The 55787-nt window shown below is 61.9% G+C and carries 54 protein-coding genes (1 of these 54 cut by a window edge); 25 read left to right on the top strand and 29 right to left on the bottom strand.

The window, feature by feature from the left end; translation table 11 throughout:
• Positions 1 to 936: the 3' portion of an ABC transporter permease gene (locus tag ACIP8I_RS09405; protein WP_400760477.1), read on the top strand. The gene continues 171 nt to the left of window position 1, outside the view; 936 of the gene's 1107 nt are visible here — the last part of the coding sequence; its start codon lies off the left edge, out of view; the stop codon is at positions 934 to 936.
• Positions 936 to 1862, top strand: coding sequence for an ABC transporter permease (locus tag ACIP8I_RS09400; RefSeq protein WP_003221385.1), 927 nt, complete (start codon positions 936 to 938; stop codon positions 1860 to 1862). Before ACIP8I_RS09405 ends, ACIP8I_RS09400 begins: the two co-directional genes overlap by 1 nt.
• A 91-nt stretch (positions 1863 to 1953) precedes the next feature.
• On the opposite strand, the gene ACIP8I_RS09395 is transcribed toward ACIP8I_RS09400, so the two are convergent.
• Complete coding sequence (locus tag ACIP8I_RS09395; RefSeq protein WP_400760495.1) at positions 1954 to 2373, bottom strand: hypothetical protein; 420 nt, start codon at positions 2371 to 2373, stop codon at positions 1954 to 1956.
• Between the two features lie 83 nt (positions 2374 to 2456).
• Between ACIP8I_RS09395 and ACIP8I_RS09390 the strand changes: the two genes are divergently transcribed.
• The 3 genes from ACIP8I_RS09390 (at position 2457) to ACIP8I_RS09380 (ending at position 5121) form a co-directional block, all read left to right on the top strand.
• Positions 2457 to 2807 (top strand): MerR family transcriptional regulator, encoded by a 351-nt coding sequence (locus ACIP8I_RS09390; protein WP_400760474.1) that lies wholly within the window; start codon positions 2457 to 2459, stop codon positions 2805 to 2807.
• A gap of 25 nt (positions 2808 to 2832) precedes the next feature.
• The gene (locus tag ACIP8I_RS09385) at positions 2833 to 3519 is read left to right on the top strand and encodes an SDR family oxidoreductase (protein ID WP_041067945.1); all 687 of its coding nucleotides are present in this window, start codon (positions 2833 to 2835) and stop codon (positions 3517 to 3519) included.
• 243 nt (positions 3520 to 3762) lie between these two features.
• Entirely contained in the window at positions 3763 to 5121 is a 1359-nt protein-coding gene (locus ACIP8I_RS09380) for an 8-oxoguanine deaminase (protein ID WP_400760471.1), read from the top strand.
• 134 nt (positions 5122 to 5255) lie between these two features.
• Here ACIP8I_RS09380 and ACIP8I_RS09375 read toward each other — a convergent pair whose 3' ends face one another.
• Entirely contained in the window at positions 5256 to 6347 is a 1092-nt protein-coding gene (locus tag ACIP8I_RS09375) for a calcium:proton antiporter (protein WP_400760468.1), read from the bottom strand.
• A 273-nt stretch (positions 6348 to 6620) separates the two neighbouring features.
• On the opposite strand from ACIP8I_RS09375, the gene ACIP8I_RS09370 reads away from it, so the two are divergent.
• The 3 genes from ACIP8I_RS09370 (at position 6621) to ACIP8I_RS09360 (ending at position 9838) form a co-directional block, all read left to right on the top strand.
• Complete coding sequence (locus tag ACIP8I_RS09370; RefSeq protein WP_367082959.1) at positions 6621 to 7694, top strand: BMP family ABC transporter substrate-binding protein; 1074 nt, start codon at positions 6621 to 6623, stop codon at positions 7692 to 7694.
• A 142-nt stretch (positions 7695 to 7836) separates the two neighbouring features.
• Positions 7837 to 8802: an isopenicillin N synthase family dioxygenase gene (locus ACIP8I_RS09365; RefSeq protein WP_400760465.1), complete on the top strand. Its 966-nt coding sequence runs from the start codon at positions 7837 to 7839 to the stop codon at positions 8800 to 8802.
• Positions 8803 to 8884: 82 nt separating this feature from the next.
• The gene (locus ACIP8I_RS09360) at positions 8885 to 9838 is read left to right on the top strand and encodes an adenosine deaminase (RefSeq protein ID WP_400760463.1); all 954 of its coding nucleotides are present in this window, start codon (positions 8885 to 8887) and stop codon (positions 9836 to 9838) included.
• Positions 9839 to 9954: 116 nt separating this feature from the next.
• Here the strand turns inward: ACIP8I_RS09360 and ACIP8I_RS09355 are convergent, their stop codons facing one another.
• The 3 genes from ACIP8I_RS09355 to ACIP8I_RS09345 form a co-directional block, all read right to left on the bottom strand.
• Positions 9955 to 11337 (bottom strand): MFS transporter, encoded by a 1383-nt coding sequence (locus ACIP8I_RS09355; protein ID WP_400760461.1) that lies wholly within the window; start codon positions 11335 to 11337, stop codon positions 9955 to 9957.
• 129 nt (positions 11338 to 11466) lie between these two features.
• Positions 11467 to 12198, bottom strand: a complete 732-nt coding sequence (locus ACIP8I_RS09350; RefSeq protein WP_400760458.1) for an ArsR/SmtB family transcription factor — start codon at positions 12196 to 12198, stop codon at positions 11467 to 11469.
• Between the two features lie 316 nt (positions 12199 to 12514).
• Positions 12515 to 13444: a LysR family transcriptional regulator gene (locus ACIP8I_RS09345; RefSeq protein ID WP_007962958.1), complete on the bottom strand. Its 930-nt coding sequence runs from the start codon at positions 13442 to 13444 to the stop codon at positions 12515 to 12517.
• 118 nt (positions 13445 to 13562) lie between these two features.
• Here ACIP8I_RS09345 and ACIP8I_RS09340 point away from each other — a divergent pair, with 118 nt between their 5' ends.
• The 3 genes from ACIP8I_RS09340 to ACIP8I_RS09330 all read left to right on the top strand — a co-directional run bounded on the left by ACIP8I_RS09340 (position 13563) and on the right by ACIP8I_RS09330 (position 15229).
• Entirely contained in the window at positions 13563 to 13856 is a 294-nt protein-coding gene (locus ACIP8I_RS09340) for a putative quinol monooxygenase (protein ID WP_400760456.1), read from the top strand.
• 32 nt (positions 13857 to 13888) lie between these two features.
• Positions 13889 to 14902 carry a zinc-binding alcohol dehydrogenase family protein gene (locus ACIP8I_RS09335; RefSeq protein WP_400760453.1) on the top strand — a complete coding sequence of 338 codons (1014 nt, stop codon included), beginning with the start codon at positions 13889 to 13891 and terminating at the stop codon, positions 14900 to 14902.
• A 153-nt stretch (positions 14903 to 15055) separates the two neighbouring features.
• Entirely contained in the window at positions 15056 to 15229 is a 174-nt protein-coding gene (locus ACIP8I_RS09330) for a hypothetical protein (protein WP_007962962.1), read from the top strand.
• Between the two features lie 5 nt (positions 15230 to 15234).
• On the opposite strand, the gene ACIP8I_RS09325 is transcribed toward ACIP8I_RS09330, so the two are convergent.
• Positions 15235 to 16437, bottom strand: a complete 1203-nt coding sequence (locus ACIP8I_RS09325; RefSeq protein WP_007962963.1) for a multidrug effflux MFS transporter — start codon at positions 16435 to 16437, stop codon at positions 15235 to 15237.
• Positions 16438 to 16670: 233 nt separating this feature from the next.
• Complete coding sequence (locus ACIP8I_RS09320; protein ID WP_400760450.1) at positions 16671 to 16871, bottom strand: heavy-metal-associated domain-containing protein; 201 nt, start codon at positions 16869 to 16871, stop codon at positions 16671 to 16673.
• A 148-nt stretch (positions 16872 to 17019) separates the two neighbouring features.
• Here ACIP8I_RS09320 and ACIP8I_RS09315 point away from each other — a divergent pair, with 148 nt between their 5' ends.
• The 3 genes from ACIP8I_RS09315 to cueR all read left to right on the top strand — a co-directional run bounded on the left by ACIP8I_RS09315 (position 17020) and on the right by cueR (position 20401).
• Complete coding sequence (locus ACIP8I_RS09315) at positions 17020 to 17403, top strand: hypothetical protein (protein WP_108591241.1); 384 nt, start codon at positions 17020 to 17022, stop codon at positions 17401 to 17403.
• 194 nt (positions 17404 to 17597) lie between these two features.
• A complete protein-coding gene (locus tag ACIP8I_RS09310; RefSeq protein WP_400760448.1) occupies positions 17598 to 19991 on the top strand; it encodes a heavy metal translocating P-type ATPase in 2394 nt (797 codons plus the stop codon).
• Positions 19988 to 20401: a Cu(I)-responsive transcriptional regulator gene (cueR, locus tag ACIP8I_RS09305; protein ID WP_007962968.1), complete on the top strand. Its 414-nt coding sequence runs from the start codon at positions 19988 to 19990 to the stop codon at positions 20399 to 20401. Before ACIP8I_RS09310 ends, cueR begins: the two co-directional genes overlap by 4 nt.
• Here cueR and ACIP8I_RS09300 read toward each other — a convergent pair.
• The 3 genes from ACIP8I_RS09300 to ACIP8I_RS09290 all read right to left on the bottom strand — a co-directional run bounded on the left by ACIP8I_RS09300 (position 20355) and on the right by ACIP8I_RS09290 (position 24247).
• Positions 20355 to 21608, bottom strand: a complete 1254-nt coding sequence (locus ACIP8I_RS09300) for an MFS transporter (protein WP_400760445.1) — start codon at positions 21606 to 21608, stop codon at positions 20355 to 20357. The two genes, cueR and ACIP8I_RS09300, sit on opposite strands and share 47 nt — an antisense overlap.
• A 173-nt stretch (positions 21609 to 21781) precedes the next feature.
• Entirely contained in the window at positions 21782 to 22678 is an 897-nt protein-coding gene (locus ACIP8I_RS09295) for a PA4780 family RIO1-like protein kinase (protein WP_003221347.1), read from the bottom strand.
• Between the two features lie 291 nt (positions 22679 to 22969).
• Positions 22970 to 24247, bottom strand: a complete 1278-nt coding sequence (locus ACIP8I_RS09290; RefSeq protein WP_400760443.1) for an acetyl-CoA C-acetyltransferase — start codon at positions 24245 to 24247, stop codon at positions 22970 to 22972.
• Between the two features lie 328 nt (positions 24248 to 24575).
• Here ACIP8I_RS09290 and ACIP8I_RS09285 point away from each other — a divergent pair, with 328 nt between their 5' ends.
• From ACIP8I_RS09285 to ACIP8I_RS09270, 4 genes are all read left to right on the top strand, one after another.
• Positions 24576 to 25928 carry a 3-oxoacyl-ACP reductase gene (locus ACIP8I_RS09285; RefSeq protein ID WP_400760441.1) on the top strand — a complete coding sequence of 451 codons (1353 nt, stop codon included), beginning with the start codon at positions 24576 to 24578 and terminating at the stop codon, positions 25926 to 25928.
• A 2-nt stretch (positions 25929 to 25930) separates the two neighbouring features.
• Positions 25931 to 26785, top strand: a complete 855-nt coding sequence (locus ACIP8I_RS09280; RefSeq protein WP_400760439.1) for a MaoC family dehydratase — start codon at positions 25931 to 25933, stop codon at positions 26783 to 26785.
• A 303-nt stretch (positions 26786 to 27088) separates the two neighbouring features.
• Positions 27089 to 28729 (top strand): collagen-like triple helix repeat-containing protein, encoded by a 1641-nt coding sequence (locus ACIP8I_RS09275; protein WP_400760437.1) that lies wholly within the window; start codon positions 27089 to 27091, stop codon positions 28727 to 28729.
• Between the two features lie 134 nt (positions 28730 to 28863).
• On the top strand, positions 28864 to 30534 hold the full coding sequence (locus ACIP8I_RS09270) for a ShlB/FhaC/HecB family hemolysin secretion/activation protein (RefSeq protein WP_400760435.1): 1671 nt from the start codon (positions 28864 to 28866) through the stop codon (positions 30532 to 30534).
• Positions 30535 to 30601: 67 nt separating this feature from the next.
• Here ACIP8I_RS09270 and ACIP8I_RS09265 read toward each other — a convergent pair whose 3' ends face one another.
• Genes ACIP8I_RS09265 through cpaB form a run of 8 tightly spaced genes read right to left on the bottom strand, consistent with a single transcriptional unit; the run spans position 30602 to position 38058 of the window.
• Positions 30602 to 30874, bottom strand: coding sequence for a DUF3613 domain-containing protein (locus tag ACIP8I_RS09265; protein WP_367082933.1), 273 nt, complete (start codon positions 30872 to 30874; stop codon positions 30602 to 30604).
• Between the two features lie 17 nt (positions 30875 to 30891).
• Positions 30892 to 31614 (bottom strand): tetratricopeptide repeat protein, encoded by a 723-nt coding sequence (locus ACIP8I_RS09260; RefSeq protein WP_367082932.1) that lies wholly within the window; start codon positions 31612 to 31614, stop codon positions 30892 to 30894.
• Positions 31615 to 31637: 23 nt separating this feature from the next.
• Complete coding sequence (locus tag ACIP8I_RS09255) at positions 31638 to 32522, bottom strand: type II secretion system F family protein (protein WP_007962993.1); 885 nt, start codon at positions 32520 to 32522, stop codon at positions 31638 to 31640.
• A 1-nt stretch (position 32523) separates the two neighbouring features.
• On the bottom strand, positions 32524 to 33408 hold the full coding sequence (locus tag ACIP8I_RS09250) for a type II secretion system F family protein (protein WP_007962998.1): 885 nt from the start codon (positions 33406 to 33408) through the stop codon (positions 32524 to 32526).
• Between the two features lie 18 nt (positions 33409 to 33426).
• Entirely contained in the window at positions 33427 to 34695 is a 1269-nt protein-coding gene (locus ACIP8I_RS09245; RefSeq protein WP_400760431.1) for a CpaF family protein, read from the bottom strand.
• Complete coding sequence (locus tag ACIP8I_RS09240; RefSeq protein ID WP_367082929.1) at positions 34692 to 35882, bottom strand: pilus assembly protein; 1191 nt, start codon at positions 35880 to 35882, stop codon at positions 34692 to 34694. The genes ACIP8I_RS09245 and ACIP8I_RS09240 overlap by 4 nt, the downstream gene beginning before the upstream one ends.
• On the bottom strand, positions 35879 to 37102 hold the full coding sequence (locus ACIP8I_RS09235) for a type II and III secretion system protein family protein (RefSeq protein WP_400760429.1): 1224 nt from the start codon (positions 37100 to 37102) through the stop codon (positions 35879 to 35881). Before ACIP8I_RS09235 ends, ACIP8I_RS09240 begins: the two co-directional genes overlap by 4 nt.
• A gap of 20 nt (positions 37103 to 37122) precedes the next feature.
• The gene (gene cpaB, locus ACIP8I_RS09230) at positions 37123 to 38058 is read right to left on the bottom strand and encodes a Flp pilus assembly protein CpaB (RefSeq protein ID WP_400760426.1); all 936 of its coding nucleotides are present in this window, start codon (positions 38056 to 38058) and stop codon (positions 37123 to 37125) included.
• Positions 38059 to 38393: 335 nt separating this feature from the next.
• On the opposite strand from cpaB, the gene ACIP8I_RS09225 reads away from it, so the two are divergent.
• The 3 genes from ACIP8I_RS09225 (at position 38394) to ACIP8I_RS09215 (ending at position 39414) form a co-directional block, all read left to right on the top strand.
• Complete coding sequence (locus ACIP8I_RS09225; RefSeq protein WP_007963010.1) at positions 38394 to 38609, top strand: Flp family type IVb pilin; 216 nt, start codon at positions 38394 to 38396, stop codon at positions 38607 to 38609.
• 118 nt (positions 38610 to 38727) lie between these two features.
• Positions 38728 to 38940, top strand: coding sequence for a Flp family type IVb pilin (locus ACIP8I_RS09220; RefSeq protein ID WP_007963011.1), 213 nt, complete (start codon positions 38728 to 38730; stop codon positions 38938 to 38940).
• Positions 38941 to 39006: 66 nt separating this feature from the next.
• The gene (locus tag ACIP8I_RS09215) at positions 39007 to 39414 is read left to right on the top strand and encodes a response regulator (RefSeq protein WP_095138201.1); all 408 of its coding nucleotides are present in this window, start codon (positions 39007 to 39009) and stop codon (positions 39412 to 39414) included.
• A gap of 60 nt (positions 39415 to 39474) precedes the next feature.
• Here ACIP8I_RS09215 and ACIP8I_RS09210 read toward each other — a convergent pair whose 3' ends face one another.
• The gene (locus ACIP8I_RS09210) at positions 39475 to 40260 is read right to left on the bottom strand and encodes a response regulator (protein WP_400760423.1); all 786 of its coding nucleotides are present in this window, start codon (positions 40258 to 40260) and stop codon (positions 39475 to 39477) included.
• A 118-nt stretch (positions 40261 to 40378) separates the two neighbouring features.
• Positions 40379 to 40849, bottom strand: a complete 471-nt coding sequence (locus tag ACIP8I_RS09205) for a prepilin peptidase (protein WP_400760421.1) — start codon at positions 40847 to 40849, stop codon at positions 40379 to 40381.
• 75 nt (positions 40850 to 40924) lie between these two features.
• Here ACIP8I_RS09205 and ACIP8I_RS09200 point away from each other — a divergent pair, with 75 nt between their 5' ends.
• Entirely contained in the window at positions 40925 to 41371 is a 447-nt protein-coding gene (locus tag ACIP8I_RS09200; RefSeq protein ID WP_007963015.1) for a TadE/TadG family type IV pilus assembly protein, read from the top strand.
• The gene (locus ACIP8I_RS09195; protein ID WP_400760419.1) at positions 41368 to 44115 is read left to right on the top strand and encodes a PAS domain-containing protein; all 2748 of its coding nucleotides are present in this window, start codon (positions 41368 to 41370) and stop codon (positions 44113 to 44115) included. Before ACIP8I_RS09200 ends, ACIP8I_RS09195 begins: the two co-directional genes overlap by 4 nt.
• On the opposite strand, the gene ACIP8I_RS09190 is transcribed toward ACIP8I_RS09195, so the two are convergent.
• From ACIP8I_RS09190 to ACIP8I_RS09170, 5 genes are all read right to left on the bottom strand, one after another.
• The gene (locus ACIP8I_RS09190; protein WP_400760417.1) at positions 44112 to 46100 is read right to left on the bottom strand and encodes a pilus assembly protein TadG-related protein; all 1989 of its coding nucleotides are present in this window, start codon (positions 46098 to 46100) and stop codon (positions 44112 to 44114) included. The two genes, ACIP8I_RS09195 and ACIP8I_RS09190, sit on opposite strands and share 4 nt — an antisense overlap.
• Positions 46101 to 46351: 251 nt before the next feature.
• Positions 46352 to 46909 carry a DUF4136 domain-containing protein gene (locus ACIP8I_RS09185; RefSeq protein WP_400760415.1) on the bottom strand — a complete coding sequence of 186 codons (558 nt, stop codon included), beginning with the start codon at positions 46907 to 46909 and terminating at the stop codon, positions 46352 to 46354.
• Positions 46910 to 46960: 51 nt separating this feature from the next.
• On the bottom strand, positions 46961 to 47572 hold the full coding sequence (locus ACIP8I_RS09180; protein WP_400760412.1) for a DUF4136 domain-containing protein: 612 nt from the start codon (positions 47570 to 47572) through the stop codon (positions 46961 to 46963).
• 12 nt (positions 47573 to 47584) lie between these two features.
• A complete protein-coding gene (locus tag ACIP8I_RS09175) occupies positions 47585 to 48334 on the bottom strand; it encodes a methyltransferase (protein ID WP_400760409.1) in 750 nt (249 codons plus the stop codon).
• Entirely contained in the window at positions 48334 to 48636 is a 303-nt protein-coding gene (locus ACIP8I_RS09170; RefSeq protein WP_017336358.1) for a MazG-like family protein, read from the bottom strand. Before ACIP8I_RS09170 ends, ACIP8I_RS09175 begins: the two co-directional genes overlap by 1 nt.
• A 239-nt stretch (positions 48637 to 48875) precedes the next feature.
• On the opposite strand from ACIP8I_RS09170, the gene ACIP8I_RS09165 reads away from it, so the two are divergent.
• Positions 48876 to 49169 carry a hypothetical protein gene (locus ACIP8I_RS09165; protein ID WP_007963021.1) on the top strand — a complete coding sequence of 98 codons (294 nt, stop codon included), beginning with the start codon at positions 48876 to 48878 and terminating at the stop codon, positions 49167 to 49169.
• A gap of 151 nt (positions 49170 to 49320) precedes the next feature.
• Positions 49321 to 50670: an MATE family efflux transporter gene (locus ACIP8I_RS09160; protein ID WP_400760406.1), complete on the top strand. Its 1350-nt coding sequence runs from the start codon at positions 49321 to 49323 to the stop codon at positions 50668 to 50670.
• Here the strand turns inward: ACIP8I_RS09160 and ACIP8I_RS09155 are convergent.
• The 4 genes from ACIP8I_RS09155 to speA all read right to left on the bottom strand — a co-directional run.
• Positions 50664 to 51539, bottom strand: a complete 876-nt coding sequence (locus tag ACIP8I_RS09155) for an alpha/beta hydrolase (RefSeq protein WP_400760404.1) — start codon at positions 51537 to 51539, stop codon at positions 50664 to 50666. The genes ACIP8I_RS09160 and ACIP8I_RS09155 overlap by 7 nt on opposite strands.
• 12 nt (positions 51540 to 51551) lie before the next feature.
• Complete coding sequence (locus ACIP8I_RS09150; RefSeq protein WP_400760402.1) at positions 51552 to 52346, bottom strand: DUF4123 domain-containing protein; 795 nt, start codon at positions 52344 to 52346, stop codon at positions 51552 to 51554.
• Positions 52343 to 53680 (bottom strand): contractile injection system protein, VgrG/Pvc8 family, encoded by a 1338-nt coding sequence (locus ACIP8I_RS09145; RefSeq protein ID WP_400760400.1) that lies wholly within the window; start codon positions 53678 to 53680, stop codon positions 52343 to 52345. Before ACIP8I_RS09145 ends, ACIP8I_RS09150 begins: the two co-directional genes overlap by 4 nt.
• Before the next feature lie 230 nt (positions 53681 to 53910).
• The coding region (gene speA, locus ACIP8I_RS09140) for an arginine decarboxylase (protein WP_400760398.1) at positions 53911 to 55787 on the bottom strand (1877 nt) is incomplete at its 5' end.

Raw genomic sequence — 55787 nt, 5'->3', positions numbered from 1 at the left:
TATGGCGTCTCCGAACTGCTGGTCAAGGCGCTGCCTATTCTGCTTTGCGCACTCGGTCTGGCCGTGGCTTATCAAGCGCGAATCTGGAACATCGGCGCCGAAGGCCAGTTGCTCCTCGGTGCACTCGCCGGCAGTGCCTTGGCGGTGAACATCATCGACCTGCAAAGCCGCTGGGCACTGGTGCTGATCCTGCTTACCGGCACCTTCGCCGGGGCCGCTTGGGCCGGGCTGACGGCATGGCTGCGCACGCGCTTCAACGCCAACGAAATCCTCACCAGCATCATGCTCAATTACATCGCGCTGAACCTGTTGCTGTTCTGCGTGCACGGGCCGCTGAAGGATCCGGCCGGCTACAACTTTCCCGAGTCGGCGATGTTCGGCGACGCCAGTCGCCTGCCGCTGCTGATGGAGGATGGCCGGGTGCACGCCGGGGTGTATTTCGCTTTGCTCGCACTGGTTGCGGTGTGGGTGTTGTTGCAGAAAAGCTTTGTCGGTTTCCAGATCAAAGTGCTCGGTCTGGATAAACGTGCCGCAGGTTTTGTCGGCTTTCGCGAGAAGCGTCTGATCTGGCTCGCGCTGTTGATCAGCGGTGGTTTGGCCGGGCTGGCCGGGGTTTGCGAAGTGACCGGGCCGATCGGGCAATTGGTGCCGCAAGTCTCGCCGGGCTATGGCTATGCAGCAATCACCGTGGCGTTTCTCGGGCGGTTGAATCCGATCGGGATTCTGTTCTCGAGCCTGCTGATGGCGCTGCTGTACATCGGCGGTGAAAGCGCGCAAATGACCCTGAATCTGCCGCAAGCCATCACCCAACTGTTTCAGGGAATGATGCTGTTTTTCCTGCTGGCCTGCGACGTGCTGATTCTCTATCGGCCACGCCTGAAACTGCGCTGGACACGGCGCGCGTCGACCACCGCCGTAACCGCCGGAGCGCTGTGATGGATATCGATCTGCTGAGCAATATTTTCTACGCCATGGTGCGCTGCGGCACGCCGCTGTTGTTGGTGGCGCTGGGTGAGTTGATCTGCGAGAAGAGCGGCGTGCTCAACCTCGGCCAGGAAGGAATGATGCTGTTTGGCGCGGTGATCGGTTTTATCGTCGCCCTCAACAGCGGCAACCTGTGGCTCGGCGTGTTGCTGGCGATGCTCGCGGGAATGCTCTTGTCATCGCTGTTTGCCCTGGTGGCGCTGGTGTTCAATGCCAATCAGGTGGCGACCGGGCTGGCGCTGACGATCTTCGGTGTGGGCCTGTCGACCTTTGTCGGCGCCGCGTGGGTCGGCAAGCCGTTGGCCGGATTCGAGCCGTTGGCGATTCCGTACTTGAGTGAGATTCCGCTGATCGGGCGCATGCTGTTTGCTCAGGACTTGCTGGTGTACCTGTCGTTCGCGCTGTTTGCGCTGGTGGCTTGGGTGATCATCAAAAGCCGTGTCGGGCTGATCATTCAGGCCGTTGGTGAGAACCCGGACGCGGCCAGTGCGATGGGCCTGCCGGTGCTGACCGTGCGCACGCTGGCGGTGCTGTTCGGCGGGGCGATGGCCGGTTTGGCCGGGGCGTATCTGTCGCTGGCGTACACGCCGATGTGGGCCGAGAACATGACCGCCGGACGCGGCTGGATTGCCCTGGCGCTGGTGGTGTTTGCCAGTTGGCGGGTGTGGCGCTTGTTGCTCGGGGCTTATCTGTTTGGCCTCGCCAGCATCCTGCATCTGGTGGCGCAGGGCTTGGGGCTGGCGATTCCGTCGAGTCTGCTGGCGATGCTGCCGTATGTGGCGACGATTGTGGTGTTGGTGCTGTTGTCGCGCGATGCCGTTCGGACTCGGTTGTATGCGCCGGTGTCGTTGGGGCAGCCGTGGCAGGCCGGGCATTAGCCACACACCAGACCTGTGGCGAGGGAGCTTGCTCCCGCTGGGGCGCGAAGCGGCCCTCAACATTGAATCTGGAAGACCTTGCACTCAGGAATTACGACTGCTGCGCAGCCGAGCGGGAGCAAGCTCCCTCGCCACAGACCGGCATGACCTGAGCCACGCCCCACGCCAGTTCAAAGACCAGAAACCCGATCAGCAACGAACTGGCGCCATGCATCAGGGCATACGCCTGCCAAGCCGCAAACAGAAACCGCGCCACCGCGTCATAGCGCCCATACACCGGTTGCGGATCACGAATGCGCAGCACCGCCCACACACAAACCACCGAGCCCAGCAGGTTTGCCATCAACATATGCACGGGCTGAAACGCAGGCAGCTCACCGGGCAAATTCAACGCGGTCAAAAAACCGTGCAACACAGCAAAACTCCACGGCGTGGCAAACGCCGCCGTTACGATCAGGTCATACCAGGCGCTGCCGCGCACCACGTTTCGATACTGGGTCGAAGTCCACATCATCCATGCTCCAGAAATTCAGGGAGCACTCACGGTAAAGCCTGGAGTATGCTCCAGGGTCAAGACCTCTTTTGAGACCCAGCATGCGCATCGGTGAATTAGCCCAGGCCAGCGCCGTCAGCCGCGACACCTTGCGTTTCTACGAGCAGCGCGGACTGATCGCGGCACAACGCAGTGCCAACGGTTATCGCGATTACCCGCCGGAAATGCTGCAACTGGTGCTCTACATCAAGACCGCACAGCGCCTGGGTTTTACCCTCGGCGAAATCGGCAACAGCGTCGCCGCATTGTGGAACGCGCCCGACCCGGAAAATGCCGTGGCGCAGTTGCTGCGCGACAAACTGCATTTGATCGAAACCCGCATGAGCGAACTCGATGTGTTGCGACGAGAGTTGCAACAACGGCTCGGTCAGGCGTGTCCATTGAATCCGTGAACCGTAACTTTCAAGGAATCCCGTCATGTCCCAGGCAAAACACGCACTGATCATCGGCGCCTCTCGTGGCTTGGGCCTCGGGCTGGTGAAAACCCTGCTGGCCGATGGCTGGCAAGTGACCGCCACCGTGCGCAATCCGCAAAAGGCCGAGGCGCTGCAAGCGCTGGGCAAGGTGCGGATCGAGAAACTCGACATGGACGACCAGCAAGCGGTGATCGCCCTGAGCCAGCAGCTCAAGGGCGAGACCTTCGACCTGTTGTTCGTCAACGCCGGGGTCAAAGGCCCGGAGGTGCAAACCCCGGGCGGCGCGACACTGGCCGAAGTCGGGCAACTGTTTTTCACCAACGCCGTGGCGCCGATCAACCTCGCACAGCGCTTCGTCGGGCAGATCCGCGACGGCAGCGGCGTGCTGGCGTTCATGAGCTCCGGTCTGGGCAGCGTCACCGTACCCGACGCGCCGGAGCTGGCGCTGTACAAGGCGAGCAAGGCCGCGCTGAACTCGATGACCAATAGTTTTGTCACGCAACTGGGCGAGCAGAAACTCACCGTGCTGTCGTTGCATCCGGGCTGGGTGAAAACGGATATGGGCGGTGAAGGTGCCGACCTGGATGTAGAGACCAGCACTCGCGGGCTGATTGATCAGGTGAATGCGTACACCGGCAAGGGCGGGCATCACTTCATCAACTACAAGGGCGAGACCATTCCCTGGTAAGCACTGCCCCCCCCTGTAGGAGCTGCCGCAGGCTGCGATCTTTTGATCTTGAAAAACAAAATCAAAAGATCGCAGCCTGCAGCAGCTCCTACAGGGGATTGTGTTGGCGGTCGGGTTGGGCTTGCCCGATCCGGCGATTTGTTTGAAACTGCGCGCCTCGTCCTTCGCGGCGACCCTGGATCAGCAGACAGGGCAACACTGAGCTGGCAACCCTGAACCCAACTTTCAGAGGAGCCGGCCACAATGCCTGCGACCCGTACCTGGTTAAAAAATCCCCTCGCCATTTTCACGGCCAACGCGCTTGATGCCCGTGGCGGTCTGGTGCTGCAAGACGGCGTGATCGTCGAAGTGCTGGCAGCCGGTCAGCAACCGTCCGCGCCATGCAATGACGTGTTCGATGCCCGCGAGCATGTGGTCCTGCCGGGCCTGATCAACACCCATCACCACTTCTATCAAACCCTGACTCGCGCCTGGGCGCCGGTGGTCAATCAGCCGCTGTTCCCGTGGCTGAAAACCCTGTATCCGGTGTGGGCACGGCTGACCCCGGAAAAACTCGCCCTCGCGACGAAAGTGGCTTTGGCTGAATTGCTGCTGTCGGGTTGCACCACCGCCGCCGACCATCACTATCTGTTCCCGGACGGTCTGGAAAACGCCATCGACGTGCAAGTCGACACCGTGCGTGAACTGGGCATGCGCGCCATGCTCACCCGCGGTTCGATGAGCCTCGGCGAGAAGGACGGTGGCCTGCCGCCGCAGCAGACCGTGCAGGAAGGTCAGGTGATTCTCGACGACAGCCAGCGCCTGATTCACGAGTACCACGAGCGCGGCGACGGTGCGCAAATCCAGATCGCGCTGGCCCCGTGCTCGCCGTTCTCGGTAACCCCGGAGATCATGTCCGCCAGCGCCGAACTGGCGAATAAACTCGACGTGCGCCTGCACACGCATCTGGCCGAAACCCTCGACGAAGAAGATTTCTGCCTGCAGCGTTTCGGCCTGCGCACCGTGGACTACCTGGACAGCGTCGGCTGGCTCGGCCCGCGCACCTGGCTGGCCCATGGCATCCACTTCAACCCGGACGAAATCGCCCGCCTCGGCCAGGCCGGCACCGGTATCTGCCATTGCCCGAGTTCGAACATGCGCCTGGCCTCCGGCATCTGCCCGAGCATCGATCTGACCGATGCTGGTGCGTTGTTCGGTCTGGGCGTGGACGGTTCGGCCTCCAACGACGCGTCGAACATGATTCTCGAAGCGCGGCAGGCGCTGTACATCCAGCGTCTGCGTTATGGTGCGGAAAAAATCACCCCGGAGCGCGTGCTCGGCTGGGCGACCAAAGGCTCGGCGAGCCTGCTGGGGCGTACCGACATTGGCGAGCTGGCGGTGGGCAAGCAGGCGGATCTGGCGTTGTTCAAGCTCGATGAACTGCGCTTCTCGGGCAGTCATGATCCGATTTCGGCGCTGTTGTTGTGCGGTGCGGATCGTGCGGACCGGGTGATGATTGGCGGCAAGTGGCGGGTGATTGATGGGCAAGTCGAAGGTCTTGACCTCAAAGGCCTGATCGCCGATCACAGCCAGGCGGCTCGCCAGTTGATCGCCGGCACCTGATCCAATAAAGAACCCTGTAGGAGCTGCCGCAGGCTGCGATCTTTTGATCTTGATTTTGATTTTGATTTTGATTTTAAAACAAGATCAAAAGATCGCAGCCTGCGGCAGCTCCTACAGGGGGATTTGTGGTGTTTCTAGAGGCCCAGTAGCGACAGCATGATGAACGTCGCAAACAGCACAAAGTGCGTCATGCCTTCGATGGCATTGGTCTCGCCGTCATTGAGGTTGATCGCACTGACGATCAGCGTGATGAAGATCATCACCGTCTGCACCGGGGTCATTGCCATTTGAAATGGCTGGCCGGTGTACAGCGCCATCGCCTCCATCACCGGCACCGTCAAAATGACCGTCGACAGTGACGCGCCCATCGCAATGTTCACCACCGATTGCATGCGATTGGCCAACGCGGCACGCAACGCCGTCAGAATCTCCGGCGCTGCGGAAATCGCCGCCACCAGAATCGCCGTGATCACCGGCGGTGCGCCCGTACCTTCCAGGCCCAGATCGAGGGTCTTGGACATCACTTCGGCCAGAGCGCCGATCACCACCACGCCGAACACCAGAATGCCGATCGACCAAGTCAGGCTCAGCGGTTTCGGTTCATCTTCCACCGGTTCTTTCTTGCGGCGTTTATCCGGGTAGCTGTAGCTGAAAAAGTAACTGTGCGGCCCGACCTGCATGCGCAGGAACAGCGCGTAAAGCACCACCATCGCACCGATGGTGAACGCCGAATAAACCTTCCAGTTGGCCGCCGGAATAAACTCCGGCACCACCATCGACACGCCCATGGCGGTGAGAATCATCACGCTGTAACTGCGCGCCGAATCGTCGTTGTACGACTGCTCGCCGTGCTTGAGCCCACCCATCAACGCGGCGAGGCCGAGGATGCCGTTGATGTCGAGCATCACCGCCGAGTAGATCGTGTCCCGCACCAGTGTGGCCGAGGCTTCGTTGCTCATCATGATCGCCAGGATCACCACTTCCACCAGCACCGCGGCGAGGGTCAGGATCATCGTGCCGTAAGGGTCGCCGACTTTTTCTGCGAGCAGTTCGGCCTGATGAGCGACGCGCATCGAGGCGGCAACGATAAAGGCGATCAGAACCAGACCCGAAATCAACGCGACGATCTGCCCGCTGTGGAGCATCCAGTGTTCCAGTGGATAGGCGATGCACGCGGCAATCACCGCCAGCAGCAGAAAGCTTTCTTGCTTGAGGATCGTGAGCATGGCGGGCCTTTTTGCCGAGAGATTCGAATGAGCTACTGACTGCGGCGTGGCGCTAACGTTTCGTTACACCTTAGCGCACCAGCCGATAGCGTGAATCCGCTGGCTTGCACTGCGTTGGTTCCGGCGCTGAAAAGATCGCAGCCTGCGGCAGCTCCTACAGGTTGCGCATCCCCTGTAGGAGCTGCCGCAGGCTGCGATCTTTGGCTTTGTTGTCCTGTTGGTCAGCAATTTGCATTGCTCCTGACCACACACAACAAAATGGAGCTCCAATTCATGCACATACGTCCGCTGCACAAACTGCTGTGCGCCGCCATCGGTCTGGGGATAAGCCTGAGCGCCAGCGCTGCCGATCCGCTGAAGGTCGGTTTCGTTTACATCGGCCCGATCGGCGACCACGGCTGGACGTATCAGCATGAACAGGGGCGCAAGGCGCTGGCGGAGAAATTCGGCGCGCAGATCAGCACCAATTACGTCGAGAATGTGGCCGAGGGTGCCGACGCCGAGCGGGTGATTCGCAACATGGCCAAGGACAACTACGACCTGATCTTCACCACCTCTTTCGGCTACATGAACCCGACGCTGAAAGTCGCCAAACAGTTTCCCAAGGTGACCTTCGAACACGCCACCGGCTACAAGCAGGACAAGAACCTCGGCACCTATCTGGCGCGCACTTACGAGGGGCGTTACGTCGGCGGTTTCCTCGCGGCGAAGATGACCAAGACCAAGAAGATCGGTTACGTCGCCTCGTTCCCGATTCCGGAAGTGATCCGCGACATCAACGCCATCCAGCTGGCGCTGAACAAGTACAACCCCGGCACCGAAATCAAAGTGGTGTGGGTCAACTCGTGGTTCGATCCGGGCAAGGAAGCCGATGCCGCCAACGCGCTGATCGATCAGGGTGTGGACGTGGTGTTCCAGCACACCGACAGCCCGGCGCCGATTCAGGCCGCCGAACGGCGTGGCGTGTACGCCGTGGGTTACGCCTCGGACATGGCGCACTTCGGCCCGAAAGCGGTGCTGACTTCGATCGTCAACGACTGGGCGCCGCACTACATTCAGGCCACGCAAAGCGTGATCGACCACAACTGGAAGTCCCAGGACTACTGGGGTGGGCTGAAGGAAGGCACGGTTGAACTGCCGATCAGCGATCTGGTGCCGGCACCGGTGAAAGCCGAGGCCGAGCAGATCATTGCCGACATCAAGAGCGGTGCGCTGCAACCGTTCACCGGGCCGATCAAGGATCAGGCCGGCGTGGAGAAAATCCCGGCGGGCGTGAGTGCGACGAATGCGGAATTGGCGTCGATGAACTATTACGTGGAAGGGATGAAGGCCGAGATGCCGAAGTAATTTTTACTACCGACACGGACCCTGTGGGAGCTGGCTTGCCAGCGATGAGGCCCTCACATTCGACATCATTGTTGCCTGTCAGACCGCTATCGCTGGCAAGCCAGCTCCCACATTTGATCTTCAGTGTTCTCAAGGATTGTGTATGGATCAGCTCCCGATCATCGACATCTCACCGCTCTACAGCGCCGACCAGAGCGCCTGGCCCACCGTCGCCGCACAGATCGACAAAGCCTGCCGCGAATGGGGCTTCTTCTACATCAAGGGTCACCCGATTTCCGCACAGCGCATCGACTCGCTGCTCGACCACGCCCAGCGTTTTTTTGCGCAACCGACCGAGGAAAAACTCAGGATCGACATCACCCAGACCCGCCATCATCGCGGCTACGGCGCCATCGCCACCGAACAGCTCGATCCCGACAAACCCAGCGACCTCAAAGAAACCTTCGACATGGGCCTACACCTGCCGGCGAACCATCCTGAAGTGCTAGCGGAAAAACCCTTGCGCGGGCCCAATCGTCATCCGCCAATCGCCGGTTGGGAAACGCTGCTGGAGCAGCACTACCTCGACATGCAGGCGCTCGCGCAAACTCTGCTGCGGGCAATGACGATTGCGATGGGGATCGAGCGCGACTTCTTCGACACCCGCTTCAATCAGCCGGTCAGTGTGCTGCGGCTGATCCACTACCCGCCGCGCCGCACCGCCAGCAGCGCCGAGCAGCAAGGCGCCGGCGCGCACACCGATTACGGCTGCATCACCCTGCTCTACCAGGACAGCGCCGGCGGCCTGCAAGTGAAGAACGTCAATGGCGAATGGATCGATGCGCCGCCCATCGAAGGCACATTCGTGGTCAACCTCGGTGACATGATGGCGCGCTGGAGCAACGACCGTTATCGCTCGACCCCGCATCGGGTGATCAGTCCGCTGGGGGTGGATCGCTATTCGATGCCGTTCTTCGCCGAACCGCACCCGGACACCCGCATCGAATGCCTGCCCGGTTGCCAGGACGCACAGCACCCGGCGAAATATCCGACCACCACCTGCGCCGAATTCCTGCTGTCACGCTTCGCCGATACCTACGCCTACCGCCGTGAACCGCAAGCGGTGTGATGGATCGCTTGGTCAGGTTTTGCCAATTGTTTCGGCGCGCATCTGTAGAATGGCCGCCATCTGCACCTGATGAGAAAAGAATATGTACGATTGGCTCAACGCCCTGCCCAAGGCCGAACTGCACCTGCATCTGGAAGGCTCGCTGGAGCCTGAGTTGCTGTTCGCCCTGGCCGAACGCAACAAGATCGCCCTGCCGTGGAGCGATGTCGAAACCCTGCGCAAGGCTTACGCCTTCAACAACCTGCAGGAATTCCTCGACCTGTATTACCAGGGCGCCGACGTACTGCGCACCTCGCAGGATTTCTACGACCTGACCTGGGCCTACCTGCTGCGCTGCAAAGCGCAGAACGTGATTCACACCGAACCGTTCTTCGACCCGCAGACCCACACCGACCGGGGCATCCCGTTTGAAGTGGTGCTCAACGGTATCGCCGCGGCACTCAGGGATGGCGAGCAGCAACTGGGCATCACCAGCGGTTTGATCCTGAGCTTCCTGCGCCACCTGAGCGAAGACGAAGCGCAGAAAACCCTCGATCAGGCGCTGCCGTTCCGTGATGCATTTGTCGCCGTCGGCCTGGACAGCTCCGAGATGGGTCACCCGCCAAGCAAGTTCCAGCGTGTGTTCGACCGCGCCCGTCACGAAGGCTTCCTGACCGTCGCCCACGCCGGTGAAGAAGGCCCGCCGGAATACATCTGGGAAGCCATCGACCTGCTGAAAATCCAGCGCATCGACCATGGCGTACGCGCCATCGAAGACGAGCGCCTGATGCAGCGGATCATCGACGAGCAGATTCCGCTGACCGTGTGCCCGCTGTCGAACACCAAGCTCTGCGTGTTCGATCACATGTCGCAGCACAACATCCTCGACATGCTCGAGCGTGGGGTGAAGGTCACGGTGAACTCGGATGACCCGGCGTACTTCGGCGGTTACGTCACCGAGAACTTCCATGCGCTGCATGAACACCTGGGCATGACCCAGGATCAAGCTAAACGCCTGGCGCAGAACAGCCTGGATGCGCGTCTGGTAAAACCTTAAAGAGCAATACAAAAACTGTGGGAGCGGGCTTGCCCGCGATGAGGCCATCAGTTCCAACATCAATGTTGACTGACAGTCCGCCATCGCGGGCAAGCCCGCTCCCACAGGAGTTGTGTTTAGCTGGAAATCTCGAGTTCAGTCAGCTCTTCCAGCGTCTTGCCCCGCGTCTCCATCCCGAACAGCCACACCACCCCCGCCGCAATCGCAAAGCACAGCGCCCCCAGCGCAAACACCCCGCCCTGCCCGGTAATCGGGAATACCAACCCGGTCACCAGCGGTCCGAGCAGCGAGCCGACGCGGCCAATCGCCGAGGCAAAGCCCGAGCCTGTGGCGCGCGCCGAGGTCGGGTACAACTCCGGCGTGTAGGTGTAGAGCACCGCCCACATGCCGAACAGGAAAAACTGCATCAGCAATCCCGAGCTGATCAGCAACGCGACGTTGCCGCCGAACACCGCGCTCTGCCCGTAGAGAAACGCCATCACCCCGCCGCCGAGCAACGTCACGATGCACACCGGTTTGCGCCCCCAGCGCTCCACCAGCCACGCCGCCATCAGAAACCCAGGAATCCCGCCCAGAGAAATCAGCACGGTGTAATACACCGACTGGGTCACGGCAAAACCCGACTGTTGCAACAATGCACTGAGCCACGATGTCAGCCCGTAAAACCCGAGCAAGGCGAAAAACCACAGGCTCCAGATCATCGTCGTGCGCTGGCGGTATTGCGGTGACCAGATCTGCCTGAGGGCCGAGAAGATATTGCCCGGCGGCGTCACTGTCCTTGGCAGGCGCACCGGCTCAGGCAGCGTTTCGACACCGAGCGACGTGCGCACGCGCGCCTCGATCGCGCTCAGTACTTTGTCCGCCGCCTCATGGCGTCCGGCTTGCTCCAGCCAGCGCGGTGATTCGGGGATAAAAAACCGGATCGCCAGCACAAACACCGCCGGCACCGCCAACACCAGAAAGATGTCGCGCCAGCCAATCAGCGGCAGCAGGAAGTACGACAGCACTCCGGCGGCGACAAAACCCAGCGGCCAGAAACCGTCCATCAATGCAATGTTGCGCCCGCGCCGCTGCGCCGGGATCAACTCGGAAAGCATCGACTGTGCAATCGGAAACTCCATGCCCATGCCGATCCCCAGCAGGATGCGGAACAGCGTCAGGCTCTCGACCGTTTGCGCGGTCGAACACAGATAACTGGCCACGCCCCACAGCACGATGCTCCACTGAAACACCGGTTTACGCCCGAAACGATCGGCGAGCATGCCCGACAGCGACGCCCCCAGCACCATGCCGAAAAAACTCGAACTGGCGAGCAGACCGGCTTGTGCACTGCTCAAGCCGAATTCGGTTTTGATCGAGCCGAGCAGGAACGTCATCATGGCCAGGTCCATGGAGTCGAAAAAGAATGCCAGGGCGATGATGATGAAAATGACCCGGTGATAACCGCTGAGTGGCAGCCGTTCCAGGCGTTCTGCCGCGCTGAAGTTTCGCGTATCCATGCCCCATCCCCCATCCACAATGTGTGCAGATCGAGTGTGCGCGATTACGCCCCGGCGCTTTTTCTGGATACGACCTGTTCGCAGTCACAGGCGACGCCAGCGTCGAAGTGTCGGCCGGCGAACGCTCTACTACGCCAATTCCAGCTCGGTTTCCTTGGCGAAACGCTGGATTTCCCGCTGCCCGGCCGGGGTCACCTGCAAGGCTCGGGAGTCCTTGGGCAGCACCAGCCAGCCGGACTGCATGAACAGTTGCAGCACCGCCGCGCCCAGTGAACCGCCCAAGTGCGGGCGACGTTCACTCCAGTCCGGACAGGCACACGCCACCTGAGCCTTGCGATGAGCGAGGGCCTGGATGAATACCCCGCGGTTGGCCAGTTGCGTCGAGCCTTTGAGGGTCACCACGACCCGCTGCTCGATCTGTTCGAGCCAGCCGGCATCGAGCAGACGCTGATACAGATCGGCAGCCAGCGTGCCCCCCAGATGGTCATCGCAAAAGCGCGCACGCAGCAGTGAAGACGGCGCAGTCCGGAGATTGGCGCTCGGCGTCGAGCGTTTGAATACGTGAGGAATTTCTCGCGGTGCGCTGGCGATGGTGGCACTGGCCAGGGCTTCGATGGCCGCCGCAATCTCCGGGGCTGCCAGGCGGAAAAAGCGCTTGCGTCCACGGACCTCGACTTTCAACAGGCCCCCGGCGGACAAACGCCCCAGATGCGCACTGGCCGAGGATGGCGACAACCCTGCCAGCAGCGCCAGCTCTTCGGTCTGGCGTGCCGAGCCATCCATCAACGCCCACATCATCGCACTGCGCTTGGGGTCGGCCAGCAGCGTGGCGATCTGGCTGATGCAAGGTGCATGTTCCATGTGTTCACTCCCTGTTGAATCGTATCGTCTACTGCTCGAAGACATCTTGACCAGTAATGTGTCGTCGGCCAAGACGGGTAAAACGCCGTGAACCGGAGCACGCCAGGCCGGTGCTGCTGCACCCGTCAATGACGTGTCCGCGGCGTTTGTGCAGCGCTCGCCAGGCCCTGGAAAAACCACGCGGATTCTGTCCTGGCCGGTTATCGGTGCAGGTTTGAGGCGGTCGCTAGTATAAGCGGGATGCACGCCGCTTCCTGCGCCGTGGCTGACTCGAATGGTGATAGTTCCTGAGAGAAATTTCGCTAATTGCCTGCGACTAATGATCAACTTTCGGGAAATGCGGAAATTGACTACTCAATTCGGCGCATCGGCTGGCGAGCATTTCTCTTAAAAGGTTCACCGGCTTACTCAATTGTGCGCGATGGGCGCACAACAAATTCAGCGGAGCACGCTCACAGAGCAATTCCGGCAGCAACACCTTGAGGCGTCCGGCAAGGACATCCGCGCCAACGTCGAGCCACGACTTGTAGGCGATTCCAGCCCCCGCCACCGCCCACAACCGCACGACGTCGGCGTCATCGCTGAAGCGATCGCCACTGACCGTCAGGCCGACTTCACGTTTGCCGTCATGAAAACTCCAATGGTCGTGCACGCGGCTGCCGAGCATGTACAGCAGGCAATTGTGCTGCGCCAACTGTTCGAGCTGACGCGGTTCACCGTGGCGCGCCAGATACGCCGGCGAGGCGCAAAGCACGCGGCGATTGTCCGGAGCGATGGGCAGCGCCACCAGGCTCGAATCCTCTGGCTCGCCGTAGCGCAGGGCGATGTCCACCGGCTGGCGGAACAGGTCGGCGATGCGATCACCGAGCAACAGGCGCACGGTCAGTTTCGGATGCTCGCGCTGAAACTCGTCGAGCCACGGCAACAGCAGGTTGCGCCCGAAATCCGAAGGCGCCGACAACTGCAGGATGCCGCTGACCTGATCCTGCGCACTGGAGAGAAAACGCCGGCCTTCGTCCAGCGAACTCAACGCGGCCCGCGCATATTCGAGAAAGCCTTCGCCCTCGGCGGTCAGGCGCAGGCTGCGGGTCGAACGCGCGAGCAGACGCACGCCCAGTTGCTGTTCGATGCGTTTGAGCGCGGCGCTGGCTACAGCGGCAGACATGTCCATCACCCGCGCCGCTGCAGACAGGCTGCCCAGATCCGCCGCGCGCACGAACAACTGTAAATCGTCGAAACGCAGCATTCTCAGCCTCGATTATCAAAAAAATATTGAAAGAGACTGCTCTTTTAGCCGGTTTTATCGCGCCGAGAAATAGCCAATGATGGGTTCAAGCGAATTTATCCCGCGACTGGAGCCAAACATGTCCCAAGCATTCACCGCCATCGCCACCCTGATCGCCAAACCCGGCCAGCAAGAGACCCTCGAAAACGCCCTGCGTGCACTGGTTGAGCCGAGTCGCGCCGAAGAAGGCTGCAGCCAGTACGACCTGCACCGCGACCTCGCCGATCCGCTGACCTTTTATGTGATCGAACACTGGGCCAGCGAGGAAATTCTGCAGGCGCACAACGCCAGCGCGCATTTTCAGAACTTCCAGGCCGCCGCCGGCCACTGCATCGAACACTTCCAATTGAAACGCCTGGGCACCATCGCCTGAGCCCTTCTTCTATTACCGTTACGGAGAAAGTCATGAAAGCCATCGCCTATTACGCCTCCCTGCCGATCAGCGACGAACAATCGCTGCAAGACATCGAACTGCCGGAGCCGGTCGCCGGCCCGCGCGACCTGCTGGTGGAAGTCAAAGCCATCTCGGTCAACCCGGTCGACACCAAGGTGCGGCAGAACGTGGCGCCGGAAAACGGCGCAGCAAAAGTACTGGGCTGGGACGTCGCCGGTGTGGTCAAAGCCGTCGGCAGTGAAGTGACGCTGTTCAAGGCCGGCGACAAAGTGTTTTACGCCGGCTCCATCGCCCGTGCCGGTGGCAACAGCGAGCTGCACGTGGTCGATGAGCGCATTGTTGGCCACATGCCCAAATCCCTCGGTTTTGCCGAAGCCGCCGCGCTGCCGCTGACCGCGATCACCGCGTGGGAACTGCTGTTCGAACGCCTGCAGATCCGTGAGGGCAAGACCGATGAAGGTCAAAGCCTGCTGATCGTCGGCGCCGCTGGCGGCGTCGGTTCGATCCTCACCCAACTGGCCAGCCAGTTGACCGGGCTCAAAGTCATCGGCACCGCGTCCCGTGCACAGACTCGCGACTGGGTGACCGAGCTGGGTGCCGACCTGGTGATCGACCATAGCCAGCCGCTGAGCGAAGAACTCAAGCGCGCCGGCATTGATCACGTCACCCACGTCGCCAGCCTGACCCAGACCGATCTGCACCTGGAGCAACTGGTCGAGGCCCTAGCGCCGCAAGGCAAACTCGCGCTGATCGACGATCCGAAGTCGCTGGACGTGAGCCAGCTCAAGCGCAAGAGCCTGTCGCTGCATTGGGAGTTCATGTACACCCGATCGCTGTTCGAAACCCCGGACATGATCGAGCAGCACAAACTGCTCAACCGCGTGGCCGAGCTGATTGATGCGGGGACTTTGAAAACTACGGTGGGCGAACATTTCGGCACGATCAATGCGGCGAACCTGCGTCGCGCGCACGAGTTGCTGGAAAGTGGCAAAGCCAAGGGGAAAATTGTTTTAGAAAGTTTCTGAGAATCCGAAGGCCGCAATCAGCGCCAGACCCTTTAAGGGCTGGTGCTGTTTTTTGCCGTCAGTCAGATGCTTGAGCGTTGTCACAAATGCGATCGTATTCAGGTCTACAATCGAAGCCTCTGCGATGCATCTTTTACACAAGGGAGGTCAGCAATGAAGATCCTGATAAAAGAAGTGGCAAAGTCTCAATGGCAGGTTCGTCTGGACCAGCACGCCGTGACCTTTCGCAGTGAAGCCGAGGCCCTCGCCTTCACCCGCACCCTTGAAGCGCGCCTGCACGCGCCCCATCAGTTTCCCGACCCCGGACAGCAACGCGCCGCCGGCTGAAGGTTTCAGGCTTCGGCCTGTGCTTGCGCCAGTGCCCGGGCATTCTGCAAACGCCGGGTGTACATCGCAACGCTCACCACCAGTAATCCGCACAGGCTGATGACCATGGCCATCGGCATGGCGCTGCCGTCGTGCAGCACGCCCACCAGCGAAGCCGCGCCGGACGCCACGCTGAACTGCAGGCAACCCATCAGCGCCGAAGCACTGCCAGCACGGGCGCCCTGACCGTTCATCGCACAGGCCGCTGCGTTAGGCAGGATGCAGCCGAGGCTGGCAATGCACACGAACAACGGAAGCAACAGCGGCCACAAGGCATCGGTGTGCATCGAGCTGACCGCGAGCAAAGTCACACCGGCCAACAGATACACCCAGACCGCCCGCGCCAGCAGGAATGCCGGACCGCGCTTGGCCAACAGCCGCGCATTAACCTGGGCCACCAGAATGAAACCCGCGGCATTGGTGCCGAACAGCCAGCCGAAATGCTCGGCCGGTACGCCGTAGAGCTTGATGAAGACGAACGGTGAACCGGCGATATAGGAAAACATCCCGGCGACGGCGATACCGCCGGTCAGGGCGTGGCCGAGAAACACCCGGTCGCCGAACAACCGGCCGTATTGGCGCAACGCACCGGACAGTGGCTGGCGCGGCACATGGGCCGGCAGACTTTCCGGCAGACCCAGCGCCACAGCCAAGCCCGCCAGCGCACTGAAGCCGGTCAGCACGAGGAAGATCGACTGCCAACCCGTGGTGTTGACCAACAGACCGCCGAGCAGCGGCGCGAGGATCGGGGCCAGGCCCATCACCAGCATCAACTGCGAGAAGACTTTCGCCGAACCAACCGCATCGCACTTGTCACTGACCACCGCCCGGGAAATCACCATCCCCGCGCAACCGCCCAGCGCCTGAACGAAACGCGCGCCGATCAGCCATTCCAGATTCGGTGCGTAGGCACAGGCCAGCGAGGCCAGGGTGAACAGGCCGACCCCGCCAAGCAATGGCAGGCGCCGCCCAAAACGGTCGGCCACCGGGCCGTAAAGCAACTGCCCGATCGACAGGCCGGCGAAATAGGCCGCCAAGGTCAGCTGCACATGCTTTTCATCAGTGCCAAAGGCCAGCGCCATCGACGGAAACGCGGGCAAATAGAAGTCGATCGCCAGCGGACCGAAGGCGCTCAAGGCACCGAGAATCAGAATGGTACGGAAGTTCATCAGGCATCCAGGTGGGATAGGAGTCGGCAGCCCGACAGTCTAGCCGCGCTGAGACACCTTGAACATTCCGATAGCTCGCTAACTATTAGAAATCAGATGACCTACACCTGAAACCTGTGGCGAGGGAGCTTGCTCCCGCTGGCCTGCGCAGCAGGCCCAGTGTTTTTCAATTGGAAAAAGGGCCGCTTCGCGACCCGACGGGAGCAAGCTCCCTCGCCACAGGGGATTTATCATTATCCGGCGAGTTTTACCGGGTAGCCTTCTTCACTGATCACCTCGATCACCTGCTCGGCACTCAGCGTACTCTCGACGCCAACTTCCTTGGCCCCCAGATCGACCCGCACGCTGGCCGCCGGATCTTTCGCCTGCACCGCGTTGGTAATGGCTTTGACGCAGTGACCGCAGGACATGCCTTGAACGTTGAACACTTGCATGGATGGACTCCTTTGAGTGAGGTTGCCGGCAGTGTCGAGCTTGCCACCATGGCAAGGTCAAGTTCTGCGAAAAACTGCCGGGCTGGCAATCGGCGTCGCGCTCAGCCAAGCTGCGTGCATCAATGACTCAAATTCAGGAGATTCAGCCATGCGCTGGTCAGCTTTCAGCCTGTTTGGCCTGCTCAGCCTCTTTGCCGCCCTGCCCCAGGCCAACGCGACCGGCGAGGACTACGCCGTACTGATCATCTCGCGCGAGCGCCTGGAAGTGCCGACTCCCTGCGAGATTGGCGTGTATATCAATGATGAGCTCGCGGCGCGCCTGCTTCAGGAGCAGACCACTTCGTTCAACCTGCCCCACGGCACGATTTCCATTCGGCTGAAACAATTGCCCGGCCAGGTGCCGGGTTGCCAGGCAGGCATGCTCGCGCCGCCGGCGCAGGAGATCTCGCTCAAGGCCGGCGATGTGCTCAAGTACCGGATCGCGGCAAATGCCAAAGGCTTGTACCTGCGACCTGCCGCCCTCGAATACTAAGCAAAACTCCAAATGTGGGAGCGGGCTTGCTCGCGAATGCGCTGTGTCATTCAGCGATGATGTTGACTGACACACCGCATTCGCGAGCAAGCCCGCTCCCACACTATTTGTGTAGTGAGTCAAATATTGGCGCTTGACCTTGCCCGCGTGGCAAGGTTGATCCTTGTAGGCATCTTCTACAGGGAGTAAGACCGATGTCCGATTCCATCACTTTCGATCTGCCGATTGCCGGCATGACCTGCGCCAGTTGCGCCGGGCGTGTCGAGCGGGCGTTGCGCAAAGTCAGCGGCGCCAGTGCCGTCAGCGTCAATCTCGCCACCGAACAGGCCCGCGTCCAGGCGCCCGGCGACAGCTTGCCGGCGTTGATGGAGGCGGTGCAGCGCGCCGGTTACAGCGTGCCGCAGCAGACCATGGAATTGAGCATCGACGGCATGACCTGCGCCTCGTGCGTCGGTCGCGTCGAACGCGCCCTGAACAAAGTCCCCGGGGTGAAGAGCGTCAGCGTCAACCTCGCCAACGAACGCGCGCACCTCGAATGGCTCGGTCAGGTCGATATTCAGTCGCTGCTCGATGCTGTGAGCAAGGCCGGCTACTCGGCCAGCGTCTGGCAAGCCGAACATCCGGCCACCGATAACCAGCAACAGCGCCTGCAACATGAGCGCTGGGCGCTGATCTGCGCGATCGCCTTGGCCTTGCCGCTGGTGTTGCCAATGCTGCTGCAACCGTTCGGCATTCACTGGATGCTTCCGGCCTGGGCGCAATTCGCCCTCGCCACCCCGGTGCAATTCATTTTTGGTGCACGGTTTTACGTGGCCGCGTGGAAAGCCGTGCGCGCCGGCGCCGGCAACATGGACTTGCTGGTCGCCCTCGGCACCAGCGCCGGTTATGGCTTGAGCCTGTACGAATGGGCCACCGCCGCCGGGCGCATGCCGCATCTGTATTTCGAAGCCTCAGCCGTGGTGATTGCCTTGGTGCTGCTCGGCAAATACCTGGAAAGCCGCGCCAAACGCCAGACCGCCAGCGCCATCCGCGCCCTCGAAGCCTTGCGCCCGGAGCGGGCGATTCAAGTCATCGACGGTCGCGAACAGGACGTGGCAATCAGTGCCCTGCGCCTCAACGATCTGGTTCTGGTCAAACCTGGCGAACGCTTTCCGGTGGACGGTGAAGTGCTGGAAGGCCAGAGCCACGCTGACGAAGCCTTGATCAGCGGTGAAAGCCTGCCAGTGCCAAAACAGCCGGGCGACACGGTCACCGGCGGCGCGATCAACGGTGAAGGTCGCCTGCTGGTGCGCACCACTGCCCTCGGTGCAGAAAGCGTGCTGGCGCGGATCATCCGTCTGGTGGAGGACGCTCAGGCGGCGAAAGCGCCGATCCAGAAACTGGTGGATAAAGTCAGCCAGGTGTTCGTGCCCACCGTGTTGCTGATCGCTTTGGCGACGCTGATCGGCTGGTGGCTGTACGGCGCGCCCATGGAGACCGCGTTGATCAACGCCGTCGCCGTGCTGGTGATTGCCTGTCCGTGTGCCCTCGGTCTCGCCACGCCGACAGCGATCATGGCCGGCACCGGCGTGGCCGCGCGTCACGGGATTCTGATCAAGGACGCCGAAGCGCTGGAACGTGCCCATGAAGTCGACAACGTGGTCTTCGACAAGACCGGCACGCTGACTTCCGGCACGCCACGCATCGCGCATTTGAGCGCGGTGGATGGCGATGAGAATAGGTTGCTGACAACGGCCGGTGCCCTGCAACGCGGCAGCGAACATCCGCTGGCCAAAGCCGTGCTGGACGCGGCCGCCGAGCGTGGCCTGAACGTGCCGGATGTCAGCGACAGCCAGTCCCTGACCGGGCGTGGCATCGCCGGCAATCTTGGCGGTCGGCGTCTGGCGCTGGGCAATCGGCGTTTGCTGGAAGAAAGCGGCCTGGGCGCCGGCAATCTCGACGAATCCGCCGAGGCCTGGGAAAGCGAAGGCCGGACCTTATCGTGGCTGATCGAGCAAAGTCCTGAACCGCGCGTAATCGGCCTGTTCGCCTTCGGTGACACGCTCAAGCCCGGCGCATTGCAAGCAGTGCAACAACTGGCCGCCCGCGATATCCACAGCCATCTGCTGACGGGCGACAACCGTGGCAGCGCGACAGTGGTCGCCGAGGCTTTGGGCATCGAGAACGTGCTCGCCGAAGTGCTGCCCGCCGACAAAGCCGCCACTGTCGCTGAGCTGAAGAAAACCGGCGTGGTGGCGATGGTCGGCGATGGCATCAACGACGCCCCGGCACTGGCCGCAGCGGACATCGGCATCGCCATGGGCGGCGGCACCGACGTGGCGATGCACGCCGCCGGTATCACCCTGATGCGCGGGGATCCACGGCTGGTGCCGGCGGCACTGGAGATCAGCCGCAAGACCTACGCGAAGATCCGCCAGAACCTGTTCTGGGCCTTCGTCTACAACCTGATCGGCATTCCGCTGGCGGCGCTCGGCTTCCTCAACCCGGTGCTGGCCGGCGCGGCGATGGCGCTGTCGAGCGTCAGCGTGGTGAGCAATGCGCTACTGTTGAAAACCTGGAAACCGAAGGATCTGGAGGAACACCGATGAACATCGGCCAAGCGGCCCGGCACAGTGGCCTGAGCGCAAAGATGATCCGCTATTACGAGTCGATCGGCCTGCTCAAGGCGGCCCATCGCACCGACAGCGGCTACCGGGTCTACAGCGATGATGACCTGCACACCCTGGCGTTCATCAAGCGTTCGCGGGACTTGGGGTTTTCCCTGGAGGAAGTCGGCAAGCTGCTGACCCTGTGGCAGGATCGCCAACGTGCCAGTGCCGATGTGAAAGCGCTAGCGCGTCAGCACATCGACGAACTGAATCAGAAGATCCGCGAACTCGGCGAGTTGCGCGACACCCTGCAGGATCTGGTCGAGCACTGTAATGGCGACCATCGTCCCGACTGTCCGATCCTCAAGGAGCTGGCGTCGGGCTGCTGCGCGCAACCCGCCCGCGCCTGAGCGCCAGCAACTTCACGGTCAACAGCGTACCGAGCGGGATGCCGTGGAACAGCATGACCACGGCACCCGGCGTCCACCATTCGTAGAACGGCGCGGCAATCAGCATGCCGACGCCAAACCCGGTCATTTGCAGCAAGGTCAGGAAACTGAAAATCGGCAGCCGTAAATGCTCAGGCTCACGTTGCAGGCGCGACATCAGGCCGACTTCGGAAACGCCATCACCCAACCCCGCCGGCAGGGAAAACAGCAGCAGGCCGAGCAGGCTGTGCTGCTGGAACATCAGGATAAAGCCGCAGGACATCAACGCCACCCCGAAGAAATACCGTCGCTCCAGATCACGGTTATCCGTGCCTTTGAGGCGACTGGCAATCCGTGCGCCGAGCAGTTTGCCGCTGGCCCACACCGCTAGCATCAGGCCCAGCGTGGTGCTGGCCGAATCGGGTGTCAGCAGTCTGGAGATGATCGGGAACCCGACGTTGTGCGCGGCACTGCCCAAGGTGTCGGCCATGGTCACGGCGAGCATCGCCGCAATCACCGGGGCACTGCGCAGGCCTTGTTTCAGGGCTGACCATTCGCCGCGTTCGCTGGCCGATTGTTCGCTGACTTCTGCAGCGGCGAAGCGCAACGGCGCAATCAACAGCGCCGCCAGCAGATAGGTCAGTGCGTTGAGCGCGAACACCGTTTCGAAGCCGAATGCCGCCACCAGCAACCCCGAGACCAGACTGCCGCCAACCATCGCCGCCGATGACGCCGAGGTGATCCAGGCGTTGGTTTTCAGTAGCTGCGCCGGGGCGATCAGCCTCGGCAACTGGCTGTTGAGGCCGATGGCGAACATCGAGTTGCCAAAGCCCAGGCCGAAAGCGATTACCGGCAACAGCAACGCCTGCTGGCTCACTGGCAGGATCAACAGCAGACCGAGCAACGCCGCGCGCAGCAGATCGAAGGCCATCAGCGGTACCCGGCCATTCCAGCGCCGATAGAACCGTGTGCCGATCAGGCTGGCGAAAATCCCCCCGCCAACCCGACTGGCGAGGAAAATCCCGACGCTCATGGCGCTGTTGCTCAGCAGGTAGACGTACGTCGCCAGCGCGACCATGTTGAGGAAAGCGCCGAAGTCTGAGATCAAACGGGCGGTGATGATCAGGCGGGCGTTCACATTCAATCCTTGAGTGTGCGGGGGCGGACAAGATTCCCATATAACGTCCATAGATACCACCGCCCCCTGTGGGAGCTGGCTTGCCAGCGAAGAGGCCGGTACATCCGATAAAATTTTCAGCTGAACCACCGCTATCGCTGGCAAGCCAGCTCCCACAGTGAGGTGTGGTGACGGAATATACGGGCACAAAAAACCCGGCCGAAGCCGGGTTTCTGTTCAAGCGCTTACTGCATCCACGGTGGCGGCGGTGGTTCGTCGGACTTGCCTTTGGGCTCGTCATCCGCCGCACGGATCGCCTGCTTGCGCTCTTCGTCGAGCCGCGCCGCTTCGATCTCGCGCAATACACCGCCAACATCAGCCAGATCTTCCGGATCGTCGAACTCACCGGTCAGCACGCTGTTGGGATGCAAGGTGCCGGCTTCGTACAACGCCCACATTTCTTTCGCGTAGCGGGTCTGCTTCAGCTCCGGGGCAAAGCGCCCGAAGTACGAAGCCATGTTGCCCACATCGCGCTCGAGCATGCTGAATGCGTGGTTGTTGCCGGCGGCATCCACTGCCTGCGGCAGGTCGATGATCACCGGGCCGGTCGGGGTCAGCAGCACGTTGAACTCCGAGAGGTCACCGTGCACCAGACCGGTACACAACATCAGCACGATCTGCGAGATCAGGAACGCGTGATATTCGCGGGCCTGATCCGGCTCCAGCACCACGTCGTTCAGACGCGGCGCGGCATCGCCATACTCGTCGGCCACCAGCTCCATCAGTAGCACGCCATCGAGAAAGTCGTACGGCTTGGGCACTCGCACACCGGCACCGGCCAGACGGAACAGCGCCGCGACTTCGGCGTTCTGCCAGGCGTCTTCGGTCTCCTTGCGACCAAATTTCGAACCCTTGGCCATCGCCCGGGCCTGCCGGCTGTTACGCACCTTGCGGCCTTCCTGATACTCGGCTGCCTGGCGGAAACTGCGTTTGTTCGCCTCCTTGTAAACCTTCGCGCAACGTAACTGGTTACCGCAGCGCACCACATAAACAGCTGCTTCTTTACCACTCATGAGTGGGCGCAGCACTTCGTCGACCAGACCGTCTTCGATCAGGGGTTCAATGCGTTTTGGAGTCTTCATCAGCTTTTATTGTGGGTCCTTTATTACCAAACACGCGAATGTCACTCGTTATACGGCAATCCTCGCGCTACGGGGAGGGGTTGCCGACCTGTGAACCCTGTGGATGCACACACTGTGCCGAAATAATCGAGCTTTGCCGATCATAGCCGAGCCGACCTTGCTTGTAGTTATCGGCTGTCGAGGGCATTTGCGACAGAATCTGACACGCAGCGGTAATGAAAAGATTCAAGGTCAAAAGATCGCAGCCTGCGGCAGCTCCTGCATGAAATTGGCGTCGAAGGCTGCGATCTTTTAGCGTTCGATGATTGCGGTGACACCCTGCCCCCCAGCCGCGCAGATCGAGATCAGCCCCCTGCCCTTGCCTGCCGCATCCAGCAGTTTCGCCATGTTCGCGACAATCCGCCCACCGGTCGCGGCAAACGGATGCCCCGCCGCCAGCGAGCTGCCTTTCACATTCAACCGGCTGCGATCGATCGAGCCCAGCGGTGCGTCCAGCCCCAAACGCGTCTTGCAATATTCAGGATCTTCCCAGGCCTTGAGCGTGCACAGCACCTGGGCGGCGAACGCTTCGTGAATTTCGTAGTAATCGAAGTCCTGCAGGGTCAGCCCATTACGCGCCAGCAAACGCGGCACGGCATACACCGGCGCCATCAACAGGCCTTCGGCGCCGTTGACGAAATCCACCGCCGCCGCTTCGCCATCGCGCAGATAGGCGAGGATCGGCAAACCACGTTCTTTCGCCCACTCCTCGCTGCCCAGCAGCACCACCGAAGCGCCGTCGGTGAGCGGCGTGGAGTTGCCCGCCGTCAGCGTGCCCTTGGCGCTTTTTTCGAAAGCGGGTTTGAGCGTGGCGAGTTTTTCCAGGGTCAGGTCCAGGCGCAGATTGTTGTCGCGGGTCAGGCCGAGGAACGGCGTCATCAGATCGTTGTGCCAACCTTCGCTGTAGGAGGCAGCGAGTTTGTGATGGCTTTCGAGGGCCAGTTGATCCTGCTCTTCACGGGGAATATTCCAGGTCTGCGCCATCAGTTCGCAGTGCTGGCCCATCGACAGGCCGGTACGCGGTTCGCCGTTACGCGGGAACTCCGGGATCAGGTGCCGCGGGCGCAGTTGCAGAAAGGTTTTCAGCTTGTCGCCAGTGGTCTTGGCGCGGTTGGCCTGCAGAAGGATTTTACGCAGCCCTTCGCTGACGCTGATCGGCGCGTCCGAGGTGGTGTCGACGCCACCGGCAATGCCGCAGTCGATCTGGCCGAGGGCGATTTTGTTGGCCACCAGCAGCGCCGCTTCCAGCCCGGTGCCGCAGGCTTGCTGGATGTCATAGGCCGGGGTGGTGGGCGACAGCCGCGAGCCGAGCACGCACTCGCGGGTCAGATTCATATCCCGTGACAATTTAAGCACCGCCCCCGCCACCACTTCGCCGATGCGCTGGCCGTGCAGGTTGTAGCGTTCGATCAGGCCTTCAAGGGCAGCGGTGAGCATCACCTGATTGCTGGCAGTGGCGTACGGCCCGTTGGAGCGGGCGTAGGGAATACGGTTACCGCCGATGATGGCGACGCGGCGCAGCTGACTCATGAAAAGCTCCTTTTCCAAATGGTCGAATTCACCTGAATCCTCTGTAGAAGTGATCTGTGGTGAGGGGATTCATCCCCGATGGGTCGCGCAGCGGCCCCCTCATTGCAATCGCTATACATTGCGACTGCTTCGCAGCCGATCGGGGATGAATCCCCTCGCCACAGGTCACTCCTACAGGGTTCAACGTTGTTTCTGAATTTGTGTTTGGCCACACAACCATCGGCGGCCAACTACTCTGCTGTTCTAGCGTAGGCCTTATTGCGTGAATCGAACGATTGATTGCCGTTGGTAGTCCACACTTTGAACCCCAACTTTTGGAGAGCGTTCCATGTCTGACCGCTATATCGACTTCGCCAACTCATCCATCGGCCACCGTCTGGTCGGGGCTTTGGGCCTGCCGTCGCCGGTGCGGCTGGAACGCTGGCAGGCCGGACGCCTGCGGCCGGTGGACGGAGCGCTGCTGATCGGCGGCGGGCCGCTGGCCGAGCGGATCAACGCGTTCGCCAACCGCCTGACCGACTCGATCTACAGCTACGGCAGCGAACCGTCGCTGGCCACCGCGTGGATTCCCGGGCACGGGCCGAAACTCAAGGCCGTGGTGTTCGATGCCAGCGATCTGCAGCACACCGACCAGCTCAAACAGCTGCGTGAGTTCTTCCAGCCGTTGATGAAAAATCTCGACAGCAGCGCGCACCTGGTGATCCTCGGCCGCGCCCCGGAAACCTTGCGCGATCCGTTTGCGTCCAGCGCACAGCGGGCACTCGAAGGCTTTTCGCGCTCGCTGGCCAAAGAGCTGCGCAGCGGCGGCACGCTGCAACTGATCTATGTCGGTGAGGGCGCCGAAGATCAGCTTGAGGGGCCGCTGCGGTTTTTCCTCTCGCCGAAAAGCGCCTTTGTCTCCGGGCAGGTGATTCGCCTGACCGCGTGCGCCACACAGGTCACCGACTGGACCCGGCCATTGGCCGGACGCAAGGCGCTGGTTACCGGCGCGGCACGCGGGATCGGCGCCTCGATTGCCGAGACCCTCGCCCGCGACGGAGCGGAAGTGATTTTGCTCGACGTACCACCGGCCAAGACTGATCTGGAAGCCCTCGCCGCGCGCCTCGGCGGACGGGCGATCACCCTCGACATCTGCGCCGAAGACGCCGCTGCGCAATTGGTCGAACAATTGCCGGACGGCCTCGACATTCTGGTGCACAACGCCGGGATCACCCGCGACAAGACCCTGGCCAACATGACCCCGGAATTCTGGGACGCGGTGCTGGCGGTCAACCTCAATGCTCCGCAAGTGCTGACCAAGGCCCTGCTCGACAGCGGCACCCTGCACGACAATGCGCGGGTGATTCTGCTGGCCTCGATCAGCGGCATCGCCGGCAATCGCGGACAGACCAATTACGCCGCAAGCAAGGCCGGGCTGATCGGCCTGGCGCAGGCCTGGGCGCCGACGCTGCACGAACGCGGCATCAGCATTAACGCCGTGGCCCCGGGCTTCATCGAAACCCAGATGACCGCGCACATCCCGTTCGGCCTGCGTGAAGCCGGACGGCGCATGAGTTCGCTGGGCCAGGGCGGTTTGCCGCAAGACGTCGCCGAAGCCGTCGCATGGCTGGCGCAACCGGGCACCGGTGCGTTCACCGGTCAGGCATTGCGGGTCTGTGGACAAAGTGTTCTGGGGGCATAGGCATGAGCATTGAATGGCACACCCTCGACCGTGAACCGAGCCTGGCCGCCCTGTACGCGCGGGCCGCGACACGGCGCAAGATCACCGGTACCCGACTGCCCGACAGCGGTTTGCGCTGCTGGGTCGATGTCGACCCGCAGAAACTGGCGGCCTATCGCAAGGTCTGCGGCTTTGCCGATGACGGCCTGCTGCCGCCGACTTATCCACACATCCTCGCGTTCGCCCTGCAGATGCAATTGCTCACGGCCAAGGAATTTCCGTTCCCGCTGCTGGGGCTGATTCATCTGAGCAACCGCATACGCGTATTGCGACCGATGGGCGGGATCAGTCGAGCGCAAGTCAGTGTTCGCGTGCACAACCTGCAGCCGCATGCCAAAGGTGCGACCTTCGACGTACTGACCACTCTGGACGATCAACTCGGACCACTGTGGGAGGCCGAAAGCCAGATGCTCTGTCGCGGAGTGAAACTCGATGGCGAACCTGTCGAGCAACACTGGGAGCCGTCCCAGGTGTTGACGCAAGTGGCGCAATGGAAAGCCCCGGCCGATATCGGTCGGCAATACGCCAAAGTCTCGGGCGACTACAACCCGATTCACCTGAGCGCCGCCAGTGCCAAACTGTTCGGTTTCCCCACGGCGATTGCTCACGGCTTGTGGAACAAGGCCAGAACCCTCGCGGCACTGGCTGATCATCTACCCAAGGCCAACCTTGAAATCGCCGTGCACTTTCGCAAACCGGTGCGCTTGCCCAGTGAGGTTTCATTGCTGGCGAGTGTGCCGGGATCCAGCGGCGAGTTGCGCCTGATCGGCCACGGCGATCTGGAACACATGGTCGGGCAATGGCAACCGATTGCCTGATCCTCCCCCCCGGGCAAGCCTGTAAATTGTGTATATATCACTTAAGTTTTTCCACGCTTGGCGCCGCACTCTGAAAAAACCCAGGCCTTGATTTTCAAGGCCTTTTTTTATGCGTCTATATCCTGGGTATTAGTCCTTAGGCACGGCGCGGCGCCTTATATATAAAGGCGTTAATACCAACTTGAGAATGGTCGAAACCTGCGGCGCGATTGAGATTGACACCACGGACGAGGCATTACCGGCGACAGATCGGTGAGCCATCGAAAACGACGAATGTTGTTACAGGTGCAAGGAATCTCAATCATGAAAACTCAAGTGTGGTGCAAATCGGCAACAGCTCTGGCATTGATCCTCTCCCTTGGCCTCGCTGGCTGCAGCAGCGGCGGTGGCGGCCATCACAGCAGCTCCGGCAGCTCTTCGCCAGACAGCGCGACGTCGGGCACTGGCGGCACTAGTGGTACTGGCGGTAGCAGTGGCACTGGCGGCACTGGCAGCACCGGCGGCACCGGCGGTACCGATACCGCAGGCACAGGTGGTACCGGAGGCACCGGTGGTACTGGCGGTACTGGCGGTACTGGCGGTACGGGTACAACCAACCCGACCGATCCGACCAACCCAACCAATCCGACCGACCCTACGGGTCCAACCAACCCGACCAACCCGACCACCACTCCGCTGGTGACCACCACCCTGGTGCAGGATGTCGGCAAAACCGTCGCAGGCGTCGGTGATGGCGTCGGCCAGGTCGGCGATTCGCTGAGCACCGTACCGGTCGTCGGTGGCGTCGTGCAAAGCGCGGCCAACACCACTGGCAACGTGGTCAGTACCCTCGGCAATGGCGTGGCCAACGGCATTGGCAAACTGGGCACCGTCGACAACGGTCTGGGCGTCACCGCATCCTCGGTGGGCGGCGTGGTCAGCGATGTCGGCAACGGTGTATCGGACCTGAGCGGCAAACTGGCGACCGCCACCGGCAGCGTTCCGGTTGTCGGCGGCGTGGTCACCAAAGTCGCCCCGGTACTCGACGGCGTCGGTGAAAAAGTCACCATGCTCGGCGACACCCTGAGCCTGGCCACCACCACCGGCCCACTCGGTTCAGTGACCAAAAGTGTCGGCAACGGTCTGGTGCCCGTGATTGCGATGGTTGAAAGCACCACCGACAAAGTCGGCGCTGCGACCGGCCTCGGCGCTCCGCTCAATGGCGTACTCGGCCAGGTCGGTGGCGCCGTCAAAGGCGTGGGCGGTCAGGTAACCGGCGCTGGCGGCGGCAACGCCTTGACCAACACCGTTGGCGGCGCGTTGACCAACGTCGGCACCGCGGTTGGCAAAGCCGGCGGGCTGGTGGATAACGGCACCAGCACCGGTGGTGGATTGGGCGGCGGTCTCGGCGGCGGCCTGGGCGGTACCGGCTTGCTGCAAACGGTTGGCGGCGCCGTGGTCAACGTCGGCTCCGGGCTGAACGCTGGCAGCACCAACGGCGTGGTCAGTGCCGGCGGCGTCACGGCTGGCGGACTGGGCAATACCGTCGCCTCGCTCAACACCGTACTCGGCGGCTCGGGTACTCCGATCACCGCCACTACCTCGCCACTGGCCAGCGTCGGCGCCACCGTCGGTGCCGGGCTTAATCCGGTCACCAGTGCAGTCACCAGCGTCACCCAACAAGTTGGCGCAGCGACAGGCCTGGGCGCACCGGTCGCCGGTCTCACCGGCCAGGTCGGCGGCGCAGTCAGCACCGTTGGCGCCACCATCGCGTCCACCAACAACCCGGTCACTACCGCCGTCGGCGGTGTGGTCAGCAACGTCGGCGCAACCGTTGGTGCAGTCGGCGGCCTGCTCAACGGCGGCACCAGTACCGGCGGCACCGCCACCGGTGGCACCGCAACCGGTGGCCTGGGTGGTGTACTCGGTGGCCTGACCGGCGCTCTTGGAGGCAACAAACGCTAAATTGCACCTGGCCGATTCGACGGCCTCACCTACAGCGCCTACGCTTGGTTGAGGGCGGAAGATTCCCACGAGTCTTCCGCTTTTTTCTTAGGAAAAATTCAACTCAGCGCTGTGATCTGACCATGGAGTGTCCTATGCGCGTAATGGCATCCCTGCTGTTCCTCAGTATCAGTTCCGCCGCCCTCGCCGACACCCTGCCCAGCTTTCTCAACAGCAACGAAACCACCCGCAACCTGCCCGTGCCGAACCTGCCGGCAGATGCCTATCGCCCCGCGGCCACGCCTCTGCAAGTCCCCGACCCCGGCGCGGCCACGGCGCAGCCGCTGTTGATGGACACCAAAGTCAATCTGAAAACCGTGCAGATCGAGGGCGGCACGATCTACCCGCTCAACGAACTGGCCGAAGTCTACAAACCTCTCATCGGCCACCAGACCAGCCTGGCCGAGCTGATCGAAGCCACCCGCGACATCACCCGTCGTTACCAGAAGGACGGCTATCTGCTGTCCTATGCCTTCCTGCCGCAACAGCGTTTCGACGATGGCGTGGCCCGGGTCGTGCTGGTGGAAGGTTACGTGCGCGACGTGCAGGTGCAGGGCGATGTCGGCCGGGTCAAAGGCCTGCTCGACGAGCTGGCGGCAAAAATCCAGGCCGAACGCCCGCTGACCCGCAAAACCTTCGAACGCTACACCACCCTGATGACCCGCATCCCCGGGGTGACCATCCAGGCGCAAGTGCCGCCGCCCGGCACCACCGACGGCGCAACAACACTGGTGGCCCAGGCCAGTCGTAAACCGTTCACCAGCACCATGAGCACCACTGAAGACAACCGCAATGGCACCCAGGCTTTGCTGGGGGTCAGCAGTAATTCGCAGACCGCCATGGGCGAACAGTTGACCCTCAGCGGACTGTTTCCGCCGGGGGACGATCATGAGCATTACTACCGTGTGGACTACAACCAGTTCCTCAACAGCGAAGGCACGCAACTGAGCCTGTTCGCCTCACGCTATCGCGCGGATCCGGGCACCAATGTGCTGACCAGCGATGGCTTTGAACTCAAGCCGCACAAGGAAGATGACCGCTACTCGATCGGCATCAGCCACCCGTTCATTGCCGCCTCCAACGAGCTGCTTAACGCGGGAGCGCGGCTCTATGCAGTGGATGATAAAAACCGCTACAACGTGGTCGGCTACCCGATCAGCATCGAGGAGCGCACCAACGTGCGCGCCCTCGCGTTCGAAGGCGACTGGCGCAAGACCGATGCCCGGCAGCTGCGGATTCTCAGTGGTGGCGTGTATCAGGGCCTCGACAGCATGGGCGCGCATTCCAACAACCCGGCGCTGGACCTGAACTTCCTGCGCCTGCGCCTCTCCGGCGTACAGAGCGACAAGTTTTTCGACAACTGGCAGGGCGTACTGTCGGCCGCGTTGTACTGGAGTGATGACACCCTGCCCGACAGTGAACGTGCGGTGTTCGGCGGGCAGAATTTCGGCCGTGGCTACCCGGACGATCAGGCGTCGGGCGACAAGGGCTGGGGCGCGGCTTATGAGGTCAACTACAGCTTCAATCGCGACGGCAACTGGGTGCGCATCCTGCAACCGTATGTGGTGCTGGACCGTTCGAAAACCTGGTTCAACAAGCTGGCGGTGCAGAGCAATGACCTGTCATCGGCAGCCGTAGGCCTGCGTTTTGGCGATGCCAAGTACTACAACATTGCGTTGGAGGCCGCCAAGCCGATGTCGGATGAAGCGCTGGACACATTCAATCGGCGGGCGCGCTACAGCATCAGTTTCAGCTATCAGTTGTAGGCCTTCAGCCAGTCCGCTATCGCCGGCTTGTCGGCGATAGCGGACTGGTTTGAGCCACGCCATCGGCCTAGTTCTTGGTCTCGATCTTGCCACCCGCATCCGGGTCGTAGAAATCCGGAATCTCGTACTTGTACTTCTTCAACCAGCGCTGCATCGCCTGTTCGCGCTCCGCCGCCGTGGCGGTTTGCGGCTTGGTCGAGGCGGCCTGGTTGCGGCTTTGCAGCACCAGCCAGCCTTCGGTTTCCTGTTGCTGCGCCGAGGCCGGGCCGGCGTCGATCGCCTGGGCCGCAATCGGCAGGCTGAGCAGGGTCAGGCAGCACACACGGTACAAGGTGTTCATGGCAATCTCCCTGGATGTCACTTGAGCGTCGACGGTTGCGGGTCCGCCACCACCGCCACCTGATTGCCGGCGGGTGGCGTAGCCTTGGTCGGTACCTTGAGTTTTTCCGCGCGGGCCTGGGCGTCGGCGAACTGCTCCGGCGTCAGGTGCGCGCGGCTGACGATTTCGGCGGCTTGCTGCCAGTTGTTCTGATACAGCAGCAAACTCACCAGATTCAGCGTGGCCAGTTGATCGTTCTGCTTGAGCTCAATAGCGGTAAGGAATTCGAAGCGTGCGTCCTCAAGACGCAACTGGTTGAGGTAGACCACGCCCAGGTCATTGCGGATTTTTTCATTGGTCGGCGCCAGACGTACCGCGCGCTGCAAGTGCGCCTGGGCCTGGCCGTTGTCGCCACGGGCGGCGTAGATCTGGCCCAGGCCATGTTCGGCGTCCGCCGTCAGGCAGGTGCCGAGCAATCCGCGATACAGCGGCTCGGCTTCACTGCGCCCGAGCAAGCGGTAAACCCTGGCCTTGCGCAGGCGTACCTCGACCAGTTTATCGGGCAGGCTCTGCAGATTGGCCAGGCTGGCGTGCAGCTTGCCGTCGTTGGCCAGATCGTCCGCCAGGTTCAACGCCAGTTCCTGTTCGGAATCGAGCTTGCTGCAACTGGTCGGTGCGAGCATCGCCGACCACGGCGCCTGACCGTCGGTGGCGCAACCACCGAGCAACAACAGGCTTGCCAAGACAATCAGTGCTTTCATCAAACGCTCTCCATGAGCCCACGTCAGTTTGCAAATGCCCGGGTAATCGCGGTGAACCCCGGGCCGGCCAGTACGATCAGCAAGGCAGGAAACAGAAACAGCATCATCACCACCGACATCTTCGCCGACATCTTCGAGATGTATTCCTGCAGTCGGGTCAGGCGGCGATCGTCGAGCAATTGCTTGAGCGCGAGCAGCGATTTCATCGCTCCGCCGCCCTGCTGAATCAATTGCTGCAGGATCACGCAGGTGTCGGTGAACTCATCGACCGCGAGCATCACCGAGGTCTTGTTCAACTCCTGTCCCAGCTCCAGTCCCGAGTCGACCCGGGCCAGAATCAGGCGCAGTTCGCGGGTCAGTTCCGGCAGCAGTTTCTGCCCTTCGGTGCTGAGCACACGCAAGGCTTGTTCGACCGCCATGCCCGACTCGAAGAGGATGCGCAGCAGCGGGATGAACGTGGATATTTCCACGGCGATGGTTTTCTGCCGGCGCCCGGCGGCGTAAGCCAGCAAGCGCTTTGGCAACAGGTAACCGGCACCGGTGGCGAGCATCGGGACGATCCAGCGGTTGGCGGCGTGCGGAAAAAACACTTCCTGCAGAAAGATCGCCAGCCCCAACGCCAGCAGCGGCGTGCCGATCTGGCAGGCGGCGAACAGCGAGCGCTCACTGGCGCGGCGCCAGCCGAGGCGACTGAGCAGGGTCTGGGTTTCGCTGTCGATGCTCACTGAGCGCTGGCCGAACCTGCTGTTGCCCAGAGCACGCAGCCAGTTACCAAAACGGTTCTCGCGCACCAGATGCCCCTGCAACCGCTGGTTGACCTGGCGCACCCGGCGCCGCTCCGTCAGCAGGTGATTGACCACCAGCAACAGCGCGCCGAGCAGCAGCATCAGAGCGGCGAGATAGACCATTTCAAATACTCCGCAACATGCGCCACAGCGCCAGGCAGCCGGTCACTTGCAACACCACGGCGATGATCAACATGGTCCGACCACCGGAGTCGTGCCACATGCCGAGCATGTAGCCGGGGTTGGTCAGCATGAAGTAACTCACCAGAATCACCGGCAGCGAACCCAGCACCCACGCGGTCATGCGTGTTTCGCCAGTCAGTGCGCGCAGTTGCCGGGCGCCCTGGTCACGCTCGCGAATCAGCTTGATCAGGTTCTCCAGCAGTTCGCTGGCGTTGCCACCGTAACGATGGTTGACCTTGAGGCCGAGGGCGAACATGCGCAATTCGTCCTGTTCGTAGAGTTCGGCGAAATCGCTGACCGCATCCGGCAGATTGACCCCCAGCTGCACGTTGCGCTGCACCCGGCCCATGGCTTTTTTCAGCGGATCCTCGCTCGATTCGATGCCGCCCATGACCGCGTCGCTCAAGGTGCGGCCGGACTTGAGACTGCGTACGGTGTAGTCGAGCAGTTGCGGCAACTGCTCGATCATGCGTTTGATCCGCCGGTGGTACAGCCAGGAAATGTACAGCCGCAGGATCAGCGGCGGCGCCAGCAGCATCGCCAGCAAACCGATCCAGTCTGCCAATAGATAACCGAGGGCAATCGCCACGCCCCACAGGGTCATCCACAGCCCGAAACGTTCGGTGGGACGGCCAAGCCCGGCGCGCAAAAACATCCGTTCAAGCCCGACCCAGGCCGGTTTCTGTGCGACCAGTTGCGGCTGCCCCGCCGCGAGGCGATTGAGCACCCGTTCGTTGTTGGTCTTGTGGATGCCGTGCACGAACAGCCAGATCGACAGCCCGAGCAGGATCAGGCACAGGAGGATGAGAATGGCCGGTCCGATCATGATGCAAGTCCCATGCGGTCAGCCCAGGTGGGTCTCGTGGCGCAACTTGTCGCCCGCCGGATTGACCGCTTCGCGCAGGAAGCCGAAACCGGTACGCCGATCAAGGCGAAACAAGGTGTTGGTGACGTAGACGTCTTCGCGGATGCCGACCACTTCCACCACCTCGCTGACACAGCGGCGGCCGTCGGGCATGCGGGTCAGCTGAATGATCACGTCGAGCGCCGCGCAGATCATCTGGCGCAAGGTGCGCTCGGCGATCGAGCGACCGGTCAGCCCCACCAGCGTCTCCAGCCGCAACAACGCATCCTGGGCATTGTTGGCGTGCACGGTGCTCATCGAGCCGTCGTGACCGGTGTTCATCGCGGTCAGCACATCGACCACTTCAACGCCTCGGATCTCGCCGAGAATGATCCGGTCGGGGCGCATGCGCAGGGCGTTGCGGATCAGGTCGCTGGCCTTGACTTCACCGTGGCCCTCGGCGTTCGGCGGGCGGGTTTCCAGGCGCACGACGTGCGGGTGGCCGAGCTGCAATTCGGCGACATCTTCGATGGTCACCAGCCGTTCGTGGGGGTTGATCAATTGGCTGAGGATGTTCAGCAACGTGGTCTTGCCGGTGCCGGTACCGCCGCTGATCAGCACGTTGCAACGCTTGCACACCGCCTCCTGGAGGAACTCGAAAATCGCCAGGTCGATGGTCTGCATCGCCATCAGGTCACTGCTCTTGAGCATGTCCTTGCGGAACTTTCGAATCGACAGGCAGGGGCCGTCGAGGGCGATTGGCGGGATGATCGCGTTGACCCGGCTGCCGTCCGGCAGACGCGCATCGACCATCGGTGAAGACTCGTCGAGGCGCCGTCCGAGTGGTGCGAGAATCCGTTGCATGACCCGCTCGACGTGATGCGCGTCGATAAAACGCAGGTCACTTTGATGCAGCACGCCATCGCGTTCGATGAATACCCGGTGCGGGCCATTGACCAGAATCTCGGTCACTGACTGATCGCGCAGCAGCACTTCCAGCGGACCGAAACCGGTAAGTTCGTCGACGATTTCTTCGGCCAGGCGCTCCATCTCGTAGCGGGAAATCGCCAGGTGCAGGCGGGCGATGTATTCGGCGACCTTGTCGGTGACAAACTGCGCCAGCAACTGACGCGAGCCCTCCAGCAGGTTTTTCCCCGACTCTTCGATGGCGTCGATGATGTAGCGGTGCAGGACCAGTTTCAGGCCTTCGTGATCGGTATTGCCGACCGCGCCGTGGTGTACCGCGCCGAACAGTTTTTCCGCGCTCATGAGGTGCCTCGCAAGCGGTCGAACCAGGTGACCTTGGGTTTGGCCAGGCCTTCCGAGCGCTTGGCCAGACGTTCGCCGAGAGCGCGCAGGCTTTGCGTGAGTTTTTCCCGCGGGGCCAGTTCGAACAGGCTGACGCCCTGGTTCTTGGCGTTCAGGCGCACTTCGGCATTGGCGGCCAATACCGCGATCACTTCGAGGTTGAAGGTTTTGCCCAAAGTTTCAGCATCCGGGGCCACGCTGCCCAGATAGCCGTCCACCAGCAAACGCGCGTGGTCGAGCTTCATGCCCTTCTCGCGCCACAGATTGAGCACGGCCAGGTTGCGGCGGCAGTTGAGCACGTTCTGATCGGTGTACCAGATCAGCTTGTCGCAGTGGCTGACGAACGTGCGCAAGGCTTCACTGTCGGACTGCCCGGTGAGGTTCACGACGATGTGCTGGAAGTGTTGGCGCAAGGCGCTGAGCAACATGTACAACTCGGCGGCACTGGTGCTTTCCAGCGGCTCGTCGCTGCCGGCATACGCCAGAATCCGCAGACCCGCTTCAGCGCTGGTGAAGGCACTGTCGATCAGCGTCGCGTCGAGCCTGCGCAAGTGACGCAAGGCATCGCCGAAATGAAACGAACTCTCGAGCCCGAGCAGCGCCAGGCTGTCACCGCGCGGCAGGCCCAGATCCAGCAGCAAGGTCTGCTGTCCACTCTTCTGCACTACTTGCGCCATATGGTTGGCCAGCAGCGCGCCATCCGAATAGCTCTGCGTGCCGTACAACACCGTAAGGCCGCCAAGCTGCGTGTTGGCCGCCACCGGTGGCAGGCGCTTGTTCAAGCGCCGCACCAGCCCGGCGACTTCACTGGCGCGCGAACCGTAGGCGACGAAATCCCGGGCGCCAGCACGCATGGCATTGAGCACCAGTTGGTTGTCCATGCCATCGCCGAGCGCAACGATGGCGAGCATCGGTTTGGCTTCCAGCGCACCTTCGATCAACGCACTCTGCGCCACCACATGCTCGCGATCGAGGCCGACGAACACCAGGCTGGCGAAGGTGACGTCGACCAGCGCCAGCAATTCGTCCAGGCTCCCGGCCCCGGCGCTCACCACCTGGCCCAGCGGCGCGAGTGCGCCTTGCAGCCACTCCAGATCGGTGTTGTTACGGGTGATCGCCAGAAAGGTCTGGCTCAGGTTCTGGTTCATTGGGACAGCCCACTGCGTTTGTCGAAGTTGCCGTTTTCGAGGAAGAACATGCGGTAGAAATTCGGGTCGTAGTTGCGCAGTTTTTCCCCCGGCAACGACGGCAGTTGCGCGTCCGCCGCCAGTGGCTGCACCAGGTGCGGGGTGACGATCATCAGCAGTTCACGCTCTTCGCGCTTGATCTGCGAGCCTTTGAAGAAGGCGCCGAGCACCGGGATATCGCCCAGCCCCGGAAACTTGTTCACCTGCGAGGTGTTGGTGGTGCTGATCAGGCCGCTGATCACGAAGCTTTCGCCGTCGGCGAGCGAAACGCTGGTGTCGGTGCGGCGGATGGTCAGGGCCGGCACGGTAGTGCCGGCGATTTGCACGGCGTTACTCAGATCCAGTTCGCTGACTTCCGGTGCGACTTTCAGCGCAATGCGGTCGTGGCTAATGACAGTCGGCGTCAGGGTCAGGCGGATACCGAACTCCTTGTATTCGATCGACACGTTGTCGCTGCCGGCGCTAGGCACCGGAATCGGGATTTCACCACCGGCCAGAAAGCTTGCGCTCTGCCCGCTCAGCGCCACCAGGCTGGGGCGCGCAAGGGTGTAGGCGAAACCGCTGGTTTCCAGGGCGTTGATGATCGCCATGGTCTTGCCACCGATCCACGAAAAGTTGAACAAGCCGTTATCCACCGGCAGTCTCGGCGTCGGCACGCCGTCGATGGGTGGCAACGTACCGGGCGAACCAAACAGGAAATTGCCCCGGGTGCCGATCAGCGAAGCGGTGGCTTCCTTGAGTTTGGTGCGGCTGACTTCGACGAAACGAATGTCGGTCTGCACTTGCGAGGGCAGTGTCGGATCGTCGGAAGGCATTCTGCTGGCGCTGGTCAGTGCGGCGGTGGCACTGCCCTTGACGAACACCATGCTCTGGCGCGGCTCGCTGGAACACGACGTCCAGACCATCAGGCTGGTGGCGCCGGGAGCCACCCCGGTGAGTAGAAACGAGGCGCTGCCGGTGTCGTGCACGTCGGCGATTTTCGGGTCGCCGATGGCCACGCGGGTGATCGCCACCGGCGACTGGATGTCCTGCTGGAAGCCTTCGCCGATCTCGATCACCGGCGGCATACGGCCGAGTGCCGAGCAATTGCCGGTGGCCGCGATGGCGGCGTTCATCGACAGTCCCATCAGTATCAAGGCCCGGACTAAAGGTGTTAATAGCGGCCTGAATCGACTCTGCATGCACGTGGATCCTTGCTCAGTCATGGGGCTTGTTGGGAAAGCTGATTGCCGCGGATCACTTCCATCGGCCGCGCACCGCCATGGCCGCCAGCGGTCGGCGCTTTCGGCGCGGCACCGAGGGCCAGTTGGGTGAACTGGAAGAGCTGGCTGTTGGCGTTATCCACGTGCGCCGGTGACTGGGTTTCACCGGCCCAGTACCTGGCCAGACGCTGTTCTTCGCTGCTGCGCACGGCCAGGCGCAACGTGCCGACCTGAGTGGCGAGCATCATCCGGCTGAGCAATTGTTCGGGCACCGCCAGCACCACGGTGCGCGCAGCAATCCGGCGTTGATCCTGTTTGAGTTTTTCGTCGGCGCTCAAGGCTGGGTTGGCGGGCTGCCCATCGTTGGTCAGGCCGTATTGCTCACCGACACCGAGCACGCGCATCGCCGGTACGACGATCTGCGCCGACTGCTGCAGATTGCTCGCGTCCTGACGCAGGTAGAGCAGCACATCAACGTAGTCGCCGGGAATCAGTTGCCCGGCGGCGCCGATCACTTCGTCCACGGCCACGGTCAGCGCGCGCTCATCGCTGTGGATCATTCGCGCCAGCGAGCCACCGGCCTGAAAGCTTTCGTCGTTGAGCCAGGTGCCGGCACTCAGGTGCCGCCAGGGTGTGCGACCCACCGCTTGATCGACACTGGAAAGGCTGCCGGCTGGCGCACTGCGCAGCTTCTCCACCGCCACATCGGCAGCCGTGAGAGGCGTGAACGGCGGGACATCGTGTAACAACACGACCACTGGCTGGCGGGTCTGATCTTCGGCGGCGGCCACGGTTTTTTCCATAGCGACTGCCGGGGCGGCAGGCACCTGGGCAACGGGAGTCGGTTGCCGACTGAGGACCAGGCCCCAGTAACCGACGACGATTGCTCCCAACAGCAGCACTGCTGCAAGACCCATGGTGACGCGACTGTTCATGACGGCTCTCCCTTTCCTGCTGCACCGACAGCCTGTACTTCCTGTCGAGAGAATTTTTCGCGATCAGGCAGCTATGAACATGCAACGATTTCGCTATTTCCAAGCTAGCTGATCCGAGACAAAACGCCATTACTGACAGGAAAATAACCCACTAAAGTATGAGCCTTGGCCAATTAACTGCAGGGTTTGGCTCGACTAACGTTCTGGTTAATCCTTTGTGATTAATCCGTTCTTACAGTTGTTGAGCGGGGGTTTGTTGACAATGCTCTGATAGCACGGTGAAAGCATGCCGCTGTAGCGTTGGATCGGCGCCAGAGGCGCAAAGGAGTGGACGTATGTTTCGGATGATCATCGACTATCTACTGGCCAGGGCCAGGCTGCTGTGCAGAAGTGAAGAAGGCGCGTCTGCCATCGAATACGCGATTGTGGTGGCAATGGTGGCTGTCGTGGTTGTGGTGTTTGTGACGCCCATCGGCGACAAGGTGCTGGCCATTTTCAACCTGGTGCTGACCAAGCTCGGTGGCACGGCACAGAGCAGAGTCGCGCCTTAATCAAAATCCTTTCCCTTCTGCCAGTGCCTTGGCCCCCTGCTGAAAACAGTAACGCTCCGGCACTGGCAATCATCGGATTTCACAGGTCCGATCTCTCGCTGTCATGAGGAGAATTTCAATGATCCTTGAATACCTGATATTGCGCCTGAGGTCCTTTCTGGCCAGCACGGAAGCCGCTTCAGCCATCGAGTACGCGATTGTCGTGGCTATGGTGGCGGTCGTGGTGGTGGTGTTCATCACACCGCTGGGCGCGAAAATCTTTGCGATTTTCAACAACGTCCTGGTATCCCTCGGCGGCACTGCACAAACCGCTCCGGTGCAAACCCCCTGATGTGAGTCGCGTCCGGCGAATGTCGCGCTACACTCGATTGCACTTTCAGCTTTTCAGGGACTGCCCATGACTGCTTCCTCACTCCCCCGCCAACAGTTGCTTCTGGTTGACGATGAAGAGGACGCGTTGCTTGAGTTGGCCGAGCTACTGGAGGGCGAGGGCTTTGTCTGCCACACCGCGACGTCGGTGAAACTCGCCCTGCATCACCTCACCCGCTTTCCGGATATTGCCTTGGTGATCACCGATCTGCGCATGCCAGAGGAGTCCGGCATGTCGCTGATCAAACGCCTGCGCGAACACACCTCACGCCAGCATCTGCCAGTGATCGTGACCTCCGGACATGCCGACATGGAAGACGTCAGCGACATGCTGCGTCTGCAGGTGCTGGACCTGTTTCGCAAGCCGATCTATCACGTGCGCCTGCTGGAAACCCTGGACAATCTGTTCCCCAAACCGAAGACGCAGGCCGGGTAATTCACTCAGGGTGTTTTTGGAAGAATTGACTGCCTGCCCGCGAAGGGCAGGCAATCGTGATCAGTGTGCTGTCACACGCTGACGGGCGGCCGAAGCACTGGGTGATAGCGCCAATGCCAACTGGGTGCGGTTGTGCATATGGGTCAGGCGCAAGACCTGCGAGACATACAATTTCACGGTGTTTTCGGTGATGCCCAACTCGCAGGCGATCTGATAGTTGGTCTGCCCTTTGCCCACCAGCCGCGCCACATCCAGTTGCCGCGGCGACAGCTGATTGAAGATCGCCGGAATCTCCTGCTCGGCTTCGGCGCCGTCGCCGCCGAGCATGTCTTTGACCACCGCCGCCGGATTGCGCCGGACCTTATCCAGGTCCTGGTAGAGATCGTCGATGGATTCCGAGAGAAACTGCAGCTTCTGGTTCAGGTGTCCCAACTGGACATTCTTGTGCCGCTCTTGCAGGGCTGCTTCCTGACGCTTCACGCCTTCGAGCAGTTCATCCAGCTGGATCGGCTTCTGGTAGTAGTCGGCAATCCCGGCGCGCAGCGCCTTGATCACGTCCTGTTTGTCGGCGCGCCCGGTGAGCATGATCGCCTCGAACACCCGGTGTTTGCCACTGATGCGTTGCAGCTCCTGCACCAGTTGAATACCGTCCATGTCCGGCATGTGCAGATCGCTCAGCACCAGGCCGATTTCCACGTCTTCGCTGAACCGTTCGATCGCCTGCGTGCTGGATTCACACGGCACACAGCGGTAACCGCTGCTTTCGAGAAACTCGCACAACTCTTCGACAATCAACGGTTGATCATCGACCACGAGCACTTTTACCGCCGACGTAAGCTTGTTCACGAACCACTCCATTGCTCGGGCCAAAGCTGACTTTTTCTGCACTTTGGCAATGTAACCACTTCATTTGAAAGTAGACGCACTTTCCGACTATGTACATAGGACTAGTGGCATGTGGCGACTAATGGATCCAATGTATCGAAGCCAATACACCTGCCAGCACGAACGGTGCAAATGGCAGCTTCTTTGACGCTTCTGGCTCCAAATATCGAAGACGCTCTCTAAGCCATTGACTCATATGAAGCCAGACTCTTGGCGCAACGAAGAGCCACAGCAGACTGGCGATACCCGCGCCGATAAACGCACAAAGAATGAATAAACCGTTCGTCGCAAGGCCCATGGCTGTCATTAATTTCACATCGCCTGCGCCCATCCGGCCCATGAAATACCCCGGCAAGGTCAACACCAGAGCAATCACGCCCGCCCAGAGTCCTTGCTGCGCATCGGCCCCGAACCAGGTGGTGCCAGTCGCCAACAGATGGATCAGCGCCAGCGCTCCTGCACCGAACGTCAGCACATTAGAGATGCGCCGTTGCCGGGCATCCTGGGCGGCGCACATGGCCAGCCAGATCAGGAGAACTAAACTCTGCATCCGGTTAAATCCATCCGATTTTGCTGAATGATTCTATGCTGATACTACGCAGTGAACGTCAGGGTAGACGCAGTCATGAAAACCGGCTTCGCAAAATCACAGGCAGGCGCAGTGGCGATCGAATTCGCCTTGGTATTCGTGATTTTTTTCGCCGTGTTCTACGCGCTGGTCAGCTACAGCCTGCCGTTTGTATTGATGCAGACTTTCAACGAGGCGACGTCCGAAGCGGTGCGCCGCAGCGTCGCAGTCGACCCCAACACTCCCGGTTACGCCTCCGTGGTGGTGAGCACTGCCAATACCGCGCTGACCCAGCAGTTGCAGTGGGTGCCATCCGCGCTGAACCTGGTGGTCGGCGTCGACACCTCGGCGGTGTATGACGCCACTCAAGGTACGCTGACGGTCAGGGTCGATTACCCCACCAGCAAGCTCAATCAGGTCATTCCGTTTCTGGTGCTGCCGGGCGTGGGTGCAGTGCCGAGCCTGCCCGCCACCCTCTCCGCCGCGTCGAGCCTGAAATTTTGACCGCCGGCGACAATCTGTTCGGGCGCCTGCTCAAGCGCGCGCCACCGCCGGCCAACGAACTGCCCGATCATCTCGGCGCACCGCCGCTGGGCCTGCACCTGCAACTGGACCACGACGGCGGCGTATTGCAGATGGCCGGGCCGTTGCGTCATCTGTTGGCGCAACAGCCGCCTCACGACTCGCCGCTGCCGTTGTCAGCTTATTTACTCGCGCACAGTACGTTGGCGATTGAAGGCCGCCCGCAAGACTGGCAGGGGCAAATGCTCGACCTGGATTTCCCCGGTCTCAGCGATCAGACCCTGCACCTGCGCGGTTGGGTGCAGCCTTCGGCCGAGGGCTGGATGCTGCAACTGATGGACATCGGCGACCTGCTGCTGGAGCGCCAGCAGTCGCGCCACCGCGAAGCCTGCCAGGCACTTGCCGGGCAGATCAGCGAACACCTGCGCGTCTGCAGCCTGACGCGTCTGCCGATGGTGCTCAGCGAGCAATTACAGGCCATCGCCCAGCGCTGGCATATCCCGTGTCTGGCTCTCGCCCTGCTCGACGAACAGGAGCAGGGTTGGCAGATCTACGAGCAATATCGCGCCCACGATGCGCCGCTGCTGTGGCAGGACGGCCAGCGTCTGGGCACGCCGCTCGACAGCCTCAACGGCAGCGCGCCGCAGCGCCTTGGCGCCCATCATGGTTGGTACGAACACGCGCGGGTGGAGGCCACGTTCGGCAACGCCGACGGGTTCGCCGTGCCCTACAGCGACGATCGTGGGGTGGTCGCGTGGCTGCTCTGCGGCTTCTACACCGTGGACGTTGCCGCCCCGCACCTGAACGACCGCGACTGGATGGCCCTGACCAGCGCCCTCGCCGGCCCGTTGCTCAGCCGCCTGCGAGAACAGCAGCATCATCAATACAGCGAACGCCTCGAATCGCTGCAGACCCTGCTCGGCACCGGTTGGTGGGAGATGCTCGGCAACGAGATGTTGCTGTCCCCGTCGCTGCTCGACGTGTTGCCTGCGGACAGTGCGCGCATGCCCGTGCAAGACTGGCTGGCACTGATTCATCCGGCCGATCGCGAAGAACTGCGCAGCCGCCTGCACGCCCTGCAACTGCATGGCGAAGCGCTGACCCTTAACGTTCGTCTGCACCGTTCCGGCCCCGCACAGACACCGCTGTGGTACCGCGTGCAGGGCCAGGTCGCCGGCAGCGGTGAACAGCGGCGGCTGGTGGGGTTCATGCTCGACATCAGCGACACGCGCAACCAGCAGCAACGCGCCGAAGCCGCCCATGCGCGGCTGGATAACCTGATCGCCAGTTCGCCGGCGGTGATTTATGTGCAGCGCTACGTCGAGGGTGCGCTGCTTCCTGACTTTTTCAGCGCCAGCCTGCAGCCGCTGCTGGGCTGGACGCCGGCCGAGGGCTGCGCCGCCGACTGGGTGCCACTGATTCACCCCGAGGACCGCGAACTGTATTTCGCTCGCACCCGGCAACTGTTGCGCGAAGGCTCGGTGCGCGCACGTTATCGCCTGCGTGACGCGCGCGGCGAATACCATTGGCTGCTCGACGAAGCCAAGCTGCTGCGCAACGACCTTGGCCTGCCGGTCGAAGCCGTCGGCCTGTGGCTGGATGTCACCGAAGCGACCCTCGCCACCGAACAGGTCAGACACAGTGAAGAGCGTTACCGGATTCTGGTGGAAGACTCGCCGGCGATGATCTGCCGTTACCGCCCGGACCTGACCCTGACCTTCGGCAACCGGCCGCTGGCGACTTATCTGGAATGCACCCCGGAGCAATTGCCGGGGGTCGATCTGGGCAGCTGGATGTCCGACGAACAACGCGCCGCCTTCCTCCAGCGTCTGACACTGCTGACCCCGGAGCTGCCGGTGAGCACCGCCGAAATCAGCCTGCAATTACCTGGGCGCGAGCATGCGTGGTGGGTGTGGTCCGACCGCGGGGTGTTCGATGAACACGGACGCTTGATTGAAGTGCAGGCCGTGGGCCGCGACAACACCGAGGTACGGCGCTCGCAGCAGCAACTCACGCAAAGCGCGAAAATGGCCACCCTCGGCGAAATGGCCACCGGTCTGGCTCATGAAATCAACCAGCCGCTGAACGTGATGCGCATGGCCATCGTCAACGTGCTCAAGCGCCTGGGCAACGGCGATGTGCAGATCGACTACCTCACCGACAAGCTCAACCGCATCGATGCCCAGGTGCAGCGCGCGGCGAAAGTGGTCGATCACATGCGCGTGTTTGGCCGCCGCTCGGAGATCGAACAGCAACTGTTCAACCCGGCCTCGGCCATCGAAGGCACCTTGTCGTTGCTCGCCGAAGGCATGCGCGGCAAAGGCGTCGACCTGCGGATCAGCGAAACCGCTTTCAGCGCGCAGGTACGCGGTTACGTCGATCAGTTGGAGCAGGTGCTGATCAACCTGATGGTCAACGCCCGCGATGCGCTGCTCGGCAAACGCGAGAAAGACTCATCGTTCAAGCCATGGATCTCGATTTATGCCGAGCGCGACGAGCACAAGGTACGGCTGTGGGTCGAGGACAACGGCGGCGGCATCGAGCCGCGTTTGCTGGAGCGGATTTTCGAACCGTTCTTCACCACTAAACCGGTGGGCGTCGGCACCGGGCTGGGGCTGTCGGTGAGCTACGGCATCATCGAAAACATGGGCGGCCAATTGAGCGTGCGCAACTCGCTGGAGGGCGCACGTTTCTGCATCGAGTTGCCGATTGCCCCGGACGCCTAGATCACCAGATAGGCCTTGCCGGTCTGGCCACAGGTCATGTTGGCGCCGACGTCGACGTCCATCAGGTTGATGCCCAGGCTTTTAAGCAGATTGTTGAGCAATGGATCGAGCAACGGGCTGACCAGGTTGGTTACCACAGGCAGCAGATGATTGGTGACGTCACTGATCAATGAGGCGACGCCAGTCACAATGGCGCCCAGCGGATTACTGCCCTGCGGCCTGTATACGATCAGATTGATCCCCGCCAACGTATTGCTCAGGCTGCCGACGATATTGGAGGTCGGCGCAGCTGATTGCACGCTTGGCGGCAGTTTCAGGTTGGCGGGTGTCGCGAATGGCGTACCGCTGGAAAACAGCAAGTCCTGCGAGTTTTGCGCAACGCTGGTATCCAGCATGATCGCGATACCACCGGCACCGTATTGAATATGCGAATTGGGGTCGCAACTGCCGAGCCCGGCGACCCGGTAACACGTCGCGATGCCAAGATCGATCAGCGGCAATGGCGTGACCGTCGGCTCGGCTGAGGATGAGAACGCATTAGTGGGATCGATCTTGCCGAGTTTGAGGTCGGCAATAGAGGTAACGGTATGTGCGGTCAGGCTCTTGGTACCGGTGGATCCGGTCGGGCAGCTGTAATCGGTAACATAACTTTTGGCACCACCGGCATCCAGGCTGATATCGATTCTCGGCGACGGCAAAAGCAGTGGATCCAGTTGCTGGCAGCCAAGACATACCACCGAGTTCAGCACTGCCACCAGATTCAGACCGAGCACCGCATTGAGTGTCGAGGTCAGCCCACCCACCAGCCCCAGCACCGCATTGGTCAGCCCGGCCACCCCGCTCAATACCGGCAGATCCACCGAAAGCATCGTGCGAATCTGTGCCGTGCGCACATAAATCCGGTCCGCCCCCAACGGATTGGCCTTGGCCCGCGCTGGGTCGCCAATCGCCGAGAACTGCGGCGGCTCGATCACCTTGACCCGCACCGTGACATTCGCCAGCCCCAGCACGCTGATCGGCAAGGTCGCGGCCACCGCGCTTTTGCTGTTGGCCAGTTGCACCACGCCCTGAATCAGTTGCAGCAGTTGCAGGTTGGCATCCAGCCCGGCGGCGGTGGTGCCGGTCTGCAACTGCAGGATGTCGCCGAGTTTGACCGGTGCGGCATTGATCGCCGCCACCTGCAGCTGACCCAGCGCAGTGATCACCGTAGCGGTCGCGCCATTGAGCTGGACCACCGTAGCCGCCGCCTGAATCAGCTGGGTGACCGTGGCCTGGGTGTTTAGCAGTTGCGTATAGTTGCCAGCGGCGACGTTGAGGTTGATCGCCAGTTGGTTAAGGTAGCTGAGCAGGTTGATGTCGGTGTTGAGCAGACCGTCCCAACCCAGAGCCGTGAGGTTGACGTTGCCGCCGAGCAGTCCGGAAAACAGCGGATTGAGAATGTTCGACTGGGCGGTGTTGATGTTCGCCAGCGTACTGCGGATGTTCAGTTGCGCAACCGTCGGGGTCGGTTGCGCGGCGACGGCCGAGGCGTTGAGCGTGGTGTTCAGGCTGACCGCCGAGCCACTGAACAAGGCCTGCACGCCGCCGGCAAAACTGGTGGTCACCGTGCGGCTGGCAACCACTTTGATCGCGCTCGACTGGGTGGCATCGACGGTGAACGAGCGCAGGCCGCTGACCGCGGTCTGCACACTGCCGCAGGTCGTCGCGAGGGTGTTGTTGCTATCGACGATGTAGCCATTGCGCACCGCGCTTTGCCCGGCATACGTGGCCGCGCTCAGGCCGGACTGACAATTGCCGCCGCGACTGACCGCTTCCAGCGCCGCGCTGTCGACCACCCGCTGCAACTTGCGCTGCTCCATATACAGCCGACCGGTGTCGACCACCAACAGCATCAATACCAGCGCCAGACTGAGGGTGGCAGCCGCCATCAACCCGATCGCCCCGCGTTGCCGGGCCGGACCGTTGAACTGCGTACGAGGCGACATGGCGCACTCCTTTGCCGGCGCGTTGCCGAGCGCTACCTCCGATGGTGGATTTGAGTGTAGACGGCGCTAGTGGCAACGCGCCATTTGGTGCCGCACAAAACCCTGCAGACCTCGCTTGCTCGCGAATGCGCTGTGCCATTCAACATGGATGTGGCTGGCACGCCGTCTTCGCGAGCAAGCTCGCTCCCACAGGGGGATTTGTGGTGGGCAAAAAATGGGAGCCTCTTGGGCTCCCGTTTTTTTACAGCGGACTAGCGTGGTGGATAGTTGGCCAATATCCGGCTGACGGTTTCGCGCACCGCGTTGCTGCGATCCTGTGGATTGGGCGTGCTGCTGAGCATCTGCTCATCGCTGCCGCGCCACACCAGTTTGCCGTCCTTGCCGTCGAGCAGGTCGATCTGGATCGTTGCCACCTTGTAGGTGATGTTGCGGGTCTCGTTGTACATCGGCGCGCCCCAGTAACCGTTCCACGGGCCACCCCAGCCGCCGCCGTAGTTGGTGGTCACTTGCTGCTGGCGATCCTCGACGATCAGATAGGTCTGCACGCTAAGGTCGCCCTTGGCCCCGGCGGCGGCGGGACGCAAACCACGCTGGTCAAGTTGATCGCTGACGGCCTGGCGGATGCGTTGCTCGGTCAGGTCGCTCTTGATCCGTGGATCATCCGGGCGGTATTGCAGCGCGGGTTCTTTCCAGCTCCAGCTGCGATAGGCGGCAAAGTCGCGGCTGGCGTCGAAATCATGGTTGACCTGGTTGGCGGCGCAGGCGCTGAGCAGCGCGGCCATGGTCAATAAAGCGAGACGGCGGAACATGGATTTTCTCCGGTTGAAGGCCTGAACCTGCGAAACGTTCTCACATGAAGTCTAGCTCGGCGGATAGGCCGACAGGGCTTTTTCCAGAGCCTCGCGAATGGCGTCGGTGCGCACCAGTTGGCTACCCTGATTGGCGGTTTCGGCACTGGCGCTCCACACCGGTTGACCGGTGCCGGCGTCGAACAGATTGACCTGCACCACCACGACCTGCTCCTGATAGGTGCGAACAATCGGCACGGTGTTGTACATGCCGTAACCGCGACCATAACGATCATAGCCACCGTATCCGCCGTAGTAGCCGTAGTCGTCCTGCACCTGACGCAAACGGGTTTCCAGACGCAGATTGGCGCTGACCAACAGGTCGGCCGGACGGTTGTCGTGCAACGGCCGCAAACCACGCTGATCCAGTGCGTTGCTCACCGCTTCAGCCACTTGCGCCGAGTCGGCCCAGGCCGTGCCCGGCGGCAATTGTCCGTTGAGCCAGGCCCAACTGCGATAGCGCCCGTAATCACGCGGTGGCGCCGGATAGGCGCTGCGATCAAAGGTGTTGGCCGCTTGCGCTGGCGCCGGCGGCAAGGGCCGCGACTGCGCGACATACGGGTTGCTGCCCTGGCAGGCAGCCAACCCCAGACAGATCAGCAATAACCCCGATTGAGCTTTCATGTAGTGCTCCGATCAGATCGGCCGGCAGATCCAGTGCAAGTAACGCCCAAGCCCGGCGAAGCTTGGGTGACGACGGTGTGCGAGTTCCATCTCCAGCAAGTCCACCAGTTCGGCGCGGGCCTGAAATTCCACGGGCATGTAGTCGTGGAAAACCCGGATCCCGCTCTGGGTTTCGACCTGCCACAAGCCTTCGAGTTGCGTTGCCAATTCCCGCGGATCGAGCGGTTGCTGCGGGGTCAGGCTCTGCTTTTCACCGGCCATGCTGTTCTTGCGCATTTTCTTGAAATGGCCTTTGAGCAGGTTGCGATAGATCAGTGCATCACGGTTGTAGAACGCCAGCGACAGCCAGCCACCGGGTTTGGTCAGTTGATGCAACACCGGCAGGATCGCGTGGGGTTCGGCCAGCCATTCGAGCACGGCGTGGCAGATCACCAGATCGTAGGGTTCGGTGAGCTGACCGAGCAGCTCCTGCCACGATGCCTGAATGAACGTTGCGCTCTGCCCGGCTTCGGCGAAGCGCTGGCGGGCACCTTCGAGCATCGGTTCGGCCGGCTCGGTGAAGGTCACTTGATGGCCGCGTTCGGCCAGCCACAGCGACATGTGGCCCAGACCGCCACCGATGTCCAGCACGCGCAGCGGTCGGTCCGGCAATGCTTCGGCCAGGTCGGCCTGCAACACCGCAAGGCGAATCGCGCCTTTGGCGCCACCGTAGATTTTTTCGGCGAAACGGGTCGCCAACTGATCGAAATGCCGGTCGCTCATCAGCTGAACCGCCGTTCGCTGTCGGCGAGCTTGCTGCGCACCACTTCATTCATGTCCAGCCCCAGCTCGCTGCACAGCAGCAACAGGTACAGGACGATGTCGCCGACTTCCTGCCCGGCATGCGCCAGTTTGTCTGCCGGCAACTGGCGCGACTGGTCTTCGCTCAGCCACTGGAAGATCTCCACCAGCTCGGACATTTCCACGCTGGCGGCCATGGCGAGGTTTTTCGGGCTGTGAAATTGCCGCCAGTCATTGCGGTCGCGAATGGCGTGCAGGCGTTCGGTCAGTTCAACAAGGTTCATCGGGTTCTCCTGAAGGCGTATAGCTTCGGGGGGTTGCGCGTTGAAGGCAAGGCCCATGTTGGAGCTGCCGCAGGCTGCGATCTTTTGATCTTGCCCTTGAAAATCAACAGCAAAAGATCGCAGCCTGCGGCAGCTCCTACAGATTTTCCGTTCGGCGCAGCATTGGGCCATACTCCTGACAGGGAACTCGGCCACCTGCGTTGTGGCCCAAGGCTCAGCTCTTTCATCAGGATGAACACATGCAGGTAGAAAGCTTTTTCGAATGGCTCGGCCAGGCACTCGGTTCGATCATCCGTTTCATCGTCGATGGCCTCAGCGGCCTGTTCAACATTCTCAGCAACGCTGGCGGCAACTTTGTCGATGGCTTGGCGAAGACGCTGGGCATGGACACCTCGATCATCAGCATCCTCGCGCTGATCGTCGGTTTGATGCTGTTGTGGTCGGCGATTCGCGCGTTCATGAATGCATCGATCATTGCCGGGATCATCTGGCTGCTGCTGGGGTTGTGGTTGCTGAGCTGGATCATCCATTAGCCCTCGTGGGAGCGAGCCTGCTCGCGAAGGCGTCAGATCAGCCAAAACTGCTCTGAATGACACACCGCTGTCGCGAGCAGGCTCACTCCCACATTGGTTGCATCGCAGGCCGCACGAATCGCTACAATCCCCGCTCCCCCAAGGAGCCCGCATGTCCAACCTGATTGCCGACTGGCGCGACCGTCCGACTCACCGCAAGGTCTGGGCGCTCGCCGCGCCGATGATTCTTTCGAATATTTCCGTGCCGCTGGTGGCGCTGGTCGACAGCACTGTCATCGGCCACTTGCCTCACGCCCATCAGTTGGGCGCGGTGGCGGTCGGCGCCAGCCTCTACACCTTTCTCGCCTGGGCCATGGGTTTTCTGCGCATGGGCACCACCGGGTTTGCCGCGCAAGCGGCCGGGCGCAGCGATGGCGCGGCGTTGCGGCAGATTCTGTTGCAGGGTCTGCTGCTGGCGCTGGGACTGGCGATCGTGCTCGGCACCCTCGGCGTGCCGTTGAGCGGCGTGGCCCTGCACTTCATGCAGCCCTCAGCCGAGCTCGATCAACTGACCCGCGAATTCTTCCACACCCGGTTATTCGGGCTGCCGGCAGCGTTGGCAAGTTACGCCCTGGTCGGCTGGTTTCTCGGCACCCAGAACGCCCGGGCGCCGCTGGCGATTCTGCTGAGCACCAACCTGATCAACATCGCTCTGAACCTGTGGTTCGTGATTGGCCTGGAATGGGGCGTGGTCGGCTCGGCCCGGGCCTCGGTGATCGCCGAGTGGAGCGGCGCCCTGCTCGGCCTGTGGCTGACCCGTGGCGCGTTGCGCGCCTATCCCGGGCACATCGTCTGGGGAGCGTTGAAGCTGTGGCGGAGCTGGCGCCCGTTGCTGGCGGTCAACCGCGATATTTTCATCCGCAGCCTGGCGCTGCAATCGGTGTTTTTCCTGATCACCGTGCAAGGTGCGCGATTGGGCGATGCCACGGTGGCAGCCAACGCCCTGCTGCTCAACGGCTTGCTGTTGACCGCGCATGCACTGGACGGTCTGGCACATGCGGTTGAAGCGTTGTGCGGACACGCCATCGGCGCCCGCGACCGGCTCGCGCTGCGCCGTTCGCTGGTGGTGGCCGGCGGCTGGTCGTTGCTGGCCAGCCTCGGTTTTGCCGCGCTGTTTCTGTTAGGCGGGCATTTGTTTATTGAGATGCAGACCGACATCCAGAGCGTGCGCGACACCGCGTTCATCTATCTGCCGTATCTGGCGGTACTGCCGCTGATTGCGGTGTGGAGCTACTTGCTCGACGGCCTGTTCATCGGCGCCACCCGCGCCCGAGAGATGCGCAACGGCATGCTGCTGACCGTCGCCCTGCTGCTGCCGTTTGCCTGGGCGCTACAAGGGCTGGGCAATCACGGCCTGTGGATAACGTTCCTGCTGTTCATGATCTTGCGCAGCCTGACCCTCGGCGCACTGGCCCTGTGGCTGCGGCGCGACGACGGCTGGTTCAGCGGTAGCGCTCACTGAGCCGGTGTGTGTTTGACGAACCCGACGACCTGATCGAGCACCGGCGCCAGCCGTCGAAGTGGCCGCGACAGACTCGCCACCAGCGTCACATGATTGGGGCGGGAGTAGTACAGATCCTGCACCGGCACACCGGCCTCGCGCAGTTTGCGCGCCATGCCTGCGGTGTTGCGCGTCGGGTTGACCAGATTGTCCTTGGTCGCGGCGATCAGCAGCGCCGGAGGCTCGCCCTGCCTGACATGGTTGATCGGCTGCGATTGCGGCGGTGAGTCCGGCCAGAAGAACACCGGACGCACCTGCGGATTCTCGATCGGCAGAAAATCATACGGCCCGGCCAGGCCGATCCAGCCGCTGAGGTCTTTTGGCGACATGCCCACCGCACCCAGCAGGCCAGGATCCAGCGCCAGCATCGCCGCGTTGTAAGCGCCGGAACTGTGGCCCATCAGGTACAGGCGTTGCGGGTTGCCGGAGTATTCGCGGATATGCGTCCGGGTCCAGGCCACCGCCCGCGCCGAGTCTTCAAGAAACAGCGGATAGCGCACTTGCGGATACAGCCGATAATCCGCCAGCACCGCGACAATCCCCCGCGACGCCAGCGCCTCGCCGACAAACGCGTAATCGCCGCGATCACCGCTGTTCCAGCTGCCGCCGTAGAAGAACACCACCACTGGCGCGTCCTTCAGCGGCTGGTGAGGCACGTAGACGTCGAGTTTCTGTCGCGGATCATCGCCATAGGCAATTCCGGCGGTTCTGTGGAACGTGTCGGCGGGGGTCAGCGCATTGAGCACCTTGACCGGGGAGCACCCGGTCAGCACCAGCATCAGGAACCCGCCAAGCATCGCGCCGAACCGTTGCCACAGAGGGTTTGCCATGGATTCCGCACCTCAGGGTTGATCTGTCTGCCAGTGTTGTCGCACATGATCGAGGCGTTCCTGCTGGCTCAGGCCGTCCGGCACGCCGGGCAGTTGCGCCCGCGGATGCTGCAAGCGTAGCCACAGCCAGCCATCCAGCACCGTGCGGTCGCTGAACCCCAGGCTCAGCCCCTCCTGCACATGGGAGGCCATACGCGCGTAGTCGGTTCCCATTGATTGGCACCAGCGCCAGATGTGTTGTTCCAGCAGGCAACTTTGCAAACGTTCGCGCTGACGATGGGTAAGGCTTTCGTCGATCCCCAGCGGCTCGACCGCCCACTGCGGATTGCGCAGTTGTTGCCAGCCCTGGCTGCCGATGGCGAGGTCGGCCCAGGTGCCGCCGAACCAGCGCAGCAGGCGGATCGGCCCGAGCCAGCGACTCAAGTCGGCGGCATCGCAGGCATCGAAGAAATAACTCGCTGTCTGCCGGTTGTAGTAACCGAGCAAGGCGCGGTGATTGAGCCCGAACGAAACCGTCAGCATCCGCCGCAGGTGACGCAGCAGTATCGGTGGCGAGGCATCGCTGGCAAGCAGCAGACCACGCCAGGTCTGCGGATCGCGATAACACAGTGCAGCCAGTGCCGGGCTCTCGTGCAATTCGACCAACAGCGGCCCTTGATCGCTCACCGCCTGAAACTCGGTGCCCTCGAACAGCCGCGTGCAATGTACACCGGCGAAGCCCTGACGCAGTGTCGCCAGCGCCTGCTGTGTATCGGCGCCATCGAGCAACAGCCACTGTGCCTGCTGGGCAAACCCGACGCCGCTCAAGTGGCGGCGCCCTGATCCAGCGAGGCGACCAGCCGACAACTGCAGATCGACGCCGTGCAGTGGTTGTAACTGCCACCGCCGGGCATCAGGCACAACAGCAACAGCGGTTCGGCGGACTTGAGCCATTGCGCCAGACCTGCGCTCGGCAGCACGTCCGGCAGTGCCAATGCCTCTGCGCAGTCCTCGATCAGCACCGGTTCCTGCAGCACGCCACTGATCACTGGCTGATCCGGGTCGCCCTCATGAAAACTCACCACCACCTCGACACCTTCACGCAAGGATGCCAGCGACGCGTCGCTCAACGCCGCCGCGAGCGGTAGCCAACAGTGGCTGGCGGCAGCGCCTTCGCCCTGATAGACCCAGTCGAATTGCACGGCCACCGGCCGCTGATCGTCGGGCTGCGGTTCGTCGACCGTCACCACCCAGGCACGTTGCAGGCTGTGCATGCGCGGTCTGGCACAAGTGCTGGCCGGCATGGGCAGAGGCGCCTGGGCGCTGGCAACGATGCGGTTGCTGTAACACGGCTCGCTGCCGGCGTCGGCACGATGTTCGATCCGGCTCAGCAACCAGCGGCGGTTGCACTCGGCCAGGGGATGCGCGGTCAGCGTCAGCCACTGTGCGCTGCGCAAGCTCGGCAGATCGCTGTGGCCATAAGCTTTGCGGGTGCCGACGGTCTGCACGTGCGCATCCGCGGCCTGCACCTCTATCTGCCAGCGTCTTACCGAAGGCGCGCTCGCGCCGGCGTCCACAGAGGCCACACCAGAAACCGGCAACCGTACCGGATCATCGGCGAAGACCAGACAGTGTCCGTTGGGACGATGTTCGAAGTAGTAATGAATCCGTGCCTGCGCGCACAGCCGCTGTACAAATTGCAGGTCCGATTCACGGTATTGCGTGCAAAAGGTCCGCACCGGGTAGTCGCCGTGCAAATCAAAGCGGCATTGCGTGCCAGTGATTCCATGCTCCTTGAGCACCTGCGCGAGGATCTGCGGCACACACTGACTGCTGAAAATCCGCTGACTGAAACGCAGTGCCAGACAACTCAGCTTCGGCTCCAGGGTCACCCGACACAATCGGCATCCCTCACCGTGCTCATGCTGGACCACACTCTGCAACTGTCCGCTCAAGCCATTTGGCAAGGGGCCGAACTGCAGGAACGCCGAGCGATACAGCAGACCGGCCAGATTCAATTGCGGATCATCGATCAACAGATCGATGGTAAAGACAAAGGGTTCGCTGATGCCCTCACTTCCGGTAAAGGCCAGCACCTCGAAGGGGTCGGGCAGCCCCGCTACATCGAGACGAAACGACGGCTCGTTGACTGATTCGAACATGGGCGGATCTCTACAGGAGGGGCGGCCGGGGATTCTCGCCGAGAGCCAGGGCCGAGTAGAGAGCTGAAGTACAACTTAGGAAATGACCTACGCGAAAAGCAGACCGTATGACTCTACGGACTGTGCCAGGCAGTCATTTCTCGGGAAATTTGGGAGATGTCCCACCGGGTCATCCGAATTTTCCACAGTTTGAGGGAAAATTTCAGACAACCCGGTGCAACAGACCTGACTCAGGAAGACAGGTAGGAGGAGCGGGTCAGACCCAGACGCAAGGCATCGAGGAACTGCGTGCGTTCGCTGGCACTGATGCGGGCACTGGCGCACTTGTCGCGGTAGTGGGTCATCAGTTCTTCCGGCGACAGGTGCACGTAACGCAGCATGTCTTCAATGGTGTCGTGGGTTTCGATACCGGCGTGGTACACGCTGCCATCGGCGTTCTGATAGATGTTCACCGAGTCGGTGTCACCGAACAGGTTGTGCATGTCGCCGAGAATTTCCTGATAGGCGCCGACCAGGAACACGCCCAGCAGATAGTCTTCACCTTCGTTCAGACCGTGCACTGGCAGGCTGGTCTCGATGCTCTGCTCGTCGACGTACTGGTTGATCTTGCCGTCGGAGTCGCAGGTCAGGTCTTGCAGCACGGCGCGGCGCAGCGGCTCTTCGTCCAGACGATGCAGCGGGATGATCGGCAGTACCTGATCGATCGCCCAGGTGTCCGGCAGGCTCTGGAACACCGAGAAGTTGCAGATGTACTTGTCGGCCAGCTTGTCGTTGAGTTCGTCGAGCACCTGACGGTGCGAACGCTGCCGCGCCTTCAACGAGTTGTGCAGGCGGCGGCACACAGCGAAGTAGCATTGCTCGGCCAGGGCTTTTTCCGCCAGGGTCAGCTTGCCGTCGGCGTACTGCGAAGCCACGTCGCTCATGTAGTGCGTGGCGCGCCAGTAGGTTTCGGTGACCATTTCGATGTCGGTCGGGCCGAGCAGGTCCACCAGCCACTGCACGGTTTCCGGCAGCGCTTCCTTGTTTTCGATCTGCGGTACGTCGTCGTTGTGTTTCTCGACGTCGGTCACCTGCACCACCAGCATCGCGTGGTGTGCGGTCAGCGAGCGGCCGCTTTCGGAGAAGATGTGCGGATGCGGCAGGCTCTGCGCGTCGCAGAACTCCTTGAGCATGCCGACCACGACACCGGCGTAGTCGTCCATGTCGTAGTTGATCGAACTGGCATTGCGCGAGTGGGTACCGTCGTAGTCGACACCCAGACCGCCGCCGACGTCGATGTGATCGACCGGCAGGCCCAGGTTGCGCAACTCGCCGTAGTAACGGATGGCTTCCTTGAAACCGTGCTGGTAGTCAGCCAGGTTGGCGATCTGCGAACCCATATGGAAGTGCAGCAGACGAATGCCCTGATCGAGGCCGGCGGCGCGGAAGCGCTCGACCACCGACAGCAGTTGCGCCGCCGACAGACCGAATTTGGATTTCTCGCCACCGGTGTCCGCCCACTTCGACGAGGCCAGCGACGACAGACGCACGCGCAGACCAACCTGCGGCTTGACCTTGAGCGAGGCGGCTTCTTCGATCACCAGACCGACTTCGGATTCTTTCTCGATCACGATGAACACGTTGTGGCCGAGCTTCTGGCCCATCAACGCCAGACGGATGAACTCGCGGTCCTTGTAACCGTTGCAAACGATGGTTCCGCCCTTCGGCGCCAGTGCCAGCACCGCCAGCAGCTCAGGCTTGGAGCCGGCTTCCAGACCGATGGAAACGTTCTGGGTGGCGATGATGTTCTCGATCACCGCTTCTTGCTGGTTGACCTTGATCGGGTACAGCGCGGTGTACTTGCTCTGGTATTCCAGGCGCTCGATGTTCGAGTCGAAAGCACCGGTCAGCTGACGGACACGGTCTTGCAGGATGTCGGGGAAACGCACCAGTAACGGCAAGGACAAGCCGCTCTTGCGCAGTTGGTCGACTTGTTCGAACAGGTCGATGGGCGAGCTGCTCGGGCCGTTCGGACGAACTTCGACGCGACCGGCGTCATTGATCGCGAAATACCCGGCCCCCCAATGGCGAATCCCGTAAAAACTGAGGCTGTCCGCAACTGTCCATA

Source organism: Pseudomonas sp. NPDC088414, assembly GCF_044753325.1.
Lineage (GTDB): Bacteria > Pseudomonadota > Gammaproteobacteria > Pseudomonadales > Pseudomonadaceae > Aquipseudomonas.
The sequence above is the reverse complement of the archived record's forward strand: the minus strand, read 5'-3'. Positions and strand labels throughout refer to the sequence as shown.

Excerpts from the sequence above, each read along its gene's own strand:
- ACIP8I_RS09400 (WP_003221385.1), top strand. The coding sequence starts at position 936 with ATGGATATCGATCTGCTGAGCAATATTTTCTACGCCATGGTGCGCTGC.
- ACIP8I_RS09395 (WP_400760495.1), bottom strand. The coding sequence starts at position 2,373 with ATGTGGACTTCGACCCAGTATCGAAACGTGGTGCGCGGCAGCGCCTGG.
- ACIP8I_RS09390 (WP_400760474.1), top strand. The coding sequence starts at position 2,457 with ATGCGCATCGGTGAATTAGCCCAGGCCAGCGCCGTCAGCCGCGACACC.
- ACIP8I_RS09385 (WP_041067945.1), top strand. The coding sequence starts at position 2,833 with ATGTCCCAGGCAAAACACGCACTGATCATCGGCGCCTCTCGTGGCTTG.
- ACIP8I_RS09380 (WP_400760471.1), top strand. The coding sequence starts at position 3,763 with ATGCCTGCGACCCGTACCTGGTTAAAAAATCCCCTCGCCATTTTCACG.
- ACIP8I_RS09375 (WP_400760468.1), bottom strand. The coding sequence starts at position 6,347 with ATGCTCACGATCCTCAAGCAAGAAAGCTTTCTGCTGCTGGCGGTGATT.
- ACIP8I_RS09370 (WP_367082959.1), top strand. The coding sequence starts at position 6,621 with ATGCACATACGTCCGCTGCACAAACTGCTGTGCGCCGCCATCGGTCTG.
- ACIP8I_RS09365 (WP_400760465.1), top strand. The coding sequence starts at position 7,837 with ATGGATCAGCTCCCGATCATCGACATCTCACCGCTCTACAGCGCCGAC.
- ACIP8I_RS09360 (WP_400760463.1), top strand. The coding sequence starts at position 8,885 with ATGTACGATTGGCTCAACGCCCTGCCCAAGGCCGAACTGCACCTGCAT.
- ACIP8I_RS09355 (WP_400760461.1), bottom strand. The coding sequence starts at position 11,337 with ATGGATACGCGAAACTTCAGCGCGGCAGAACGCCTGGAACGGCTGCCA.
- ACIP8I_RS09350 (WP_400760458.1), bottom strand. The coding sequence starts at position 12,198 with ATGGAACATGCACCTTGCATCAGCCAGATCGCCACGCTGCTGGCCGAC.
- ACIP8I_RS09345 (WP_007962958.1), bottom strand. The coding sequence starts at position 13,444 with ATGCTGCGTTTCGACGATTTACAGTTGTTCGTGCGCGCGGCGGATCTG.
- ACIP8I_RS09340 (WP_400760456.1), top strand. The coding sequence starts at position 13,563 with ATGTCCCAAGCATTCACCGCCATCGCCACCCTGATCGCCAAACCCGGC.
- ACIP8I_RS09335 (WP_400760453.1), top strand. The coding sequence starts at position 13,889 with ATGAAAGCCATCGCCTATTACGCCTCCCTGCCGATCAGCGACGAACAA.
- ACIP8I_RS09330 (WP_007962962.1), top strand. The coding sequence starts at position 15,056 with ATGAAGATCCTGATAAAAGAAGTGGCAAAGTCTCAATGGCAGGTTCGT.
- ACIP8I_RS09325 (WP_007962963.1), bottom strand. The coding sequence starts at position 16,437 with ATGAACTTCCGTACCATTCTGATTCTCGGTGCCTTGAGCGCCTTCGGT.
- ACIP8I_RS09320 (WP_400760450.1), bottom strand. The coding sequence starts at position 16,871 with ATGCAAGTGTTCAACGTTCAAGGCATGTCCTGCGGTCACTGCGTCAAA.
- ACIP8I_RS09315 (WP_108591241.1), top strand. The coding sequence starts at position 17,020 with ATGCGCTGGTCAGCTTTCAGCCTGTTTGGCCTGCTCAGCCTCTTTGCC.
- ACIP8I_RS09310 (WP_400760448.1), top strand. The coding sequence starts at position 17,598 with ATGTCCGATTCCATCACTTTCGATCTGCCGATTGCCGGCATGACCTGC.
- cueR (WP_007962968.1), top strand. The coding sequence starts at position 19,988 with ATGAACATCGGCCAAGCGGCCCGGCACAGTGGCCTGAGCGCAAAGATG.
- ACIP8I_RS09300 (WP_400760445.1), bottom strand. The coding sequence starts at position 21,608 with ATGGACGTTATATGGGAATCTTGTCCGCCCCCGCACACTCAAGGATTG.
- ACIP8I_RS09295 (WP_003221347.1), bottom strand. The coding sequence starts at position 22,678 with ATGAAGACTCCAAAACGCATTGAACCCCTGATCGAAGACGGTCTGGTC.
- ACIP8I_RS09290 (WP_400760443.1), bottom strand. The coding sequence starts at position 24,247 with ATGAGTCAGCTGCGCCGCGTCGCCATCATCGGCGGTAACCGTATTCCC.
- ACIP8I_RS09285 (WP_400760441.1), top strand. The coding sequence starts at position 24,576 with ATGTCTGACCGCTATATCGACTTCGCCAACTCATCCATCGGCCACCGT.
- ACIP8I_RS09280 (WP_400760439.1), top strand. The coding sequence starts at position 25,931 with ATGAGCATTGAATGGCACACCCTCGACCGTGAACCGAGCCTGGCCGCC.
- ACIP8I_RS09275 (WP_400760437.1), top strand. The coding sequence starts at position 27,089 with ATGAAAACTCAAGTGTGGTGCAAATCGGCAACAGCTCTGGCATTGATC.
- ACIP8I_RS09270 (WP_400760435.1), top strand. The coding sequence starts at position 28,864 with ATGCGCGTAATGGCATCCCTGCTGTTCCTCAGTATCAGTTCCGCCGCC.
- ACIP8I_RS09265 (WP_367082933.1), bottom strand. The coding sequence starts at position 30,874 with ATGAACACCTTGTACCGTGTGTGCTGCCTGACCCTGCTCAGCCTGCCG.
- ACIP8I_RS09260 (WP_367082932.1), bottom strand. The coding sequence starts at position 31,614 with ATGAAAGCACTGATTGTCTTGGCAAGCCTGTTGTTGCTCGGTGGTTGC.
- ACIP8I_RS09255 (WP_007962993.1), bottom strand. The coding sequence starts at position 32,522 with ATGGTCTATCTCGCCGCTCTGATGCTGCTGCTCGGCGCGCTGTTGCTG.
- ACIP8I_RS09250 (WP_007962998.1), bottom strand. The coding sequence starts at position 33,408 with ATGATCGGACCGGCCATTCTCATCCTCCTGTGCCTGATCCTGCTCGGG.
- ACIP8I_RS09245 (WP_400760431.1), bottom strand. The coding sequence starts at position 34,695 with ATGAGCGCGGAAAAACTGTTCGGCGCGGTACACCACGGCGCGGTCGGC.
- ACIP8I_RS09240 (WP_367082929.1), bottom strand. The coding sequence starts at position 35,882 with ATGAACCAGAACCTGAGCCAGACCTTTCTGGCGATCACCCGTAACAAC.
- ACIP8I_RS09235 (WP_400760429.1), bottom strand. The coding sequence starts at position 37,102 with ATGCAGAGTCGATTCAGGCCGCTATTAACACCTTTAGTCCGGGCCTTG.
- cpaB (WP_400760426.1), bottom strand. The coding sequence starts at position 38,058 with ATGAACAGTCGCGTCACCATGGGTCTTGCAGCAGTGCTGCTGTTGGGA.
- ACIP8I_RS09225 (WP_007963010.1), top strand. The coding sequence starts at position 38,394 with ATGTTTCGGATGATCATCGACTATCTACTGGCCAGGGCCAGGCTGCTG.
- ACIP8I_RS09220 (WP_007963011.1), top strand. The coding sequence starts at position 38,728 with ATGATCCTTGAATACCTGATATTGCGCCTGAGGTCCTTTCTGGCCAGC.
- ACIP8I_RS09215 (WP_095138201.1), top strand. The coding sequence starts at position 39,007 with ATGACTGCTTCCTCACTCCCCCGCCAACAGTTGCTTCTGGTTGACGAT.
- ACIP8I_RS09205 (WP_400760421.1), bottom strand. The coding sequence starts at position 40,849 with ATGCAGAGTTTAGTTCTCCTGATCTGGCTGGCCATGTGCGCCGCCCAG.
- ACIP8I_RS09200 (WP_007963015.1), top strand. The coding sequence starts at position 40,925 with ATGAAAACCGGCTTCGCAAAATCACAGGCAGGCGCAGTGGCGATCGAA.
- ACIP8I_RS09190 (WP_400760417.1), bottom strand. The coding sequence starts at position 46,100 with ATGTCGCCTCGTACGCAGTTCAACGGTCCGGCCCGGCAACGCGGGGCG.
- ACIP8I_RS09185 (WP_400760415.1), bottom strand. The coding sequence starts at position 46,909 with ATGTTCCGCCGTCTCGCTTTATTGACCATGGCCGCGCTGCTCAGCGCC.
- ACIP8I_RS09180 (WP_400760412.1), bottom strand. The coding sequence starts at position 47,572 with ATGAAAGCTCAATCGGGGTTATTGCTGATCTGTCTGGGGTTGGCTGCC.
- ACIP8I_RS09175 (WP_400760409.1), bottom strand. The coding sequence starts at position 48,334 with ATGAGCGACCGGCATTTCGATCAGTTGGCGACCCGTTTCGCCGAAAAA.
- ACIP8I_RS09170 (WP_017336358.1), bottom strand. The coding sequence starts at position 48,636 with ATGAACCTTGTTGAACTGACCGAACGCCTGCACGCCATTCGCGACCGC.
- ACIP8I_RS09165 (WP_007963021.1), top strand. The coding sequence starts at position 48,876 with ATGCAGGTAGAAAGCTTTTTCGAATGGCTCGGCCAGGCACTCGGTTCG.
- ACIP8I_RS09160 (WP_400760406.1), top strand. The coding sequence starts at position 49,321 with ATGTCCAACCTGATTGCCGACTGGCGCGACCGTCCGACTCACCGCAAG.
- ACIP8I_RS09155 (WP_400760404.1), bottom strand. The coding sequence starts at position 51,539 with ATGGCAAACCCTCTGTGGCAACGGTTCGGCGCGATGCTTGGCGGGTTC.
- ACIP8I_RS09145 (WP_400760400.1), bottom strand. The coding sequence starts at position 53,680 with ATGTTCGAATCAGTCAACGAGCCGTCGTTTCGTCTCGATGTAGCGGGG.